Here is a 55,637-nt window from a genome sequence, read left to right as displayed (position 1 = left end):
GGCTTTTCATAAACCCCTGACGTCTTTACTGCCGCTTCCTTGAGCTGGTTTGGCCAGGTCTAAAAAGCATCTAAAATTGGGCTAACCATGCGCTTTCCAGCCCTCAGCATCAGGAAAGCATAAACTCCACCGCGTCCGCCGCGTGGATCGCGGCCGTATCAAACACCGGCAGCGGGCTGCTCTCTTCCGGCACCAGCAGGCCGATTTCGGTACAGCCGAAAATCACCCCTTCCGCCCCCTGCTCCGCCAGGGCCTCGATGACCTGAAGATAGTAGTCGCGTGAATGCTCGCTAAAGACGCCGAGGCACAGTTCATCAAAAATGATCTGGTTAATCCGCGTGCGATCGTCAGCTTCCGGAATCAGCGTATCAATAGCAAACTGCTGCTGCAGGCGGCCGCGATAAAAATCCTGTTCCATGGTATAGCGCGTGCCTAATAGCGCAACGCGGCGCTGGCCCTTTGCGATAATCGCTCGTCCGGTAGCGTCGGCAATATGCAAAAACGGCACGTCGCAGCGCGTTTCTATCGCCTGCGCGACTTTATGCATGGTGTTGGTACACAGGACGATCCCCTCGGCGCCCGCCTGCTGCAGGCCGGCCGCCGCCTGGGCGAGGATCTCGCCCGCGCGCTGCCAGTCGCCGCTTGACTGGCAGGCTTCAATTTCGTGGAAATCCACGCTGTGCAGCAGCAGGCTGGCGGAGTGCAGGCCGCCGAGGCGCGCTTTAATACCTTCGTTAATCAGCCGGTAGTAAGGAATCGTCGATTCCCAGCTCATGCCGCCTAACAGACCAATCGTTTTCATCATCCCTCCTTGTGTGAGGTTTTCAGTAAAACAAAGTTGTGATCGACTTTCCACTTCTCCCGACGATCGTTTCCTTTTAGAAGATTATGCGATAGATTAAATGAAACATTGTTTCATTTAATTACAGGACCAGCGGATGTTTATTTTTCATAAAGAGACCACCCTTGAAGATCTGGGTAATGGCGTCACCCGCCGCATCCTTGCGCACGATGGCAAGATGATGGCGGTTGAAGTGAACTTCGAAGCGGGCGCTATCGGGCCGATGCATAATCACCCGCACGAGCAGCTCACCTATGTGCTCTCCGGCGAGTTTGAGTTCACCATCGGTGATGAAAAGCACGTAGTCAGCGCCGGCGATACGCTCTATAAGAAGCCGGAAATTATGCACGGCTGCGTCTGCCTTAAGCCGGGCACGCTTCTTGATACCTTTACCCCCGTTCGTCAGGATTTTCTGCAAAAGTAATCTCTCCTGCCCCAGGGCATGCCGGGCATGCCCACCATTTTCTGAACTTTTCCGCTAATAATAATTGTCATAAAGTATGTCGTAGCATAATGATTAGCAGAGCAATTAATCCCGCCTGAATAGCCTCACTGCGCCTGCCGCTCATCCTTTTCTATGACCTGGCCTCCTGCAAAATGCGCGCGCCAGCACCTTTTTGAAACATCGTTTCGACTTTGATCACATTTCCGCGATCAACCGAATGACTCCGTAATAAATAGCAATAAAATAAAATTAAAACGGCGTTTTACAAAATCAGGACGCTGGGTAAGACAAAATCAAAAAACAGATGTTCTCCAGGGACGACAAGCGCGCAAAAACGCTCAACACACGCACCGTTAACAAGGAATGATTCACCGCTGACATACCAGGAACGCATTAACTTTCCGGCGGCATGGGCCGCGGGAAAGGCAGTAACCCCGAATCCGTATTACAAACTCGTAAGCCAGGTAGGTATGTATGAATGAAAACAGAATGCTGGGATTGGCATGGATATCCCCCTATATCATAGGGTTGATAGTCTTTACCGCCTTTCCCTTTGTTTCATCTTTCTTCCTCAGTTTCACTGAGTACGATTTGATGAGTCCACCGGTGTTTAACGGCATCGAAAACTATCGCTACATGCTGACCGAAGATGGCCTCTTCTGGAAATCGATGGGCGTGACGTTTGCGTATGTCTTTTTAACCATCCCGTTAAAACTGGCTTTCGCGCTGGGGATCGCTTTTGTCCTCAACTTTAAGCTGCGCGGCATCGGTTTTTTCCGTACCGCCTACTATATCCCGTCCATTCTCGGTAGCTCGGTGGCGATCGCCGTTCTGTGGCGCGCGCTGTTTGCTATCGACGGCCTGCTGAACAGCTTTATCGGCGTACTTGGCTTCGACCCGGTCAACTGGCTCGGCGAGCCCTCGCTGGCGCTGATGTCCGTCACCCTGCTGCGCGTCTGGCAGTTCGGTTCGGCGATGGTCATCTTCCTTGCGGCGCTACAGAACGTTCCGCAATCACAATATGAAGCGGCGATGATCGATGGCGCGTCAAAATGGCAGATGTTTATGAAGGTCACGGTGCCGCTAATCACGCCGGTGATTTTCTTCAACTTCATCATGCAGACCACTCAGGCGTTCCAGGAGTTTACCGGCCCGTACGTCATCACCGGCGGCGGCCCTACCTACTCCACCTATCTGTTCTCGCTCTATATCTACGACACCGCCTTTAAGTACTTCGATATGGGCTACGGCGCGGCGCTGGCATGGGTGCTGTTCCTGGTGGTCGCGGTCTTTGCCGCCATTGCGTTTAAGTCTTCAAAATATTGGGTGTTCTACTCCGCCGATAAGGGAGGCAAAAATGGCTGATATCCAACAAATCTCTGAAGCAAGGGACATCGCCGAACGTGAAGTCGCGCGGACGCTGCGTCGTGAAAAAGTCAGCCGCTCGATTCGCTACGTGATCCTGCTGTTCGTCGGCCTGCTGATGCTCTACCCGCTGGTATGGATGTTCTCGGCGTCGTTCAAACCGAACCACGAGATCTTCACCACCCTGAGCCTGTGGCCTGCCCACGCGACCTGGGATGGCTTTATCAACGGCTGGAAAACCGGCACCGAGTACAACTTCGGCCACTACATGCTGAACACCTTCAAGTATGTGATCCCGAAAGTGCTGCTGACCATTATCTCCTCCACCATCGTGGCCTACGGCTTTGCCCGCTTCGAGATCCCGTGGAAGAAATTCTGGTTCGCCACGCTGATCACCACCATGCTCCTGCCGAGTACCGTACTGCTGATCCCGCAGTACCTGATGTTCCGTGAAATGGGCATGCTGAACAGCTATCTGCCGCTGTACCTGCCGCTGGCCTTTGCCACTCAGGGGTTCTTCGTCTTCATGCTGATTCAGTTCCTGCGCGGCGTTCCGCGCGACATGGAAGAAGCGGCGCAGATTGACGGCTGCAACTCTATTCAGGTGCTGTGGTACGTGGTGGTGCCGATTCTGAAACCGGCGATTATCTCGGTGGCGCTGTTCCAGTTCATGTGGTCCATGAACGACTTTATCGGTCCGCTGATTTACGTCTACAGCGTGGATAAATACCCCATCGCGCTGGCGCTGAAAATGTCCATCGACGTCACGGAAGGCGCTCCGTGGAACGAAATTCTGGCAATGGCGAGCATCTCCATTCTGCCGTCCATCATCGTGTTCTTCCTGGCACAACGCTACTTCGTACAAGGCGTTACCAGCAGCGGAATTAAAGGTTAAGAGGGAAATATCATGGCTGAAGTTATTTTCAACAAACTGGAAAAAGTCTACTCCAACGGCTTCAAGGCGGTACATGGTATCGATCTGAAAATCGCGGACGGCGAGTTTATGGTTATCGTTGGGCCGTCCGGCTGCGCCAAATCCACTACCCTGCGCATGCTGGCCGGTCTGGAAACCATCAGCGGCGGCGAAGTGCGGATTGGCGAAAAAATCGTGAATAACCTCGCGCCAAAAGCGCGCGGTATCGCGATGGTCTTCCAGAACTACGCGCTCTATCCGCATATGACGGTGCGCGAAAACCTTGCCTTCGGCCTGAAGCTGAGCAAGCTGCCAAAAGACCAGATTGAAGCCCAGGTTAACGAAGCGGCGAAAATCCTTGAGCTGGAAGAGCTGCTGGACCGCCTGCCGCGTCAGCTCTCCGGCGGCCAGGCCCAGCGCGTGGCGGTTGGCCGCGCGATTGTGAAGAAACCGGATGTGTTCCTGTTCGATGAACCGCTCTCTAACCTTGACGCCAAGCTGCGCGCCTCGATGCGCATCCGTATTTCCGATCTGCATAAGCAGCTGAAGAAATCCGGTAAACCGGCGACCACCGTGTACGTTACCCACGATCAGACCGAAGCGATGACCATGGGCGACCGCATCTGCGTGATGAAGCTGGGCCATATCATGCAGGTGGATACCCCGGACAACCTCTATCACAAGCCGAAAAACATGTTTGTGGCCGGGTTTATCGGCGCGCCGGAGATGAATATTCGTCCCAGCAAGCTGGTTGAGCAAGCGGGTCGCCTGCATCTGACCGTTGGCGACGGGCTGCTGCCGCTAAACGACAGATTGCAGAGTAAGGTCGAGACCCATAAGAACCAGCAGGTGTTCTTTGGCGTCCGCCCGGAGTTCGTCTCCATCTCCGATGAACCGTTTGCTGAAGGCTCCTGCGCCGGTGAAATGGTGCGGGTGGAAAACATGGGCCATGAATTCTTCGTCTACCTGAAGGTTGCCGATTATGAACTGACCGCCCGCGTGCCTTCCGATGAAGCGAAGCCAATGATTGAGAAAGGGCTTCATCGCACGGTGCATTTCAAGTTCGATCTCAACAAATGTCATATCTTTGACGCCAAAACTGAACAGAACATCTCTCTGTGAACCCTGGAGTATTAAAATGAAAAAAGTGCTTTTAAGCGCCGCAATCTCCGCAACTTTGGGCCTTACCGCGTTACCTTCCATGGCGAAGGATGTCGACCTGCGTATGTCATGGTGGGGCGGCAACGGCCGTCACCAGGTGACCCTGAAGGCGCTGGAAGAGTTTCATAAACAAAACCCGGATATTAATGTTAAAGCGGAATATACCGGCTGGGATGGCCATCTTTCGCGCCTGACCACGCAAATCGCCGGCGGCACGGAGCCGGACGTGATGCAAACTAACTGGAACTGGCTGCCGATCTTCTCGAAAAACGGCGAAGGCTTCTACGATCTGAATAAGATGAAGGACGTAATCGACCTGAGCCAGTTTGATGCCAAAGAGCTGCAAACCACCACGGTGGACGGCAAGCTTAACGGTATCCCTATTTCCGTCACCGCTCGCGTGTTCTACTTCAACGACGAGACCTGGAAAAAAGCCGGCGTCGAGTACCCGAAAACCTGGGACGAGCTGATGGCGGCGGGTAAAACCTTTGAGAGCAAGCTGGGTAAACAGTATTACCCGGTGGTGCTGGAGCACCAGGACACCCTGGCGCTGCTCAATTCATATATGATTCAGAAGTACAACCAGCCGGCTATCGACGAAAAAACCAAGAAATTCTCCTACAGCAAAGAGCAGTGGGTCGAATTCTTCCAGATGTATAAAAAGCTTATCGACAGCCACGTGATGCCGGACACCAAGTACTATGCCTCGTTCGGTAAGAGCAACATGTATGAAATGAAGCCGTGGATTCAGGGCGAGTGGGCGGGGACCTATATGTGGAACTCCACCATAAACAAATACTCCGACAACCTGAAGCCGCCGGCGAAGCTGGAGCTGGGCAGCTATCCGATGCTGCCAGGCGCCACCGACGCGGGTCTGTTCTTTAAACCTGCGCAGATGCTCTCCATTGGTAAATCCACCAAAAATCCGGAAGCGGCGGCGAAGGTGATCAACTTCCTGCTGAACAGCAAAGAAGGCGTTGAGACGCTGGGACTTGAGCGCGGCGTGCCGCTGAGCAAAGTCGCGGTGCAATACCTGACCGAAAACGGCGCGATCAAAGAGGACGATCCGGCGGTATCTGGCCTGCGCCTGGCGCAGTCCCTGCCGGCCAAACTCTCGGTGTCGCCATACTTTGATGACCCGCAGATCGTCGCCCAGTTCGGCACCTCTCTGCAGTACATTGACTACGGGCAGAAAACCGTAGAAGAGACGGCAATTGACTTCCAGCGTCAGTCTGACCGCATTCTGCGCCGCGCGATGCGCTAACAACCCGTTATCGGTCCCTACCCCGCAGCTCCGGCTGCGGGGTATTTTTTTAGCAAGGAGTGAATGAATCATGAAAGGCAAAATCATCCCGCTGAGCTTTCTGCATACGCAGGACAGCGAAACCGGTCACCAGGTGATCCGGATGACGCCACCGCATGTTATCTGCCACCGCAACTACTTCTATCAAAAATGCTTTACCCGGGACGGCAGCAAGCTGATTTTCGGCGGCGCGTTTGAAGGCCACTGGAACTACTATTTACTCGATATCGCCAGGCAGCAGGCCACCCAGCTCACCGACGGGCCGGGCGATAACACCTTTGGCGGTTTCCTTTCCGCCGACGACCGGTCGCTGTGGTACGTGAAAAACAACCAGCAGCTGCGCCGTGTGGATCTGGCCTCGCTGGAGGAGCAGGTGGTATATCAGGTGGATGACCAATGGGTGGCCTACGGGACCTGGGTCGCCAATAGCGATTGCAGCCAGATGGTGGGTATCGAAATCAAAAAAAGCGACTGGCAGCCGCTGACCGACTGGGGCAAGTTCCGCGCATTCTACTTCACCGAGCCGGAGTGCCGGCTGATTAATATCGACCTGCGCAGCGGCGAGCAGCGCGTGGTATTGCAGGAAAAACGCTGGCTCGGCCACCCGATTTACCGCCCGTTTGATGACGGCACCATCGCCTTCTGCCACGAAGGCCCGCGCGATGCTATCGATGCCCGAATGTGGCTTATCAACGCTGACGGCAGCCATATGCGCAAGGTTCGCCAGCACCGGTCGGGAGAGAGCTTTACCCACGAATTCTGGGTGCCGGATGGTTCCGCGCTTTACTATGTCGCGCATCAGGAAAACGATCCGCATCGCTATCTGTACCGCGCCGACCCGGCAACGCTGGAAAATCGCCAGCTGATGGCCATTCCTCCCTGCTCACATCTGATGAGCAATCACGATGGCACCCTGGTGGTCGGCGACGGCGCGCCGCACAGCACCGGCGATATACAGCTTAACGATCCGTTTATCTGGGTGTTTGATATTGCCGCCGATAAGCAGACTGCGGTGTGCCGCCACGACTCCACCTGGAAAGTGATTGAAGGCGAGCGCCAGGCGACGCATCCACATCCGTCATTTTCACCGGATAACCGCTGGGTGCTGTTTACCTCCGATAAAGAGGGTATGCCGGCGCTGTATCTGGCAGAGGTGTAGTGATTCGGCAACGTCCCGGCTCGCGCGGTGCTTAGCCGGGCTACCGCTCTCTGCGGGCCGGTAGCCCGGACAGATGCGCAAGCATCGCCTCCGGGACATTATGCCTCTCTGCGCGCTGCTCCCGGGGGCGGCGCAAAGCGCCTGCCCGGGCTACAGCCGTCTGCGACCCGGGAAGACCGTCAGAAGAAATATTTAAACCGCACCCGCGCACCGTAGCGTTCATCGGTGTTGCCGCTTTTCATCGCCGATGAATCGAGCCATGACGCATAGGCCCCGAGATAAATATTAAAGTTCGGCATATCCATAATATTCGGCAGATGCCATGAGGTATGAATGGTGTGAATGTCGTAGCGCCCCGGCGCCAGAATCGCGCAGTCGCTATCACACTCCGCGTTGACGCCGGACATATTAAACTGGTCGATTTTGTTATGCGCATAGATATAGCCCAGCTCCACGCGATGCCATAACGCATTGATACCGGCGCTGAAATCCTTTTCATCCGCCGCGTCCAGATACGCGGTGCTTAAGTTCACCACCGCCCCGTCCTCGGCATCGGTTTTCAGCGTGTTCCAGCTCATCGTCATGCCGTAGCCGGTGCGGCTGGACTGATCGACCCAACGTCCATTCTGATTCTCATAACCGTAAGCATTATTAACGAGGTTACTCTCCATCGCTGCCGCCACCGACCAGGCGCCGGATTGCCAGGCCGCGACCGGACGCACGTAAACCACATTTTTACGGTTATCCAGCGCGTTGCCGTGATAATTCTGGTCCACGAACAGCGAGCTGCCGTCCTCCACCAGCGTATTCACCTCAAAATACCAGTTATCGAGATTTTTACTCAGCAGGAAGTTGCCGCCGCTGCTGCTGCGTCCGCGCCCCTCTTTCATCATATAAATATAGCCGTAGCCGTCGCTATACAGATCGTTCGCCGTGTTGCCGGAATATTCAACAAACGTATCCTGATTTAGCGGGAACATATCGTAGGCTTCGAAGCGACCGATTTTAATTTTCCAGTCATCCTGCTGACCAAAGAAAAAGGCCGCATCATCAAGATTCATTTTACCGTTCATATCCGCCAGCGGCTGCACGCTGAATCCGGCATATTTACCGTTAGCCCCTTTGCGTAATCCATCAAAGCCCAGAAGAATACGGCCGTTAATATCCCAGCGCTCTTTATCTCCCGGCGCCCAGTTTTTATTGGCGCTGGTTTTCACCGACGTCAGGCTACCGGTGCGGCTGGCGCCGTCCATATTAAACTCAACATCGCCATAGAATTTTAATTCACCATAATCATTAAGTTGTAAAGCGGGTTTAGCCGGTGCGGCGCTGGCCACCGTCGTCGCTGGCGCCTCCTGTTTTTTTAGCGCGCGGATTTCCGCCTCCGCGCTGGCCGCCCGCTGCTCTGTCGCCTTTAGCCGTTGTTCCATTTGCGCCAGCCGCTCCTCAAGGGATAACGGCGCCTGAGCATTAGCCAGAGGGGTAAATAAAGACGTCAGAACACACCCGACCCAGATTTTATTCATCGGAATAACCCTTTATTATTTAGTTAAATAGTATTTTTTATTTATGGGTAAAGCTCGACGACAGTGACAATAATAACCCGCCCATCGTCGAAGACGGGTTATTAACAACTATTCAGTAAAACTTATTCCAGCTGCCAGGCGCCGGCTTCGGTTAAATAAGCCGAACCGTTCCAGGCAAATAAAGACAATTCGCGACGATCGGCATCCGGATATATACGACTGCTAAGACAGGCCTCGCCATCATTAACAAACACTTCGACGGAAGAGCTATCGAAGAATATCCTTAGCTTCAGATCGGCGCCTTCGTTCAACGGGACGCTGCGGGTGCCGCACAGGCCATGCTGCGGATAGTGCCGCTCGAGCACCAGGCGCTGCATCTGCGCATCCACGTAAACGCGCAAACCTTCGCCGAAGCTGAGGCCATACTGCTCGGCGCTGCTGTTCAGGCCATCCCAGTGCAGGATCACCTCCATCGCTTCGCAGTTCTCCACCATCGTGGTCTGCTGGTTTTTCAGGGTCGTCACCGGCCACGGGAAGCTGGCGCCGCGCATGCTCTCGACCTCTTTCGCCGGACGCATCTGCAGTCGATTATCCGCGCTCAGGCTCAGTTCACGCGGCAGCGACAGCATGCCTGCCCAGCCATCCTGCTGCTCCGGCAGCGGCGACTCCCACATATCCAGCCAGCCGATGACAATGCGGCGGCCGTCGGGAGTGAGGAAGCTTTGCGGGGCATAAAAGTCGTGGCCGTGATCCATTTCCACAAACTCGCCCTCACGCACAAACGCCTGCCCCGGCCGCCATTCACCGAGCAGATAGCCGCTCTGGAACAGGTTGCGGTTTTGATAGCCTTTAGCCGCCAGCCCCTGCGGAGAGAACATCAGAATATGCTTGCCGTTGAGGGCGAAGAAATCCGGGCATTCCCACATGTAGCCCATCTCTTTTTCCGCCTCGTCAAGGACGCCGGCGTCCTGCCACTGGCGCAGATCGGCGGAACGATACAGCCGCACCTGGCCGGTGTCGCCATCGCGAGCGCCGACGATCATGTACCAGCTGTCCCCTTCTCGCCACACTTTCGGGTCGCGGAAATGGTGCATGCCCGGCGGGGTGTCGACCACGATCCCCTGGCGCTCGAAGTGAATCCCGTCGCGGCTGGTGGCCAGACATTGCACCTGATAAAGGTTGGCTTCATCGCTGGGATCGCCATGAAATTTATGCCCGGTATAAATCAATGCCAGCGTATCGCCATCCACCACCGCGGAGCCGGAGAAGCAGCCGTCTTTATCCTCGGGGCCTTCCGGGGCCAGCGCCACCGGCAGATGTTCCCAGTGCACCAGATCTTTACTGCGCGCGTGACCCCAGTGCATCGGCCCCCATTTGGTGGAGTACGGATGGTGCTGGTAAAACGCGTGGTACCAGCCGTCAAACCAGACCAGGCCATTGGGATCGTTGATCCAGCCCGCGCGGGCGGCCAGGTGATAGCGCGGATACCAGCGCAGGTTCAGCTGTTCATGTTTAGCCTGCAGTTCTTGCTCAGCCCGGGAAATTGAATACGTCATATTCATTACTCTTTTGATTCAGATAGCGGAAGTTTGCGGCATTAGCGGGTCCGAAGAGGACTTACTGGAGCGCAACAAGAAGATGGAGATAAAGGTGGTGCAGAACACCAGCAGTCCCATAATCAGATAGGACTGGGCGAAGCCGTATTTCTCATAGCTATAGCCAGCGAGCGGCGACAGAACCGTCGCGATAACCGAGCTGGTGCAGGCAAAGCCGACCAGATACAGCGTGGATGAAAGACGCTTGTCGAAGTTTAAGCTGTTGTATTTAAAGATAGATACCAGCAGTACCGGCAGCTCGACGGCGTGGAGCAGCTTGGTGATGGAGATCAGCAGCGGCCCCTCCACCAGCCCGGAAGCCACCATACGCATGGCCATCACCATTCCGGCGAAGATCAGGCCGTTTTTCGCGCCGACGCGGTTAACCAGCCACGGCGCGCAGAACATACCGGCGGCTTCCAGGAACACCTGGAACGAGTTCAGGTAGCCGTACATCGCGTTGCCTTCCTGCAGGGTCGGGAACTGGGAAGAGAAGTAGACCGGGAACTGCTGGTCATAAACGCCGTAGATGCAGGTGCCGATGACGAAGAAGACCAGCGCCCAAAAGCGCGGCAGGGTCAGCAGACGCAGGGCGTCTTCCAGCGTGACTTTACCGCCGGATACCGCCTCCTGCATGGCATGCGGCGCGGAAGAGACCCGCAGTCGCGCCAGTAGGAAAAAAAAGACCAGTCCGGAGCAGCTGGCCACCGCGAAGTTTAAGTGCGGGTTAATGTTGAACAACAAACCGGCGAAGAAGGTCGCCACCGCCCAGCCCAGCGAGCCCCACATCCGCGCCTTGCCGAATTCAAACTGGCTCTGGCGCGCGACGCGCTCGGTGTAGGACTCCAGCACGCCGATACCGCCGTTGAAGGTCAGTCCGATATAAATCCCGCCGAAGATGCTGCCGAGTAAGACGTTAATTTTGAGGAGGTAGCCAAACGCCATATAGGCCGGGCCGGAGAGGATCAGCAGTACGGTGATGTACCAGAGCAAATTTTTACGCAGGCCGAGTTTGTCCTGAATAAAGCCGTAGCACACCTGCGCGAAAAGCGCGGAGACGGAAAGCACCGAGAAGATAATTCCCGTATCCCCCGGCTTAAGCCCCACTTCCTGATGTAGCCAGATAGAGAGCAGCGAACCTGAAGAGGACCAGGTCACGAAAAAGAAAAAGAGTAACGCACTGAGTAACGGATAGCTGTGAGAGTGATGCGCTTTCATCATGACATTCTCATGTTGGAGTAATGCTATTATGGTAACGTTAACAAAAAGCGAAACTCACTTCGTTTTGTTGAGATTCATGATGTTAATCACAAAAGTTAACGTTAACATAAAAGGGATGAGATCTCGATCAAATATTCATCTTCTTCGCTCGCGCTACGTGTACGATAGAATATTGTATGATCCTTTTACATCAGTAACTTAGTTGACCCCGCTGCTGGCGGCAAGGGTGGAGCACTTAATATGGCATCTCTGAAGGATGTAGCAAAGCTGGCGAATGTCTCGCTAATGACGGTCTCCCGGGCGCTTAATAGCCCGGAAAGGCTCAAGCCGGAGACCCTGGCTCGGGTCCAGGCGGCTATCGAAGAGACCAACTACGTCCCCGACCTGTCGGCGAAGAAAATCCGCGGCGCTCACGCGACGCCAAACACCATCGGAGTACTGGCGCTGGATACCGTCACCACGCCGTTCTCGGTGGAGATTACGCTCTCCATCGAAGAGACCGCGCGGGCGCACGGCTGGAACAGCTTCGTGGTCAACATGTTCTCTGACGATAGCCCGGACGCTATCGTCGACCTGCTGCTCTCCCATCGTCCGGACGGCATTATCTATACCACGATGGGTCTGCGTCAGGTGCCGCTACCGGCCAAGCTGTTAACCCTTCCCTGCGTGCTGGCCAACTGCGAAAGCCTGCACGACCCGGTGGCCAGCTATATCCCGGACGACGAACAGGGTCAGTATACGGCGGTGCAGGCTCTGCTGGCCGCGGGCTATCGCCGGCCGCTGTGCCTGCATCTGCCGGCGAATCATCTGGCCACCGTCCGCCGCCGTCAGGGGCTGGAACGCGCCTGCCGGGAAGCGGGTGTTGACCCGGATACGCTTGCTCACTGCTATATGGCCTACGGCGATGAGCACTATCGCGATATTCCCGCAGTCGTGCTGGCCCATATTCAGCAGCGCAAGCCGCAGTTCGACTCGGTGATTTGCGGCAACGACCGCATCGCGTTTATGGTCTATCAGACGCTGCTGGCGCGCGGGCTGCGCATTCCGCAGGATGTGGCGGTGGTCGGTTATGACAATATGGTGGGGATTGGCGATCTGTTTTTCCCGTCGCTCTCAACGGTGCAGCTACCGCACTATGATATCGGGCGCCTGAGCGCCCAGCACATTATTAACGGCGACAGCCATCGGGAGACGGTGAAAGTAGCCAGCCCGTGGCTGCCGCGCGAGTCGTTGTAATTAATTGCCGATATTGCGCAGCTTCTCGCCGGACATCAGCCTGCGTTCAATATGCTCCAGGGTGACGTTTTTGGTTTCCGGGATCAGCCAGAACGTCACGCCGATAAAGGCGACGTTCAGCGCGGTATAAAGCCAGAAGGTTCCTGCCGCGCCGATCGCGTCCAGCAGCGTCAGGAAGGTCGCGCCGATAATCATGTTCGACACCCAGTTGGTGGTGGTTGAGCAGGTGATGCCGAAATCGCGGCACTTCAGCGGCTGAATTTCCGAACACAGGATCCACACCACCGGCGCGGCGCTCATCGCATAGCCGGCGATACACATCATGGTCATCCCCACCGACAGCCAGGAGAGACCGCTGGAGGCGGTGCCGTTATCAAACTGCATCAGACAGTAGCCCAGCACCAGCGTGCCGATGGCCATCACGCTAAAACCGATTTTCAGCGCCGGCTTACGTCCGGCCTTATCGACGGTAAAGACGGCGATAAAGGTGGCGAACATAAAGGTCAGGCCAACCACCAGGGTCGCGACCATCTGCTGTTCGGTGGTGGTGAAGCCCGCCATTTTAAAGATGCGCGGCGCGTAGTACATGATGATATTCATACCGGTAAACTGCTGCATCGCCTGCAACAGCATGCCGAGGAATACCGCCCGCCGCACGTTGCGGTTGACCTTAAACAGCGCCCAGCCGCCCTGCTTCAGCTTCAGGCTTTCGCGGATCTCGTTGAGCTCGTCACGGGCTTTTTCTGACGTGTCGCGCAGCATCCGCAGCACCTCTTCCGCTTCCACGTGACGCCCTTTTTCCGCCAGCCAGCGCGGGCTGTTCGGCAGGAAGATCACCAGAATAATCAGCACCACCGCCGGCAGCGCCAGTACGCCAAGCATCGCCCGCCAGTTGCCGCTGTAGCTGAACGCGGTGTCGGAGAGAAACGCCATCACGATACCCAGCGTCACCATCAGCTGATACATGCTGATCATCTTGCCGCGCACGTTTTCGCTCGCCATTTCCGACAGGTACAGCGGCGCGGTATAAGAGGCGATCCCCACGGCGACCCCGAGAACGATCCTTGCCACCAGCAGCATTTCGACGCTGGTCGCAAACGCGGAGCCCACGGAGCCGGCAACGAACAGCACCGCGCCCACCATCAGGCTGTATTTGCGCCCGAGGCGGAAAGAGAGCCAGCCGTTAAATAACGCGCCGATGGCGGCTCCCAGCATCATGCTGCTCACCACCCACTCCTGCAGGCGGCTGGATAAAACAAAATGGTCGGTAATAAAGGGCAGCGCCCCGGCAATCACCCCGATATCGAGGCCAAACAGCAACCCTGCCACCGCGGCGGCAATGGAGACAAACTGATTCATGCGCCGGGTATCGCGCTGCGTACGCGGCATGGTTGTAGAGTCGTGACTGAGAGTGGTCATTTTTTTCCTGCCAGACGAAGTAAGACATACGATGAAACTACGGGATCGGCGGCGTAAGGTGTCAGGCAGGACACGCCAAAGATATGGATTAAGTTGCTACAGGCAATGGTTTTGTGATGGACATTCAACTTTCAGAAGAGCAGAAAATAAGCATTTCATCTTCAACAACCCCTGTTACATATAGATACTTACCTCAAAAACAAATAAACCATATGGACTATTTCAGTTTCATCATATGGACAATTGTTATTCAGACATAAAAAAACCCTGCCGAAGCAGGGTTCTATTTTGCGCTGATAACGCGGCAAATATTAGCGCGCCAGCCAGCCGCCATCCACCGCGACGGTGTAGCCATTGATGTAGTCAGAAGCGCTGGAGGCCAGGAAGACCACCGGCCCCATCAGGTCGCTCGGCAGACCCCAGCGTCCCGCCGGGATACGGTCGAGGATCTCGCTGCTGCGCTGTTCGTCGGCGCGCAGCTGCTGGGTATTGTTGGTCGCCATATAGCCTGGCGCCAACGCGTTGACGTTGATGCCGTGCTTCGCCCACTCGTTCGCCAGCAGACGAGTCACGCCCATCACCGCGCTTTTTGACGCCGTGTAGGAAGGTACGCGGATCCCGCCCTGGAAAGAGAGCATCGAGGCAATATTGATAATCTTGCCGCCGGTACCCTGGGCAATAAAGTGCTTCGCCGCCGCCTGAGACATAAAGAACACGCTCTTAATGTTCAGGTTCATCACGTCGTCCCAGTTTTTCTCGCTGAATTCGATCGCGTCTTCGCGACGGATCAGGCCGGCGTTGTTAACCAGGATGTCGATATGGCCGAACTCCGCCACCGCGCGCTCCAGCAGCTGCGGGATACCGTCAATCTGGCGCAGATCGGCGGTCAGGCTGAGAAAACGACGGCCCAGCGCCGTAACGCGCTCAATAGTTTCCGTCGGTTCAACAATATTGATACCCACGATATCGCAACCGGCTTCCGCCAGGCCCACCGCCATGCCCTGGCCCAGACCCGTATCACAACCGCTCACCACGGCTACTTTGCCCTGCAGGGAGAATGCGTCGAGAATCATACTTGGTTCCTTAATCTTTCAGAGCCTGTGTAGGTACAGGCAAGGTTCTGATAGTCCAGCCTGCGGCTTGTGCAGACCCTTATGGTTTGAAGAACTCGCAGGGATTGCCCCTTCTAAAAATAAAACAGAGTTCCGTTTTACAGTGAGGACATCTTAGCCCTGGCTAAATTCATTTTCAATTATTATTAAAACATCGTTTCAATTTTAAGGCTGTTAAATGTTAAAAATGCAAAACAGATCACGAAGCGGTGATTGATAAACCGTGAAATCCCTATTTAATTCAATAAAATACAATGAATTATTCAAACTTTAAAAAAAGACGGCGGATCGAAAAAAAACGGCAGGAAAACAAAGAGCGCGGGGATGCCGGCCGTACTGTCAGCAAAAAAGCGCGATCTATAGCAAGAAGTTGTTGCGAATTGCGTCCGTCATCACAAATAATGAAACGATGTTTTGATAAATTAACACCCATCTTTTAAATCTACTTCCACTGGCCGGTCAACGCAGGCGGGCGACATCTCAGGAAGGAAAAGGAGTACATCATGGCTAAAGGCATGCGGGTTAAACTGAATTATGACGTCAGCCGCGATCCGGACACCGGCGCGGAGATCACCCGCTTAACCCCACCGGAAGTGACCTGTCATCGTAACTATTTCTATCAGAAGTGTTTTTTTAACGATGGCAGCCACCTGCTGTTTGCCGGCGAATTCGACGGCAACTGGAACTACTATCTGCTGGACCTCGCAAAGGCCGAGGCGGTGCAGCTAACGGAAGGCGCCGGTGATAACACGTTTGGTGGTTTCCTTTCTCCGGATGATAAATCCCTTTATTACGTGAAGAACGACCGTACGCTGCTGGAGGTTAACCTCACCACGCTGCAAGAGCGTGAAGTGTATCGCGTCGCCGATGACTGGGTGGGCTACGGTACCTGGGTGGCCAACAGCGATTGCACCAAACTGGTTGGCATCGAGATTGCCAAAAGCGACTGGACGCCGCTCAACGACTGGCAGATTTTCCACGATTTCTTCCACAAAGGCCCCCACTGCCGCCTGCTGCGCGTCGACCTGCAAACCGGCGAAAGCAGCGTGATCCACGAAGAGAGGAAATGGCTGGGCCATCCGATTTATCGTCCGTTCGATGATCATACCGTCGCCTTCTGCCATGAAGGGCCGCACGACCTGGTCGATGCGCGGATGTGGATGGTAAATGAAGACGGTAGCAACGTGCGTAAAGTCAAAGCGCATGCGGAAGGCGAAAGCTGCACCCACGAATTCTGGGTACCGAACGGCTCCGCGCTGGTGTACGTCTCTTATCTGAAAGGCCAGCAGGGCCGGACGATCTACAGCTTCAACCCGGATACCGGCGTTAATGAAGCGGTGATGCAGATGCCGGCCTGTTCGCATCTGATGAGTAACTTTGACGGCACGATGCTGGTTGGCGATGGTTCCGGTACCCCGGTGGACGTCAAAGACACCAGCGGCTACACCATTGATAACGACCCGTATCTGTACGCTTTCGATGTCGCGAAGCAGGCCTATTTTCGCGTTGCGCGTCACGATACCTCCTGGGCAACCGTGGCCAATAGTCGCCAGGTTACCCACCCGCACCCGTCCTTTACGCCGGACGATAGCGCCATTTTGTTCAGCTCCGATAAAGACGGCAAACCTGCCGTGTATATCGCGAAGCTGCCGCCCCAGCCTGAGATGCTGAAGGCATAGCGTTAGCCACTGTTTGAGTTAGTGTTTCTGTAACTGGCCTTGCCCTCCTTTCGGAGGGCTTTTTTATGCCCGGCGTTTTCCCCGGATCGCGCTGCGCTTATCCGGGCTACATTCCGTGCCGATGGGGCGCACTGCGCCGCTCCGGGAAGAGGGATTAATACCAAAGGAAAACCCCGGCTGACCGCTCCGGGGTAAACGATGAGGACATTTTTTAAGTTAGAACGAGTAGGCAACACCTACGCGGAAACGGGTCTGGCGGTCGCTGCGATCGTTGACGCCAACGTTGCCGAGCTCGCCGTACGGCGCCCAGTTTTTATCCAGCTTGTAGGCAACCTTGAGGTTGTACTCCTGCGAGTACGGTTTGTTGTCGTTGCGCTTAACCCCTTCGGTACTGCGCGCATAAACGTAGTTCAGCTCCGTACGCCAGTCGCCGAAGACGTAACCGGCCCACGCATCGCCGCGGTTAACTTTGTCATCCTCTTTCCCTGCATTCGCCGGGTAGCGGGTATAGTCGTAACGATAGCGGGCGGCGACGTAGAAGCCATTATCGAAGCTGTACTGCACGCGCAGGTTTGGCTTGTAGATCGAGCGGCTATCGTTACTTTCAATATTGAACCCCGGCGTGACCGAGAAGTTTTTATTCGCCTTCCACTGCCAGGTAATGCTCTCTTCATGACCATTACCGACGAAATCTGAATAAGGCTGGCTGGTGTTATCGCCGCCCGACTTCCACTTCGCCTCAACGGAGAAGCCAAAGCCGTTAGCGAAACGATGGGAGACGGAGACGCGGTCGGCGTTGCTCTTATCCGATTTGCCGCCGTCAATGAATTCGTGACGTAAATCTACCGTGACGGCTGAAGCCGCGAAAGACATGCCACAGAGTGCAGCAAGGGCCAGAGATCTTGCGAACATAAATTACCCCTCATAATTAAAATATCGTTTCGTTTTTATAAAACCGTATTTTATTTTTTAGGCAATAATGTTTTAGTGATCGCGATCGTAAATATTTGTTTCAAAAAAGGTGGCACAGAAAGACGTGACAACGCTCAACAAAATAGCGCGTCAGAAAGGAATTTTTGGCAGGGTAACGCCTGGCGGGAAGCAAAAAAAAGCCTCCACAGGGAGGCTCAGTTAACGCATATATCAGAAGGGGCTTATTCGCGTTCAACCGCCAGCGCCACGCCCTGGCCGCCGCCGATGCATAGCGTGGCCAGCCCTTTGCGGGCATCGCGTTTAATCATCTCGTGCACCAGGGAAACCAGAATGCGGCAGCCGGAAGCGCCAATCGGGTGGCCCAGCGCAATGGCGCCGCCGTTCACGTTCACCCGCCGCTCGTCCCATTCCAGTACCCTGCCCACCGAAATGGCCTGAGCGGCAAAGGCTTCGTTGGCTTCGATAAGATCGACTTCATCCAGCTTCCAGCCCGCGCGTTCAAGGCAGCGACGGGTGGCATGGACCGGCGCGATCCCCATCAGCGCCGGATCGACCCCCACGCTGGCAAAAGCGCGGATCCGCGCCAGAATCGGCAGCCCCAGCTCCTCGGCTTTAGCTTCGCTCATCATCATCACCGCCGCCGCGCCATCGTTAATGCTTGAGGCATTGCCGGCGGTGACCGAGCCCTGCTGGTCAAAGGTCGGCAGCAGGCTGGCCAGCGCTTCTGCGCTGGGGTCGACGCGCGGCTGCTCATCGGTATCCACCAGGCGCGGAGTACCGTTGAGTTCGCTGGTCACCGGCACGATTTCATCGCGAAAGCGTCCGGAATCAATCGCCCGCCGCGCTTTGTGCTGCGAGCTAAGCGCCCACGCATCCTGCAGTTCACGGCTGATGCCATACTCGCGCGCCAGGTTCTCCGCCGTCACGCCCATATGGTAGTCGTTAAACGCATCCCACAGGCCATCGTGGACAAGGCTGTCGATAAGCTGGCTATTGCCCAACTGGGCGCCGGTACGGCTGTCGGTCAGCACGTGAGGGGCGCGGCTCATATTCTCCTGCCCGCCGGCGATCACTACGTCCGCTTCGCCGCACTGAATCGCCTGGGTCGCCAGGTGCAGCGCCTTCAGTCCGGAACCGCAGACGTCGTTGATGGTAATAGCAGAAACGGTATTAGGCAGCCCGCCGCGGATCGCCGACTGACGCGCCGGATTCTGTCCGGTTCCTGCCGTCAGCACCTGGCCGAGGATCACCTCATCAATACTTTGCGGATCGACGCCGCTGCGCTCAACAAGCGCCTTCACCACCACACTGCCCAGCTCCACCGCCGAATGACGCGACAGCGCGCCCTGAAAACAGCCGATTGGCGTTCGCAACGCGCCGACGATTACGACATCTTTCATCCTCTACCTCTGCTCCGCCTCTGCGCAAAGAAACAGCATCATAGTAGTGAATTGTTATCAAAAATTTTCGCAATTGTTTAAAAAAAGTGAGGGGAATCACAAAGATCGTCGGCGATGGCAAAAATGGCCCCTATTCGCGCCCGTGCCCCTGCAGATGCTGACGCAGCCAGCTTCCCGCTTCTCCCGGCGGCGCCTTTTTATTCCACAGCAAATCGGTGGAGATCATCCGCGGCCAGCCGGCAATATCCAGCGCCACCAGGCTTCCGCTCCCGGCGAACTCCTCCACCAGCGCGCTGGGCAAAATACACCATCCCAACCCCTGCGCCGCCATGCTGAACAGCAGCAGATAGTTAGGCGCCGACCATACCAGACCGCGCGCCGGTTCCGCCGTATTTTCCAGATAGGTGCTCAGGCGCAGCTCGCGCCAGCTGAACAGCTCATCGCGGGTGACGCTGCCCTGGGCCGCCAGCGGGTGCCGGGGCGCCACGAAGATAGCCATTTCGGTTTGCATCGGCAGCCGGATACTGCCTATCTCTGTCGGGTAGCTGTCCCTGGCCTCAATCAGCCCCACCTGCGCCCGCTCCTTTTGCAGCAGATCGATAACGTCGTCGTCTTCGCCAATCAGACACTCAAATTCGGTGTGCGGAAAACGACGATCGAACTGCGCCAGCAGATCTTCCAGCACATCGGGATGCAGCGTATCGGAGAGCACAAAGGTCAGACGCGCTTCGGTGTTGCCAGACAGCGAAATGGCCAGCTCATCCAGCCTGTCGCTGGCCGCCAGAATCGCCTTCACGTAGCTCAACACCTGTTCGCCCTGCGGCGTGAGCGTCGGCTGTCTGGAGGTGCGATCGAACAACGTCACGCCAAGATCGGCTTCCAGGTTGGCGATTGCGGTGCTGATGGTGGACTGGCTTTTGCGCAGCCGCCGCGCCGCGGCTGAGAATGAACCGCAGGCCACGGATTCGACAAACGCGGTTAAAGCTTCGGGAGAATAGCGCATGAACTATCTACTTTATCGATGGATACTATCTTTTGTTTATCACATTTATCCATAAAATGCCGGGTAATTTCATATAAAGACCGGAGGCAACAAGCCATGCAACAAGTCAACGCCCAGCGCAAAACGCTGACGGAACGGGTAATCCACGCGATAAGCTTTGAAGGTCTGGCGACGCTGATCCTCGCCCCAACCGCCGCATGGCTCATGCAGCGTTCGGTCGTTGAAATGGGCGGGCTCAGCATCCTGCTCGCGACCCTGGCGATGGTCTGGAACATTATCTATAACGCCCTCTTCGACCGGCTGTGGCCGGTAACCCGGGTCGTCCGTACCCTGCGGGTCCGCGCGCTGCACGCGATCGGCTTCGAGTCAGGCTTTATTATTATCGGCGTCACGATGGTCGCGCTGGTGCTGGGCGTTTCGCTGATGCAGGCGTTTATGCTGGAAATCGGCTTTATGCTGTTCTTCCTGCCCTACACCATGGCCTTTAACTGGGTCTGGGATATGCTGCGCGAGCGGGTCATCAAGGTTCGCCAGCAGCGGATCGCCGCCCGCCAGTAATCTTTAGCAAAGCGCCCGGCCGGTAACGGGCGCTCCGCCGCTTCATTTCTTCGCCAGAAACTATCGCCACAGCTCATCCATAAATGTGCTAAATTGCACTCCTTTTTGTTCGTTTTCTGGTTGATAAAGTCGCATAATGTCTAAAATTTGGTCTAAAGAAGAAACTCTCTGGAGTTTCGCCTTATATGGCACTGCTGTAGGCGCTGGCACGTTATTCTTGCCGATCCAACTGGGATCCGCGGGCGCTATCGTTCTGTTCATCACCGCGCTGGTCGCCTGGCCGTTAACCTACTGGCCGCATAAAGCGCTGAGCCAGTTTATTCTCTCCGCCAACATCGCCCCGGGCGCAGGGATCACCGGCGCCGTTAATCACTATTACGGTAAAAAGATCGGTAGCCTGATTACCGGCCTCTATTTCCTCGCCTTTTTCGTGGTGGTGCTGATCTACGCCGTCGCCATTACGAACTCGCTCGCGGAGCAGCTCTCCAGACATGTGCCCATCACTTCTCAGGTCAGGGCGCTGCTCAGCCTGGGCGTGGTGCTGGTGCTGAATCTGATCTTTTTAATGGGCCGCCACGTCACGATTAAAGTCATGGGCTTTTTAGTCTTCCCGCTGATCGCCTGTTTCCTGTTCCTCTCCATCTATTTAATGGGGAGCTGGCAGCCGGCTTATCTGACCAGCCAGATGCAGCTGACCCCGCACACGTTCCACCAAATCTGGATCTCGATTCCCGTGATGGTTTTCGCTTTTAGCCATACGCCGATCATATCGACTTTTGCTATCGATCAGCAGGAGAAATACGGCGAGCAGGCCATGGGTAAATGCAAAAAAATCATGAAGGTGGCCTACACCCTCATCTGCGCCAGCGTGCTGTTTTTCGTCTTCAGCTGCCTGCTGTCGATACCGGCGGGCTATATTGAAACCGCCCGCCATCAAGGGGTCACTATTCTTTCCGCCCTGTCGATGATGCCGGGGTCGCCGGCGTGGCTGGCGATCACCGGGATTATTGTGGCGGTGGTGGCGATGTCGAAATCGTTCCTTGGCACCTATTTTGGCGTGATTGAAGGGGCCAGTGAAATCGTCAAAACGTCCCTCGCCCAGGCGGGGATTCGTAAAAGCCGCGCGTTTAACCGGGCGATGTCGATCCTGCTGGTTTCGACGCTGACCTTCGTGGTGTGCTTTATCAATCCCAACGCTATCTCAATGATTTACGCCGTCAGCGGCCCGCTTATCGCGATGATCCTGTTCATCATGCCAACCCTCTCGACGTATCTTATTCCGGCGCTGAAGCCCTACCGCTCGGTAGGTAGCTTTATTACCCTGGTTGTCGGTTTGCTCTGCGTGTCGGTGATGTTTTTTAGCTAATCCTCTTCGTGCGGCGAGTCTTTTCCTCGCCGCACGTTCTGCCAACATTCTCCCCCCACCAATCTCCCTGACGGACATACACTTATCCCTTGCACACCTAGAAAGCAGGGGTTTATATGTCCAGCGTAAAATTATCCGGTACTGCGACGTTAGGCGATCGTCAGGTTTATCGCCTGGGATACGGGGCGATGCAGCTTGCGGGGCCCGGCGTTTTCGGCCCGCCAAAAGATCCGCAAACCGCTATCCGCGTACTGCAGGAAGCGGTCGAGTCGGGCGTCAATCATATTGATACCTCCGATTTTTACGGTCCACACGTGACTAATCAGCTCATTCGCCAGGCGCTGCATCCCTATTCCGCCGATCTGTGTATCGTGACCAAAGTCAGCGCTCGCCGCGACGATAAAGGCAACTGGCTGCCCGCGATGTCGCCCGCGGAGCTCACTGCGGCGGTGGAGGACAATCTGCGCAATCTGGGCCTCGACGTGCTTGAGGTGGTGAACCTGCGCAGTATGCTCGGCACGCATGGCCCGGTTGAAGGTTCGCTGGAGGGGCCCTTAACCACCCTTCTGGAGCTGAAAGAACGCGGGTTGATTCGCCATATCGGGCTGAGTAACGTCACCGCCAGACAGGTGAGCGATGCGCAAAAACTGACGCCAATCGTCTGCGTTCAGAACCAATATAACGTGGCGAACCGTCAGGATGATCCGCTGATCGACGAGCTGGCGGCGCAAAATATCGCCTGGGTGCCCTTTTTCCCCCTCGGCGGTTTTACCCCGCTTCAGGCCCGGGAGCTTAACGACGTCGCCGCTTCGCTTGACGCCACGCCGATGCAGGTGGCGCTGGCCTGGCTGCTCCAGCGCTCGCCGAATATCCTGCTCATTCCGGGCACCTCCTCGCTACAGCATCTGCACGAGAATCTGGCCGCCGCGCAATTAACGCTTCCACCAGAAGCGTTAGCCATTCTGGATAATCTCCAGCCCCACTCCTGATTTCAGGCTTCTGCGGATCGATATTCGCAGAAGCCTTCTCCTCAATATTTGCCTGGAATTACCTTAACGCCACTGGCACTATACATCCTACAAATTAGGCGTTATCCGCTTTATTCTCTTACGGATAACCCTATGCAAAGCATAGATTTAAACTTTTTCGACTGGCCTCCTAATTGGAGGCTTCTGTCGTTTTTGTCTCGCCAAAATTTTCGAACTCTTGATTACAGGAAAAACAATATCTCATTCAAAGTTTATACAAATCAATTTAGCTGCAAAGATAGCTAACAACATCAAATGCTCATAAAAACATCTGGTTAACACAATCAGAATGTTTGTATTGCTATATAAAAAATCGACCACACACAATAACAATTTACAAGGATTTCACATGACAGAGGGAACGATAAAGACGAGTAAGTATGAAATTATTGCTATTTTCAGGGAAGAGCTCCGAAAGCAGGCGGAGATAGAAGTTTTTGTTAATAACAAAAGCACTATTACCCAGCTAACGCGGGTAGATTTTGCCGAGTTTCATATCTCCACCACCAGCAAAATCCCCGCGGGGCATAAAGTTAAATTTATTCTGCATAGCGATTCAGGGAAAATCGAGTTTTGCTCTACGCTAAAGAAAAGCTATGCCGGCGGTGAAGGGAAATGCAGGAAGGTCGCATTTACCTTACCGGAGTGTATCCAGGTGGTACAACGCCGGCGCGATCCCCGATTCCGTCTGCGCCACGAGCACGAATTCTTCTGTCACGGCCGACACAAAAACGGAGAAAACTATCTATTCGAAATCAAAGACATTTCGGACGGCGGTTGCGCGCTGATGACCAGGAGCCCCAATCTGAAATTCCTCAGCCATAACGCCATCCTCAAGAACGCTATCCTCGCCCTCGCTGAATATGGCGAAATCACCGTAGATTTAGTTATAAAAAATGTTGTTATGGTGACTTTAGATGATAACGAGAAGTCAGATAGCTACTACCAGATTTCCTGTCAGTTTAAATTTCGCCATCTTGATAACAAGAAGCGAATAGAGAAAGTACTGCTCGACTTGATTATGGAAGCCAAGAGAAAAAAGAGAGTCTGAACCATTGGACAGTATATTACTTTACACTGATGACAATATCATCGGGCAATCAATCCATGATTATATGATTGATCGCGCCAGGGATATCACCACCCTGAAATTTCAGGATATTGTGAAAGGGGTCAGCGCCTCCCCGGCAGCCACCGTTATTATCAATATCATCCACAAAGATATCTCTGCGGCCACAACGGTCGCATTACTGAACACTTTGCGCAAGCGCCTGACGCATTGCGCGCTGCTGGTGCTGATCGTCAAAAGCGAGCTGTCCAGCCTGTTCCGGGAGCTGCTTGATCTGGAAAACCTGTTGATTCTGACCGAAAAATCCTCGCTGGCAGATTACTCAGCCATCATCAGCAGGCCCTCAACCGCCGAGGGCTGCCAGGGGCTATGCACCCGCCGCAAGCTGACCGCCAGGGAACTTCAGGTGCTGGAGTTAATTATTGCCTGCAATAACAGTAAAAGGATTGCGGTGCTTCTCGACATTGATCATAAAACGGTCCACAGCCATAAGGTACATATTATGAAGAAACTCGGGATGAATAACTCGCGAACAATGAACAAAAGCATAGTCAATATGTACCAGTGCTAAAACCAAAAATATGTGGGTGACCAATCAAAACCCGATAATTTATTGGCGATAAGCCATTAATAATCATTCCCATCGGTAGAAAGGTCACCTATAATATTCTCCTCTCTTTACCTCTGACCTGATTTTTGACGAGAGATAATGAACGCAACTCTTTTTTCCAGGCATAATTTATCACGTAGCGATATATCCGTTCGTTATGTCTTTCAAAAAATGTTTTCCCCAAAAGGTACGCTCGTCGCCGTTGAGTGCCTGAGCCGCTTTGACCGCCTGTCTATATCGCCGGAAAACTTCTTTCGCTACGCCAATACGGGACTACGCGAAAGCATTTTTATGGAACAGCTGGCGCTTATTGAAAAACATAAACAGTAGTTTAAGCAAAATGCTATCTCGGCGACGATTAATGTTGATGACCATATACTTAACGTATTGCAACGCCCGGAGATTAAAGCGCTCGTCGACCAAATCGGCTGCGTCCATTTTGAAGTGACCGAGAATTCCCATAATCTTTTGAATAATGCTCTCGCAACCTGGAATAACCCGCAAAGCACTACGCTCTGGCTCGATGATTTTGGCTCTGGCAACGCCGGTATTCACGCTATTCGCGACTATCATTTCGATTATGTCAAAATCGATAAAGACTTCTTCTGGCTTTTAATGCAAAAAGATTCCGGTCGTCCGTTAATGGATGCCCTCGTCACTTTCCTTTCCCGCAACCACCATAATGTGATTATTGAAGGTGTAGAAAGCGAAGCGCATAAGGCCTGGTTGCAGGGCATGGAATGGTTTGCTATTCAGGGACACTACTGGAAGGAAGTGAGCATTGAACAATTGGTCCAGGAAGATATCACCGCATAAATAAATGCCGGATAACTCCGGCATCAAAAGTCATACTCGCGCAATACCCTCTCCCCTTCAATTATAAACGAGCTCCCATGTTGCCCAACTGGTCAACGGGCCGCTGGTTGCTTTTTCCGGCGCGGGGGTCACGTAGCCGATGTAATAGGTAAATACGCCGCCATCGACCGCTTTTTCGACCAGCGGCACCCGGTTTTGCAAGGGGTCGGCCGGGACGATTTTATTACTTTTATCGAGGGTATTATTATCATTGGTCGACAGCGCGAGGAAAATATGGCTGGCGCCGTCCGCCCGCGTATTCCTCAGATAGCCGGCATTTTCATTGCCCACCGCATTGACCGTAAAGCCGTCAACCCAGCGGACGTTAACCAGGCGGATCTCGTCTTTATCCGCCGCGCCGCCGTCGTGACGCAGCTGGCAGTTCGAGAGTTCCAGCGTAAAAGGCTGCGGCTTCATAAATGCCCCGGCACCGCGATCGTGTACTTCGGCCAGGCTGACCGGCGCCAGCCAGACGCTGCCGCTCCCCGCGTTGTTGCCGCCGTTCAGCGCCACGCTACAGGAGATATCCGTCACCCGTCCGGCAAAATCCACCCGCCCTCGATCGTAGTTGGTCTCAAAACCCGACGCCGGGGAGGCCATCAGCATCCCGCCGATCAGCGCCAGCTGAATGAGTCGTTTGCTATTTTTATATTGTGCTGAATCACGCATACCCGCCTCCCGAATTAATCGTACGTCAGGTTAAAGATCATGTGCGACTCCACCTCACCGGTACTGGTGGTCGGCGCATATTGATAGAAACGCGCATGCAGAGGCAGGGTGATGTATCGGGTTTCTTGCGTGCGCAGCGTACCGACGCTGTATTTCTTGTTGAATTCCAGCGGTACGCCCTCTTTCAGGACCTGGATACCAATTCCTTTCGCCAACGAGGAGCCGGATTTTTCGTTCAGCAGCGCGCCTCGGCTCACCGTGGTGCCGGTGGCCAGCGTGCCGGAGAAAGAGGTCTGGATATTGGCGTATCCCGACTCGCTTAACCCGCCGCTGCACTGCAGCTCAATATTAAAATCCTTTCCGCCCGCGGTGGTGCCGACGCCGTTGAGATCGCTGCGCTTGATGGTGCCGACATCGACGTTCATATTTTTGCCGCTCAGGATGGTACATGAGGGCGATACCACGGTGATGGCGTTGGCGCTCAGGCGGGTTTCGAGGATCGGGTTATTGCCGTTCTCCCAGTCGTAAGAGGTGTACTTACCTGCCGCCAGGGTTCCGCTGCCGGTCACGCTCGCGGTTTTAATCACCTCCAGCGTAAAGCGGGAGCCTTCCAGCGAGTAATTCGTGGTCCGGCTGACGTAGCTGGAGAACGTGTCAGGGTAGATAATATTGACCGTCGCCCCGCCGCGGCTGAACCGCAGGCCGATCCCGGGCACGTTGGTGGAATAAATTTTATTTCCCAGATCGGTCGCCCCGGGGGCGACGATTTTGGCCACAAAGCGGTTAGTGCCGCTGCTGCAGCTATAGCTGGCCCCGCCCGGCGCCGACATGGTCCAGTCCCGGGACACGATCACCGAGCCTACCGGCAGATCCGGCGGAACCACCACCCGGCCCACAACCATGTCGAGGCTAACCGTCGGCTGCGACAGGCGCGTACAGTACGCCCATGCCGACGTGGTCCCCATCGCCATTAAGCCAATAAAAAGCGTCAGTTTTTTCATTAGCGACATAGCGTTTCCTTTGTTTTTTCCTGACTTAATTCCACCGAGCACTGTCCGCCGCTCCACTTAACCGTGGCCTTCGGCGCGCTGGCGTCGCTGATAAACATCATGCTGCCCTGGCCCACCACGCCGATCTCTTTCCCGGAGGGGTTGTAAATCGTGGCGGCGAACGGTAGCGGCAGACCGTTTGCCTGACGCGCCTGCAGAGTGACGTTGTTCTGCAGCGTGGTATCGAAGGAGACCTTGACCACGCTCCCTTCCCACGGCACCACCTGCGCCACGGTACTGCCGAAGGCGACATCGTCGTTGCTGCCTTTCGGGTCAATTTCAACGGAATTTATCCGGTAAGGCCGCAGATACGGCAGAATGGCGTAGCCGTCGCTGTCGATGCGGGTACCCGGCGAGCCGGGCAACATCGCGCCCGCGGCGTCTTTCGCTTCGATCAGCGCCATGGTGGTGCCGCTTTCCGGCGAGAATACGACGCCGTGCTGATGCGCGATCAGCGTCCCGCTGGCGCCTACGCCGCTCTGGCGATAGCCTTCGCCCTGGCTATAGCTGCCGTTCAGCGTGGTCCACGGGGTACGGTAGCTGCCGTTCAGCGCCACATCGTGCTGGCCGCCGGTAGAGGTCGTGGTCGACACGCCGTAGTTGAGGTTGTTTTCACTATCCAGCGAACCGTTGACGCCAATCTGCGAACTGGCGAAGCGTGAGTTATTAAACGCGGTATTCGACGTCAGGTTAGCCGTACGGTTTTCACCGAACCACAGCGGGTAGCTAAAGTTGAGTGACACGCGATCGTCGCGACGGTGGCCGGAGCTATCCGGGGTATAGACGCGCTGGGCGCTGACCGACCACGAGAGCCGACCGTACATGTTGTTGTAACTAAACTGGTACTGCTTCTCCGTTCCCGAACGGTTCCAGTAATCCGCCACCCGGCCGCTCAGGTAAAAACCGCCCCAGCCGTCCGGCAGGTTCTGGTTGACGGTAAAGGTCATCCCGTTTTTCTGGCGCCACACGGTGTAGTTGCTGTTGTAGTTCTTCTCCCGATCGACGGCGTAGAGGGCGTCGTTCAGGTTGTAGTAGCCTTTGGTGGAGTAGCGATACGCCGCCAGCACGATGCTGGTCTGGGTTTCGGTAAACATGCGGTTAAAGGTGGCGCGATAGCTTTGACCGTGCTCGTCAAGGGTATCGCTCTTCAGCCGCGAGTGAGTCACGTCGAATGAGAGCGCGCCGATGCCGGTATTCATCCCGGTCCCCAGCAGGAACGCCTGATAGTCATCAAATCCGGTGACGCCGGTATAGCCGGTAAACAGGTTATTTAAACCATGCTGCCAGGTTCCCTGGTAGAGCATCGGTTTATTACGCAGCGAACTATCGTCGACTTTACCGGCGGAGAGCGCGTAGCGGGTCATCCCCGGACGCAGCAGCTGCGCTACCGAGGCGTAAGGTACGCTGAATACCTCGACCGAACCATCGGCCTCTTTAACCGACACTTCAAGGTCGCTACCGTAGCCGGAAGGATAGACATCCTGCAGGGTAAACGGCCCCGGCGGCACCGTGGTCTGGTAGATAATATTGCTGCCCTGGCGCACCGTCACCAGGGCGTTGCTTTGCGCCACGCCGCGAATTTCAGGGGCGTAGGAGCGCATGCCGTCGGGGAACATATTGTCATCGGTCGCCAGGTTAACCCCGCGCAGGCCGATGGTGTCAAAGAACTCGCCGTTGGTAAAAATCTGCCCGCCGCTGACTATCGAGTTAATCTGCGGAATCGGCCGCTGCAGGTAGGTCTGGTTGCTGTTCCAGTGCGCTTTCCCCTGCTGCTGCTGCCAGTTCAGGTTACCGATATGCTTGAGCAGCCAGCCGTCCCACGACAGGCCCGCGTTAACGCCAAGATACGCGCTGCTGTTATCGGAACCGTTGGCCGAGGAGATATGGCTGTTCCAGGCGTTGGCCATCCAGCCTAAATTCAGCGCCGCAACGCCTTTATCCCAGAACTGCGGGCTGACAAAGTTTTTCAGGCGCTGATCTTCGTAGATTTGCGGTACGGCAATATCCAGTCTCAGGGAGGACTGAATCAGCGTGTCTTTGACGTTATCTTCGTGACGCCACTCCTGCAGGCGTCCGCAGAAGCCCTCTTTTTCGCTGAGCTGCGGATTTAATTTTTCCGGCGAAATCCCATACTGCATCAGCATCGCTTTGGTATAGCAGACGCCCATTTTGCCGTCTTTACCGGCGGTGATTTTCAGGTCGTAGCGCCCTTTCCATTCGCCGTTAGTATAGACATCAAGGGAGTAGACGCCCTCGCTGATAGCGCTGGTCGAGAAGCGCGACAGGTCGACCTTTTCGCGACTGCCGACGATAAAACCATCGTTAAATTGATAGATCGTTCCCGGGTTTTCCTGTCCGCTGGAAAATGGCGGAAAGCAGCACAGCGCAACCGCAATAGCCGTGCTTAATCTTCCCGGGCAGATTGACCTCTGCTTCATGATCGTTTCCCTTATTTGACGGTAACTTTCACTGCGACATCTGCACCATAATCATTAATGTTGTTAACGGTCAGGGTCTCGCCTTTGCTCACCGCTGAAGAGAGGGCGATGGTCTGGCTGGACTGCGGGGCAAACATGACCGTTTTGCTGTTGAGCGCTTTGCCGCCGTTACGGGAGATACGGCTTACGGTGATATAAAAGGGCGTTGGGTTACTGACGGACAGGCTGCTGCCGTTAGCGGAGAGCGCCAGTTTTTCTGCCGCAGCGTCGCGATTGCCTAGCCCGGCAGGGCGATAAATAAACTTAAAGCGCGAACGAATCGCCAGCTGCAGAATATTTTGCCCTTCGTTTTTCTGGCTGGCCTCAACCGGCGGTATTTCCAGAAGGTTCAGCCACCACAGCGTCTCTTTATCTTTAGCCAGCCCTGCATTACTGCCGAGCTTAATACGCAGGGTTTGACCGCTTTTCGCATCAACGCGGGAAATAGGCGGCGTGATAATAAAGGGGGTCGTAATGGTATCCGGCGTCGCGTCGGCATTACCGTTATCCAGCCAGGCTTGCGCCAGCGCCGGACGGTCGGCGGTGTTAGAGAGCTGCACCGTTATTTCTTTTTCATTTCCTGGATAAATAAAGCGGGTACCGTTAACAATAATATTATTGGCATGGGCCGCAAAACTAAAAATGAAACAGAAAAAAAGGGCAATACGCTTCATGCTGACCTCAGAATAAAAAAATAAGCGACAGCAGTGGCCGCTTTATTATTGTTGTATACCCTGAATAATTCGAATTGCAGAAAGGCGGCCAGAGAGTGACTGGGGTGAGCAAACGTCGCCAACGCCTGTGCCATTCGAAGTATGACGGGTATAGACCGCCCCGGCGCGAGGCGGCTTTATCTCTCAGTCGATATTACTGATAAGTAATTTCGTAAGTCGCGTAGCTGTTAACCACACCGGTGGTAACCGTGGTCGGGGTGCTGGTCGCGTAGCCGACGTAGTAAGTGAAGCGCGCGCCATCCTGAACGGCAGAGGCATCACCGGCCGCTTTAGGCTGGGTGCTGTCGCCCGGGATGATTTTGTTGGTCAGCGCGGTGGCGTTATCGGTGGAGAGAACCAGCTGGATATTCTGCGCGCCGGCGGCTTCGGTGTTAGCCAGGTAGCCCTGCTGTTTAGCGGTTGCGCCCGCCAGCAGGTTACCGCCGGTCCAGTTCACGCCCAGTTTGCTCACATCATCCTGTTTGGTGCCATCAGCCGCCTGGCAGTCAGAAACATCGATGGTGAAAGATTTCGGTTTCAGATAGGTATCCGCCGCGGCAGCTTTAACTTCCGTTAAAGTCACTGGTGACAGATAAACGTTCGCATCGCTGCCCTGGCCGTTTACGGAAACAGTACAAGATACGTCGGTAACTTTACCGAAGAAATTAACCTGACCGCCGCCTACATTGGTATCAGCAGCATTTGCCGCAGCCATACCAAAAAACGCAGTTGCCATTGCAGCAGAGAGAAGAACCTTTTTCATTGCCATTTCCTTGTCAGAGTGAATTAAGTATCAATGAGCAAACAGTTAATACGCACAAAAGTCAGAAGCGATTTGCGATGCTCACTTTTGCAACTGTTAATAGAAACTTCGACTGACCGGAAGCCGCAATATTTAAGGCGTCAGGAACGAACCCGATAAAAGAATTCGTCAAGGCTGTCGGCGTCAAAGAATGCTATTTTTCGCTGACAAATATACATATGTTCACGAGCTGTTAATCAATGTAACAGATAGCTCACAACTATTAATTACTGGGGATTGATAGCAAGAAACAAAGCTATTGTTATTTACACTGAAGGGGAAAAGACGATATGGAATTAACAAGATAGCAACCTATAGTTGCATAAAAGGTTATTTCTCTACAGAGAGAACAATCCTAATCCGTCAGCAGTCTCCCTTTTTCGTCAGTTGAAAATGCAGATACAACGCGCGCCACCCTGCCGGCGTAATCGTCACTTCGCGAAATCCCGCGGTAGTGCTAAACCAGCCGTTCTCCAGACCGTGCTGCAGCAGCGCCGCGCCCGCCGCGCCCCCAAGATGAAAGCGTCGTTCGCTCCAGTCCAGACAGCCGCAGCAGGCTTTGCGCCGGGAGCCGCGCTTCACCACCACTCCCAGCCGCGCAAAGTGCGCTTCCCCGGCGAGCGTCAGCGCCGTTCCGTCAGGCGTTATCCACGCTTCACGCTGCAGAAAATCATACAGCGATACCGCCACTTCTCCGGCCAGATGATCGTAACAGGTGCGCGCCAGGCGCAAATTGACCGGCGTGCTGGTTGCGAGCGCCACCGCGCGCTTGCCGGCCATGGTCATCATATTCTCCAGCAAACCGGCGACATCACTACCGGCGAGGCGGTAGTAGCGATGCCGGCCCTGGGCAAGGCAGATTAATAAACCGCTGTTGACCAGGCGGCTAAGATGCGCGCTGGCGGTCGAAGGGGAAATATCGGCGACGGCAGAAAGCTCGGTCGCCGTCCACGCCCGGCCGTCCATTAAGGCGCACAGTATCTTCAGGCGCGAGGCATCCGCCATCGCCGACGCCACTGCCGCCATCGCTTCGGCCAGGGACTCATCGTCTTCAATTAGCTCAACAGGTTTTAACATAGTGCCTCGCTTATTTTCCCTAACCACAAACAGCAGCCAGAGTACCGGGGATGGGCAGGTTAAGCACGATATTCGCGCAGCACCTGAGCTACCCGAATGTGATAACAAGCGAAAATGCTCTCCCGCCCCTCTTTCTGCGCAGCCTGATGGCAAAGGTTGCGTTTCCACGCCTGCACCGCTTCCTCATCCCGCCACCAGGAGAGCGACAAAATTTTCCCCGGTGTGGTCAGGCTTTGGAAACGCTCAATGGCAATAAAACCGTCAATATTGTTCAGCAGCGGCTTCAGCTCCGCCGCCAGCGCTAAGTATCGTTCCTGACTCGCCGGAGTGACCTCGGCTTCAAAGAGTACGGCAATCATCCCATTGTCCTCACGCAATCTGTGTGAGGGTCACTGTATCTTTTCACCCTGGCTCAATGCTTCGTTGACGGGCGAAATATCGCCGCTTTACTTGCTCAAAAAACAGCCAATGCATTCACATTAAAAATAATTAATCACGCGAGGCGAGAAAACTGCGCGGCTGTTGAGATCGTTTTCCACGGCGAAAGAGACGCTGCAGAATAAATCATCTGTTTGTTTTTATTAGAAATAAAAAATTAAAATTTAGGCATTCGTCATCATACCGTCACAAAAGTGTGATCTAAATCGCACTTTTTGCAACTCGCGTTATAGTTAGCAGGCTTATTATAAGTCCATCGAAAGCAACAACGCTTTCCACCATAAAAGTTAAAAGGACAAACACCATGAAAAACGTAAAATTACTTGCCGCTGCCGGTATGCTGTCTCTGGTCTCTTTCGCTAGCTTCGCTCAGCCTGTTAGCGTAACCGCTGATACGCTGGACAACGCCGAAGCCAAAATCGCCGCCATTGCTAAAGACCAGGGCCAGTCTTATCACATTACCGAAGCGTATACCGGTAACCAGGTTCATATGACCGCCGAGCTGTCTAAATAACCGAATGGTTGCAGAGGGAGCTGCCGGACAGGTCGCCTGACGGCGGCTGGTCTGGCTCCCGCCACATAATAAGCACACAGCAATGTCGAGCCCCTTGATGGGGCTTTTTTTGTTTCTGGCGAACCGTGAACCCACTGCCCGGGCTACGGGTTCACTGCCGTCTGCGGTGCCGTAGCCCGGACAGATGCGCAGCATCGCCTCCGGGAAATTCAGCCACTCTGCGCGCTGCTCCCGGGGGCGGCGCTTAATGCGCCTTGCCCGGGCTACAGGTTAACAGCCGTCTGCGGGCCGGTAGCACCGACAGATGCGTCAGCATCGCCTCCGGGAAATTCAGCCACTCTGCGCGCTGCTCCCGGGGGCGGCGCTTAACGCGCCTTGCCCGGGCTACAGGTTAACAGCCGTCTGCGATCCGGTAGCCCGGACAGATGCGCCAGCATAGCCTCCGGGATGTTATCGGCCCGCTACGGCGCTCTTATTCGATAACGCACGCTGAATCGACAGCACGCTGAACAGCACAATCACCAGCCCCACCAGCGCCAGCCCCTCGATCTTTTGCCCGAGGAAAACCCAGCCTAATAGCACCGCCGTCACCGGACTCAGCAGGCTCATCGCCGACACCGCCACCGGGGAAAGGCGGCTGATACCGCGAAACCACAGGCCGTATGCCAGCATCGCCCCGGCAACGCACAGCCACAGATAGCCCGCCGCCTGAGTCAGCGTCACCTGATGCAGAGGCGGATCGACCAGTAACGCAATCGGTGCCAGTACGATACCGCCAACCAGCAGCTGCCAGCCGGTCAGCGCGATAACCGGCAAAGCGATCGCCCAGCGACGCGACAGCCAGGTTCCCAGCGCCATGCTCATCGCCCCCAGAAACGCCGCGGCGATCCCCAGCGGTTCGAGCGTGGTTTGCGGCGACAGCAGCAGCATCGCCATTCCCGCGATCCCCATCAATGCCGAGAGCACCGCCAGCCAGGGCGATCGCTGACGATCGACGCACCAGGTCAACAGCATCACCAGCAGCGGCTGGATAGCGCCAATCACCGCCGCCAGGCCGCCCGGCAGCCGATAGGCGGCAATAAACAGCAGCGCCTGAAACGCGCCGATATTCAGGATCCCGGTAACGATCAGCTTCCACCACTCGGCGCGCAGCGGGAAACGGCGACTCCAGATCAACAGAGCGATCCCGGCCGGCAGCACCCGCAGCAGCGCGGCGATAAACGGACGATCCGGCGGCAGAAACTGCGAGGTCACAATATAGGTGCTACCCCAGATGGCGGGGGCCAGCGCGGTTAAAAACAGATCAACCATCAAATTGCGCGAAACAAAGGCCATGATTTTATCTTCACATCAAGGTAAATTGTGGCCTAAGTATGTATCGATATTTATCTTGATATCAAGACAAGTGAGCATTAATGGACAAATCACCGCAGACCGACGCCGTGGATCGCATTCTTGAACAGTGGAAACGGGAACGCCCCGATCTCGATTGCAGTCCGATGGGGCCATTTGGCCGCCTGAAACGCTGCGCGCTGCTGCTGGAGCCGCGCATTGAAGCGGCTTTTCTTCGTCATGATTTAGTGCGCTGGGAGTTTGATATGCTGGCGACTTTGCGGCGGGCGGGCGAGCCGTTCGTGCTGTCGCCCACCCAGCTCTTTTCAACGTTAATGATCACCTCCGGCACCATGACCCATCGTCTGAAGGCTCTGGAAAAACGGGGGTTTATTCGCCGTCTGCCAAACCCGGACGATGCGCGCAGCATGCTGGTCGCGCTGACGCCAGAGGGGCGAGAGTTAATCGACAGGGCGGTGGAAAGTCACGTGGCGAATGAGCGGGAGCTGCTAAGTGGGCTCTCCGCGGCGCAGCGCCAGCAGCTCGATGAAGCGCTGACGGTTTTTATGCGCCTGCTGGAAAAAGAGTAATACCCACCCGCTTTGAATAAGGCGCTTACCTTGTTGCTGGATGGCGGTTGACGAAGCACCACCGTTATTTCCCGGAGGCGATGCTTGCGCATCTGTCCGGGCTACCGGCCCGCAGACGGCGGTGAACCCGTAGCCCCGGTAAGGCGCGTCAAGCGCCGCCCCCGGGAGCCGGGCGCAGAGTAGCTGAATTTCCCGGAGGCGATGCCGCGCATCTGTTCGTGCTACCGGCCCGCAGACGGCGGTGAACCCGTAGCCCCGGTAAGGCGTTAGCCGCGACCGGGGAGCTGAGCGCAGAGTGGCATAATCACCCCTTACCGAGCGGAAACGGGCGATCCTGCACAACCGTTTTCATCACCAGCGTCGACCGCAGGTGCTGCACGCCGGGCATTGCCGAGAGTTTGTCATCATACAGCTTCTGGAACGCCGGGAGATCGCGGGTTACCACGTGCATCAGGTAGTCCGGATCGCCAAACAGGCGCTGCGCCAGCACGATTTGCGGTATCTCTTCCACCGCCTCCTCAAACGCGCTTACCGCTTTCTTATCGCCCTCTTTTAGCGTCGCGAAGACGATCGCCAAAAAGTTAAAGCCCATTTTGGCCGGATCCAGATTGGCCCGATAGCCGGTAATCACGCCTTCCTGCTCCAGCGTCCGCAGCCGTCGATGACAGGGCGAAAGGCTAAGATTCACCCGCTCGGCCAGCTCGGTTATCGACAGCCGCCCGTCAGCCTGTAGCTCAGCAAGAATTTTTCGATCGATGCTATCCATTTAGAAGATTTTCCCTCAGAAGAACGCCTTAAAGCATAACATTAAAAGCTCATTGCGCAATAAACTCGATATTCTTTCCCTCAAACAACCGCCGCTTAACGAGGGAAAATGATGGAAAATTGTTGTCAGCACGCAGAGGCGGGCCGTCCATGGAAATGAGCTTTATCGCCAGCTTTTGGCTGGTCTCCTTTCTGCTGATCATCACGCCGGGCGCTGACTGGGCCTATACCATCAGCGCGGGGATCAACGGACGGCGCGTGATACCCGCCGTCGCCGGGCTCATGTCTGGCCACCTGCTGGCCACGCTGATCGTCGTCGCCGGAATCGGCGTGTTAATCGCCAATCATCCGCTGGCGCTGTCGACGCTCACGCTGCTGGGCGCAGGCTATCTGATGTGGCTGGGGATCGCTATTTTGCGCCATCCGCCAACGCCAGGTGCACAGCAGCACAGCGCGGGCAGCTGGAATCGCTGGGCGATTAAGGGGTTATGCATTAGCGGCCTGAATCCAAAAGTCTTTCTTCTGTTTCTGGCCCTGCTGCCGCAGTTTACCGACCCACGGGGAAGCTGGTCGCTAGCCCAGCAGATGTCGGCGCTAGGCGGTATTCATCTGGTAACCTGCACGCTGGTCTATTTACTTGTCGGCTACGGCGCCAAAGCGCTGTTAGCGACCCGGCCCCAAATCGCGCAAAAGGTCAGCATCGCTTCCGGGGTGATAATGGTCGCCATAGCCGCCCTGCTGTTTCTGGAGCAGCTGAGGTAGGGGGCGGGGAACGTTCGCAATTTAACGGCTATCCGTTCAGGCAGCGACTCAGTGGCATTAAATTCACCGTTGCCTTATTAAACGTGGTTGCGCCAGCATGCTGGCGCATTTATTCAGGCGCGAATATCGTCGTACTCGCGAGTATTATCAAATTCATGTTTGGCAAACGGGCACAGCGGAATAATTTTACGCTGCTCACCGCGCATTTTTTCCACCACTTTCGCCACCAGCTTTTTTCCCACCCCCTGGCCTTTCAGGCTGGGGTCGACGTCGGTGTGTTCAATAATGCTGAGGTGCTCGCCCGTGGGCACAAAAACAATTTCCGCCACCTGCTTCCCGTCGGCGTCATTGACGTAAAACTTGTTATGACCTTCCAGTATTTCCATCATTTCCTCGCTTATTTTTGGCGATACTTTAGTGCGCCGCTCGGGCAGGTATCAATAACCTTAACCACCGTGGCCACGTCCACTTCATCCGGGACGATCCACGGTTTGCGTTTCAGGTTGAAAAGCTTCGCGCTACCGCGCACGCAGTTACCCGAGTGCTGACAGATATCGGTGTTAAAGTAGACGTCGATTTTCTCGCCGGTATAGGCGCGATAGCCCGCTTCCAGTAGTTCTTTATCCATGACATTGCCTCAGTCCTGACTATTTTTTAGCTTTGGCTCTAAGCATAGCCCTGCCAACAACCGCTGACTATCGGCGACGGGCGAAATTTATATTCCAGCGGCCTCACGCCATTAATGCAGAATGAATGATTTTCTATGCACTCGTTATCCAAAGAAAATGTTCTGTTTATCGATGAAATACAGACGCTTCGGTTATATCTATCTTTTATTTCCCCGGTAGGGAGATTACACTCATTTCACCTTAACCCGAGCACTCAGGTATTCAGTCTTGAATCGCATTGTAAAGCTGCCGCGCCCTACGCTCTTATTCTTGCTATTTACGCTCTCCGGCTGCTCATTATCCCCGGCGATTCCGGTATTAGGCGCCGCATTCCCGGGCTGGTTTTTCTGCTTAACAGGCGCCGCGCTGTTACTTATTCCCTGCCATATCCTGATTGTGCGTAAAGGATGGCAGTCGCGATTTTCTCCGCTGGTCTTCAGCTATCTGGCGCTGATGTTCCTGTTCGCCACGATTCTGTGGTTCCTGCTCTTCGTAAACTAGATACCTATGACCTCATCCCGCTCAAGCGTTATCCGCAAAAAATGGCCCCTGCTGGCGCTCGTTCTCGCCGCTATCGTGGCGCTGATTCTGGTTATCTGGCAGCTGCAAACCTCGCCGGAAACCAACGATGCCTATGTCTATGCCGACACCATCGACGTGGTGCCGGAAGTGAGCGGGCGGATAGTCGAGATGCCGATTCGCGACAATCAGCGGGTAAAAAAAGGCGACCTGCTGTTCCGCATCGACCCGCGCCCCTACCAGGCGATGCTTGATGATGCCAAAGCGCGGCTGACCACGCTTGATGCGCAGATTATGCTGACCCAGCGCACGATTAAAGCGCAGGAATATAACGCGCAGTCGGTCAGCGCCGCCGTTGAACGGGCTAAGGCGCTGGTTAAGCAGACCACCTCTTCACGCATTCGCCTTGAGCCGCTGGTACCGCAAGGGTTTGCCTCCCAGGAGGATCTTGATCAGGCGCGAACGGCAGAAAAAGCGGCGCGCGCCGAGCTGGAAGCCACCCTGCTGCAGGCCAAACAGGCTTCCGCCGCCGTGACCGGCGTCGATGCCATGGTGGCGCAGCGGGCGGGCATCCTCGCGCAAATTGCGCTGGCCGAGCTGCACCTCGAATTTACCGAAGTCCGCGCGCCGTTTAACGGCGTGGTGGTGGCGCTGAAAACCACGATCGGCCAGTACGCCTCGGCCCTGAAGCCGGTCTTTACCCTGCTTGATGACGACCACTGGTACGTGGTGGCGAACTTCCGCGAAACCGATTTAAAAAACGTGCGGCCCGGCGTTCCGGCCAGAATCACCGTGATGACCAACCACAGTCGCGCCTTCGAGGGCGTAGTCGACTCGGTCGGCACCGGCGTTCTGCCCGACGGCGGCAGCGTGATTGAAGGCCTGCCGGTGATCCAGAAGAGTATCAACTGGGTCCACGTCTCCCAGCGCTTCCCGGTCAAAATCGCCGTTAAAGACCCCGACCCGAACCTGTTTCGTATGGGCGCCTCCGCCAGCGCCGTTCTGCAGCCGCAATAAGGAGACGGCATGCAGAGCTTGTGGCCCTTTCTGACCCGGGAACTCCGCGATGCGCCGGGGCGGGCGAACTACACCCTGCGCCTGACGCTCAGCTGCGCGGTGCTGATTGTGCTGTTTATGACGCTGCATATTCCCTTCCTCGCCGTCGCGCTGATCGTGGTGTTTTACGTCAGCCAGCCGAACGTCCTGATGATCAAACTGGTAAGCGTGGTTTTCGTGGTGACCGTCAGCGTCGCGCTGGGCGGCGTGCTGCTGATTATCAAATGGACCTATGACTATCCGCTGATCCGCCTGGTCGCCTCGGTGATCCTGTTCTTCTGCGCCATTTACCTGATGCGGGTGCTCGGCAAGCTCGGGCTGGCGTTTTTCGTGGTGGCGCTGGCGGTCATCTACGCCCAGACCTTCCCGTCGATGACCAGCCAGAGCGAAATTCTGGTGCGCCTGCTGCTGTGGCTATGGGTGGCGATCAACACCGCGATTCTGGTGACCCTGCTGGTCAACGCCTGTTTCCAGCAGGCCTTTCCCGGCTATCAGTTTAAAGCCCGGCTGGTGGTGATGCTCCGCCAGACGGCGCGGCGCCTGAGCCAGCCGGACGATGGCACGCCGCCGCCCACCGTTACCGAGATTGCCGGGCAGTTTAACCAACTGCGGTCCCTGTATCAGCAGGCCGCACGCGCCACGCCGGAGATTGCCGCCAGCCCGCAGGCCTGGCAGTCGCTGATGGCCGCCGCGCTGAGCTGCTCTCATTTGACGGCGCTGCTCCTGCCGGGCGACGACCATCCCGATGCGCGTCGGCGGATAGCCAGCCAGCTTAACGCGCTGGCGGATAATCTGCCCGCGGCGGCGGAGGTCCAGCCGCTGATTGTCCCGCGCGACGGCGCCAACAGCGCCATTTTGCAGGAGATCGCCGAGGTTCTGGCGCGGCTGGCGCGCGGCGAAACCATCCCGCTGCCGCAGGGCGAAGTGGAAAAAGCGCCGCTGCTTTTGCCGGACGCGTGGTCCAATCCGGCCTATCTGCACTTTGCCCTGAAAACGCTGCTGGCGACGCTGCTGTGCTACGTTTTTTACACCGCCGCCGACTGGCAGGGCATCCACACCATCATGCTGAGCTGCGTGATCGTCGCCCAGCCGGGCCTGGGCGCCACCATGCAGAAAACGTGGCTACGCATCGGCGGCGCGCTGCTGGCCACGCTGATTGCGCTGCTTCTGATCGTCTTTGTGCAGCCCTGGACCGATTCGCTGAGCGGCCTGCTGGCGATGACCCTGCCGGTCTTCGCGCTGGCGGCGTGGATTGCGGCGGGATCGGAGCGCATCGCCTACGCCGGCATTCAGATAGGCTTTACCTTCGCGCTGGCGTTCCTGAGCTGGTTTGGTCCGCTCAGCAACCTTACCGAGCTGCGCGACCGGGTTATCGGCATCCTGCTCGGCGTGCTGGTTTCCTCCATTGTTCATCTCTATTTATGGCCCGATAGCGAAGCGCCGCAGCTGAAAGCGCGTCTGGCCCAGCTGTATCGCCAGCTGGCGCAAACCCTCGCCGCCCGCGACGATGAAGTTCAGCAGGTACCGCTGTTTGCCGCGCTGACCGAGAGCGAAACCTTAATCAACCGGGTGGCCGCCGAGCCGCTGGGAACCTATGCGCACCCGTGGCCGGAAGCCAAAAGCTGGCCGGCGCGGGCAACCTTTCGTCAGGCAGAGGAGATCCTGCGCCTCAGCGAAGGCTATCGCCTCTACGCCGCGCCGGAAGATACTTTTTTAGCCCGCTGCGCCCGGCGGCTTGAAGCCTACGCCAGCGATATCGATGCGCAGCAAAATACCGTTGAGCGCGTTCAGGCGCCGCAGCCGGATCCGGCGAATCCGTTCGGCGCGCCGCTGGTCAATGCGCTGGCCGCGCTGCCCACGTGGCCGCTTGCGTCTTCCGTTATTCCGCGACAGGCAACCCGATCATGACGAAAACCACTCCTCTTCCGCGCGTCTGGCGCTCCCTGGCGCTTGCCTTCGCCCTCACGCAATTAGCCGGCTGCGCGTTAATTCAGGACGATCCTGGCCAGGTACCGCTGGTCAACCCGCAGCAGGCCGAGCTGGCGAAGGTGATCCACCTGGCGAACAGCGGCTGGCCGACGGCGCGGTGGTGGGAAAGCTATCAGGATCCCCAGCTCAATATGCTGGTTAATCGCGCGCTGCAGAACTCTCCTACTATGCAGGCGGCGCGGCTGCGTATTTCGCAATCGCAGTCCACGGTTGAGCTGGCGCAGTCGGCAATGGGCATTCAGGCCACCGCCGTGGCGGCGCAAAACCGCCTGCGGGTGACCAATAAACAGTTTACCTGGCCCTACTCCTTCTCCCTGCCGGTGGATAAAAACGGCCCCTGGTACACGCTGAATACGGTCGGCGTCGGAGCGACGCTGAATATCGATTTATGGGGCGCCGACCGCGCCCGCGTCGCCGCCGCGATTGGCGAAAAGAATGCCCGCCAGGCGGAGACCGCCGGTATCGAGCTGGATCTCGCCAGCAGCGTGGCTCAGCTCTATTTCGCGATGCAGGCAACTTTTCAGAAAATCGAATTACTCAACCAGCTGGAGGCTATCGCCCGCCTCTCGGTGCAGGCGCACGAGCATCGTACCGCGCGCGGCGTCGAGGATAGCGTCGATGTCGCCAATGCCCAGGCGGAGCTGCTGGCGGCGCAGCAGCAGGTGATTACGGCGCAGGGGACGCTGACGCAGTACCGGGAAACCCTGCGGGCGCTGATCGGCGCCGATGCGCATAGCATGCCGGAGATTCACCCCGTGGCGCTGCCGACGCTGCAGGAAACGCTCCCGGACTCGCTCTCGTTTGAGCTGCTGGCCCGCCGCCCGGACCTGCAGGCGCTGCGCGGCTACGTTAGCGCTTCCATGAGCCAGGTGGACGCGGCAAAAGCGGCCTTTTACCCGCACTTTGATATCAAGGCCTTCTGGGGCTACAACGCGCTGAGCGTCGGCGATCTGTTTAAGTCCTCATTCCAGCAGATCAATATACTGCCGGGGCTCTATTTACCGCTGTTTGACGGCGGGCGCTTAAACGCCAACCTGAAATCGACGCGTACGGCGAGCAATATTTTGATTAAGCAGTACAACCAGGCGGTGCTGGACGCGGTGCGCGACGTGGCGATTAGCTCGAGCCAGCTGAACGATTTGAACCAGCAGGCCGCCCTGCAGCAGCAGAAAGTGACGGCGGCGATGGTGACCACCCGCAGCGCCAGCGCGCACCATCAGCGCGGGCTGGTCAGCTACTATGCGGCGCAGGAGGCGCGTCGCCCGGCCATCGCGCAGCAGCTTTTGCTGCTGGATATCCAGGCCCAGCGGCTCAGTACCGATATCACCTTGATTAAAGCGCTGGGCGGCGATTATCGCGGCCCGGCGCAGAGCGAGAACGCCCCATCGCGCTAGCTTAACAGGCGCCATTCGCGCGCCTGGTTTACCGCCTGGATGCGCCCCTTCACCTGCAGCTTTTCATACAGCTGCTTAAGGTGCCATTTGACGGTTTCCGCCGAAATGCCCAGCTCGCGCGCGACGCCCTTGTTGGAATGGCCGCTGGCAATCAAACGCAGGGTCTGCTGCTCCCGTTCAGTCAGGCGCAGCGCGGGCGGCTGCGGACGCGCCGTATCAATCACGATCCCGGCGGCGGCGAAGCGGGACAGCAAAGCGACGATATCGGCGGTCAGCGCATCATCCGCCGCGCCGCGCTTGTGCATCTCCGCCAGCAGCGCAGCCATCTCTTCCCTCCCCTCCAGCAGGCTGCGCCACAGCCCCTGACGCAGCGCGCGCGCAAGCGCCGGTCGGCAGACAGCCATCGCCTGCTCCCGCTCGCCGGCACGCCAGAGGGCAAGCGCCTGTTTGAGCCGCAAACGCACGGCGAACAGCCACTCGCCGCTGGTTTCCCGCACGCCGGCCAGCGTATCCAACAGCCGGGCGGCGGCCTGCGGTTCGCCGGCGGCGATAAGGAGACGGCTCTGGCTGAGCGCGATATATCCGCCGGCAGCCTCCGTCTGGCTAAGGGTCTGCAGGCGAAGCAGCAGCGCGTCGGCGGCCAGTTTGTCGCCCGCGTGAAGGGCAACGGCAATCCGCTCCGCCAGCAGCGGAGCCTGCGCCCGCAGCCAGCCGCGCTGGGCCGCCAGCCCTTCGGCATGCAGTAATAGTGATTCGGCTTCCGCCAGTCTCCCCATTTCACGGGCCTGACGGGCCAGGATGATATAGCCGCGGCTAAGGCCGTCGGGCGGACAGAAGTTGTCGATGGTCTCCAGACGCGGAACCAGCAGGCTTTGCGCCTGCTCGCCCTTCCCCTGCTCCCAGGCGATCTCGGCGAGAATGGGCGCCAGGGTAGCGCCGCTGCTGGCGTTCTCGCCGGTATGCTGCTCCGCATAGCGCAGCGCCCCCGCGGCCTGACGTTCCGCTTCGGCGAGATTCCCCTGGCGCAAATAGCTCTGCGCCATGACAAAGGCCCGGTAGACCGTCACGAACAGGTTGCGGTTAGCAACGCTGACGCCGGATACCCGCTGCTGCACCTCCAGCGCCTGCTGCGGCCGGGAGTCCGCCAGATGGCAGTAGCTGAGGATGTTGCACACCAGGCCATCAACCCAGATATCGCCGCAGGGCACCTCGCGCAGCAGCGGTTCGACAATAGCGATACTGCGGGCAATATTGTCGGCAAAGGCTTCGCAGATCGCGCGAACGACCCGCAGCTTCACCCACGAGCTGTGGGCCAGCGCCCCGCCATGCGCCGCCGATTGCGTCTCAATGGCGTCGAGCAGCTGGCGAGCGTCGCTAAACCGGAAGCGGTGGGCTAACGCCCAGGCCAGATTAAGCTGAAGCTCGATGCGCGACGGGTCGAGATTGGCTGGCAGGTAGCGTATCCACTGCACCAGGGTATCGATATCCCCCTCCTCCGCCAGAGACTGCGCGCCCGCTTCCGCATCCCTGGCCGCCGATTTTCCGGCGGCCAGCGCATGGCGTATCGCCTCGGCCCACAGCTGCTGCGAGGCGAACCAGGCGCTGGCGCGATCGTGCAGCTGGCGAATATCAATATCCCCGCCGTGGCGCAGGCGATGCAGCAGCGCGTCGCGCATCAGCGGGTGATAGCGAAACCAGCGGCCGCTGTCGTCCAGCGCGGAAAGAAACAGATTGTGCTGCGCTATCCACCTCAGCATCTCGCCGCCGTTATGGCGGCCGCAGACGGCATCGCACAGATCCGGATGCAGGCGATTAAGCACGGAGGTATGCAGCAGGAAGTCGAATACTTCGGGCGGCAGCGGCGCGAAAATCACTTCATCCAGATAGCGGGAGATTGACCGCGAGCCGGCGCCGAGGCCCATCGCCGTAGACGCGTCCGGGGAGAGCGCGGCCATTTTCATTCCCGCGACCCACCCTTGTGTGAGCGCGATAAGCCGGGGGATCGCCTGCGGATCCAGCCCCGACGCGCCAGCGAAATAAGCGCGGGCTTCGCTGGGGTTAAAGCGCAGCTCCGGATCATAGACCTCCAGCAGCTGGTCCTGCATATGCAGACGGCTCAGGGCTAAAGGCGCCTGACTACGGCTACCGATAAGCAGATGCAGCGCCGGCGGCGCATGGTGCAGCAGCCAGCTCATTCCCTGATGAATCGCCGGGTCGCTGATGCACTGATAGTCGTCGAGGATCAGGTACAGCGGGTGCGGGCACTGATTAAGCTGATTAACGAGCTCAGCAAAGAACAGGGGGAGCTCGGCCGGAAGCTCACCTTGTAACAGATGCAGAAACGACGGGCTCCACCCCTGCCACAGCGGCCGCAGCGCCTCCTGTAGATAGCGCATAAACAGCAGCGGCGCGTTGTCGTCCTCTTCAAGGCTCAGCCAGGCCAGCGCATCCCCTTGTCGAAGGCGGTGCCGGTACCACTGCGCCAGCAGGGTGGTTTTGCCAAACCCGGCGGGCGCGCGCAGCAGGGTTAAACGGCGGGAGACGGCGCCGTCGAGGCGCTGCAGCAGGCGCTCCCGCGACAGCAGGCTTTCCGGCGTACGGGGCGGCGTAAAGCGCGTGGAAATAAGCGGCAGCGTCCCGGTGAAACGTAAAGGTTCCTGATGAACAAACGCTGTCAGTGAATCATCCGCCGAGGGTAAAAAAGCCATACCGCGATTACTCCTTAAATCCAGTCCGTACGCTCATTATCCCCCCCATCAGGGGGGTAGGCCACGCTTATTGCGCCCGATAGAGTAGTGCCATTCGCCGCAGCGGCTACGACGACATCGGCCGCGGGCCTCCCTGGTTTATTAATCAGTACAAGGTGAGTACAGACATGGCTATCGAAAATAAAGTTGCGCTGGTGACCGGCGCCGGTCAGGGCATTGGTCGCGGTATCGCGTTGCGTCTGGCTAAAGACGGCGCGTCGCTGATGCTGGTCGACGTGAACCCGGAAGGGATTGCCGCCGTCGCCGCCGAAGTGGAAGCGCTGGGGCGCAAAGCGGCCACCTTCGTCGCTAACATCGCCGACCGCGCGCAGGTGTACGCCGCCATTGATGAAGCGGAAAAACAGCTCGGCGGCTTTGATATTATCGTGAACAACGCCGGGATTGCCCAGGTTCAGGCGCTGGCCGATGTGACGCCTGAAGAAGTGGACCGCATCATGCGCATCAACGTTCAGGGAACCCTGTGGGGCATTCAGGCGGCGGCGAAAAAATTCATCGATCGTCAGCAGAAAGGGAAAATCATCAACGCCTGCTCTATCGCCGGTCATGATGGTTTCGCGCTGCTGGGCGTCTATTCCGCCACCAAATTTGCCGTACGCGCCCTGACGCAGGCAGCGGCGAAAGAGTACGCCAGCCGCGGCATCACGGTTAACGCCTACTGTCCGGGGATTGTGGGAACCGGAATGTGGACCGAGATCGATAAGCGCTTCGCCGACATTACCGGTGCGCCGGTGGGCGAAACCTATAAAAAATACGTGGAAGGTATCGCCCTTGGCCGCGCCGAAACGCCGGACGATGTGGCAAGCCTGGTCTCTTATCTGGCAGGCCCGGACTCCGATTATGTTACCGGTCAGTCGATTCTGATCGATGGCGGTATTGTTTACCGTTAAGGGATAAACCCGGCGCAGAACGCGCCGGGTTTTTGCGGGATTACGCGTTAGCCGCGGGCTCCTGCGGCTTGTCGCTGCGGGTGTTTTCCAGCATCCGGCGAACCGGAACAATCAGCAGGCACAGCACCGCGGCGCAGATCAGCAGCGCAATGGAGCAGCGTGCGAACAGGTCAGGCAGCATATCCAGCTGATCGGCCTTCACGTGGCCGCCAATCAGGCCCGCCGCCAGGTTACCCAGGGCGCTGGCGCAGAACCACAGCCCCATCATCTGGCCGCGCATTCTTTCCGGCGCCAGCAGGGTCATGGTCGCCAGGCCAATCGGGCTAAGGCACAGCTCCCCCAGCGTCAGCATCAGAATACTGCCCACCAGCCACATCGGCGAAACGCCCGCGCCGTTGTTGCTCAGGACGTTTTGCGCCGCCAGCATCATCAGGCCAAAGCCCGCCGCCGCGCATAAAATACCGATAACAAACTTAGTGATGCTGCTCGGACGGACGTTTTTGCGCGCCAGCGCAGGCCATGCCCAGCTGAATACCGGCGCCAGCAAAATAATAAACAGGGCGTTGATCGACTGGAACCACACCGCCGGGATCTCGAAGGAGCCGAGCATACGGTTGGTATAGTCGTTAGCGAACAGGTTAAACGAGGTCGGTTTCTGCTCAAACGCCGACCAGAAAAAAGCGGCGGAGATGAGCAGGATAAAGCATACCAGCAGGCGGGCGCGCTCTTTGCGGCTCAGTCCGGCGAAGACGAACAGGTAGATAAAATAGAGCACCACCGACGCCGCAATCACGTAGACCAGCACGCTGGCGACCGCCACCGGGTTAATCACGATAACGCCCTGGGCAATCAACGCGATGATAACCGCCACGCCGACCGTCAGCGCCAGCAGCCATGCGCCGACGCCGTTTCGTTTCACTACCGGGCTGTTCCAGGTGGAGTCGAGGCCGACTTCGCTGTCGTAGCGTTTCATCGCCGGAACGGCAAAGACGCGGAAGATAATCAGCGCCACCAGCATCCCGATACCGCCGATGCCGAAGCCCCAGTGCCAGCCGTGAGATTTAATCAGCCAGCCGGAGATCAGCGGGGCGATAAACGACCCCATGTTGATGCCCATATAGAACAGCGAGAAGCCGCCGTCGCGGCGCGCATCGCCTTTCTTGTACAGCGTACCGACCATCACCGAAATACAGGTTTTGAACAGGCCGGAACCGAGCACGATAAACATCAGGCCGATAAAGAACAGGCTATCCCCCATCACCGCCGACAGCGCGATGGAGAGATGGCCGAGGGCGATCAGAATCGAGCCGTACCAGACCGCCTTTTGTTGCCCGAGCCAGTTATCCGCCAGCCAGCCGCCGGGCAGCGCGGCAAGATACATGGTCCCGGCAAAGATCCCGACAATGGCCGACGCGTTCTCGCGCGCCAGCCCCATCCCGCCGTCATAGACGGTGGCCGCCATAAACAGGATCAGTAATGGTCGAATACCGTAAAACGAGAACCGTTCCCACATTTCGGTGAAAAACAGCGAACCGAGGGGGTAAGGATGACCAAAAAAGGTCCGAGTTTCATTTTTATTAACAGAGGAATGCATAACTTCTCCCAAAGATGTCCGCAGCGCTTTAACGCAGCGGAAAGCGTGTTGGCCTTTTATACACAAGGCCAATCATTCACATTTAATGTGACGTAATTTAACCATTTGATAACCTAATAATGGTCCTGTCTAGTCCCTTCCCCCAACTTTTTAGATGAAAAGTCGACAAACGTCTACTTTTACAGATTTAAAGTTGGCGAGAGAGGAAATGTGATTGACAGAGGCATTCATGACAAAAATGATACTTTTTCATTTATTTACAGTGAGTTAAGAAATCACCCTGGCAACTTCATCCCGCCAGAAACCCCGGGCGATAAAAGGGGTAAAAGCGGGAAAAAACAGCATTAATGGGGGCTTTATTGAGTAATGCCGTTTAATGACATTCTCAACGACTCAAACCAGGGGGAACTCGCGGCAGGGAATATTCCAACCTGCAGCCGGAAGAACGATCGAAGCGAGCATCCCGGCTCATTGGCCCATTGACGGAGAGGAGATATCTACAGATAGCGGATCAAAAAGACGATAAGCTCCTCAATCAGCTGTGGCTTCATGACTCTAAAAATATACTTAAACTTTTTATGCGATATTTTTACAATGCGCCATTTCGCTTTTGATGCCGTCAGCCGCAGGGTGAGCCTGACTTTCAGCGACAGGCTTTCTTCAGATACAATAATCCGCACTTTATTTCTTGCGTAGTCATATTTGAAACTAATATCAAAAAAGAAACCATCGTTTGCCACGGTGATTTTTTTGGCATCGCCAAAAGAACCCTTGGTAACTTTATTATCAGGATTTGCTTTTAGATGTGACAATATTGAGACATATAAGCACACGAATTTTATTTTAAACTCACGCCGCTGTCGCTTTATTTTCTCCTTTTCCTTCCTTAATCTTTCCAGGCTATTTGTCATCGAACTCATTTATTCTTCCTGCCATATGATTTATATCCTATATAATCACCAGCGAGGTTTTTAAGACAGGATAGCATCACGATAATTCTCCATGCGAATAATCAGACAACGCCTCAGAATGTTATTTCTGTAGCGTTCGGTAGTATCCGCTCATTATGGCTTGCATAATGACAATATATAAAATATGGTTTTTACTGTCATAACGCGATTCTGACATAAAGATTGAAATAAAATCCACTTTTTATTTCATTGGACATGTTTTTCAGAAGTTTCGCGTTACATTTTAAATGTGCGGGTACTAAGAATTATATTAGCTACGCGCATAATGTATTGAAAAATTTTAAAAATGAGGGAAACCAGCGACCCGTTTGTTCGTTGACGGATAAGCCGATGATCCCTAATGGCATAGAGGAACGTTTGAGGGGCTATACCCTTCAGGGGGGTATCTTTCCTGTACGCCACTATCAACGACGCTTTAATCCAGCGCGCTTTAATTGCGCTATATTCGGGAGAAGCCGTCACTTTCTCCAGCGCCGGGTTGATACGCGGCGCAATACCGAGCCCTTTACCGTAGTACTCCGGATCGGTGCGCCGCTGCCGGAACAGAACGCTAGAGGTGCGCCTCTTCATCCAGGGAGATCACCTGAATGCCGGCATTACGATACGCCTGAACGTCATCGGGCAGACGATCGACCACCACGGTATCAATACGATCCGCGGCGGTAAACTGGGCAAGCGAGGTATTATTCAGTTTGCTGTAGTCGCAGACGATAATCACCTGGCTGGCGTGTTCAACCATGCCGCGTTTCGTTTCTGCCAGCATGATATCGGCCACGCAGGCGCCGTGTTTCAGCGACAGCGAATTGGCGCCCATAAACGCTTTATCGACGTTCAGGGTATCAAGAATGGAGCGTCCGTTGATCGCCACCACGCAGTGGTATCCCTTCTTCACGATCCCGCCCAGCAGAATGGTTTGAATAGAGGGGCTGGCTTCCAGCTCGCGGGCGATTTGGTAATCGTTGGTGACCACCGTGACGTTTTGTCGGTCGCGAATATTGCGCGCGATATGCAGGGTCGTCGTGCCGGTATCCAGCACGATAATGTCGCCATCCTCAACCAGCGCCGCCGCGCGCTGGCCGATCCGCTCTTTCGCGCTGAGGTTGACAATTTCACGCGCATCCGACGCCTGTTCAAAGCTCGCCCGCGTGCGAAGAACGGCGCCGCCGTGGGTACGGGTCAGCAGTCCCTCCTCTTCCAGCTGGCGGAGATCGGCACGAATGGTGGCGCCAGATACATTAAAGACGTCACACATCTCAGAAACAGCCACTTTGCGTTTTTCCCTGAGAATACTGAGCAACTTCTCCTGTCTTTCTTCTGCAAACATTCTGCCTCTCTCTTATTTACGGCACGTTACGCGCGACGCGGCGCTGGCTTACCGTTGCTTATCAGTCGGGTCCTGCGCTCAGGGCATCCAGCCTGTCGTATAAGGCGGCGGATTGCCGGTAGAGCGTATCAAAAAGCTCGCTGCAGGCGTGGTAATAATCCCGCAGACGGGGATCCGGCGAAATCAGCTTATCGAACTGCACCGTCTGCCTCACGCCGCTGGCAAAATCCGCGTACAACCCCGCGCCAACCCCGGCGATAATACCGCATCCGGTGACGCCATTCTCCTGATTGCGCGTAGATAATATCGGAAGATTGTACGCCGCGGCTTTGATTTCAAGCCACAGCGGGCTGCGCGCGCCGCCGCCGGAAGCGATCATTTGTTGCGGATATTGCCCGCACGCCTGCAGCTGGCGCAGATTGCGCCAGGACGCAAAGGCCACCCCTTCCAGGACCGCGCGGAATAAATGACCGCGGCGATGCTTGCGCTGCAGGCCGAAGAACTGCGCCCGCGAGTTCGTGTGTTCGGCCAGACGCTCTCCCGTCAGATAGGGAAGAAAGAGCAGCCCTTCCGCACCGGCCGGCACCGCCGCAGCTTCCTGCAAAAGCTGCGGGTGGGTAATCTGGTTATCGGCAAGCGCCAGCCGCGCCCAGCGGACGGCATCGCCGCCGGCGTCGAGAATCGTAAATCCGCCCCAGGCCGCGTTAGCCAGATGAAGGTTATTGACCAGCGGGTGGCGTAACGGCCGCGGCGACACTACGGTGATCAGCGTCGACGTGCCGGTGGAGTCGGACGCCATCCCCGGCTCATATACTCCCGAGCCCAGCAGAGAGGCCGCCATGTCCGACGTACCGGCAACCACCGGGATCCCTGGCGGCAGGCCCGTCAGGCCGGCGGCGCGTGGGGTTACCTGGCCGATAATGTCGCTGGAAAGTTTGAGGTCCGGTAGCTGATCGACCCGCAGGCCAAACGTTTCGCAGGCTTGCGAAGACCAGGCGCGGGTTTCGCTGTCCATCAGGAAATAGCAGGACGCCTCGCTATAGTCGGTCGCCAGGGCGCCGGTCAGCATGAAATTAATATAGTCCTTCGGCATCAACACCTTGGCGAGCTTTGGCCAGCGCTCCGGATGATGTTCACGCCACCAGGCTAATTTGAAAGCGGGCCAGGCCGCCGCGGGCGGATTATTTAAATGCGCCAGCCACGTTTCCCGCCCTTCGCGCGCGGTAAAAGCTTCCACCTGCGGCTGGCTGCGCTTGTCATTCCACAGCAGCGCCCTGTCCTCCACCAGCTCGCCGCGATCGTCCAGCAGGACGGTGCCGTGCATCTGCCCGCAGGCGCCAATAACCGCAATCTGCGCAGCCGTTTCAGGATAGCGGTAAAGCACCTCGCGTATGCAGTCGCAGGCGGCCTGCCACCATAAAGACGGGGCCTGTTCTGACCAACCCGCACGCGGCGTGGTCTGTTCATACTCTCTTTGCGCAAAGCCGACCATCGTGCCGTCAACGCGCAAAAGAGCGGCGCGGGTACTGCCAGTGCCAACATCAATCGTGAGTATTTTATCTTTCATCACTGACTCCGGTGACGTCTTAAGGCGGGCCATCAGGCCCGCGGTCTCTCAGTTTAATCGGCGTTCAGCTCGGGAAAGCGTTCCGGGTGCTGCTCCAGTTCAGCCAGCACCTTTGTGACCGCGCCATGGCTCATGCCAAAGCGGCGGACGCCAAGCTGGTACAGGGCGCGCACCGTTGCCAGATCGCGAATCCCCCCGGCGCCTTTGATATCGATTCGCCCTTTAAGCTGGTCGGCAATAATGCTGACTTTTTCCACCGTCGCGCCGGTCGGCGCCCAGCCGGTGGAGGTTTTGACCCACTTCATCCCCACCTCTACGGCGATATCGCACACGCGGCGGATCTGCTCCTCATTGAGATAGTGCGTTTCGAGGATCACCTTCGCCGGTACCGGCGCGGCGGCGTCCACCACGCGGCGCAAATCTTCGCGCACATAGTCATAATCGCCGGATAACACTTTGCCGATATTCACCACCATATCCACTTCGCGGGCGCCATCGGCAATCAGCTGCCGCACTTCCTGAACCTTGGTGTCAGTCGCATGCCCGCCGCCGGGAAAGCCGACCGGCCCGCCAATCATCACCTCTCCCGTCCCCTGCTGCGGCAGCAACGTACTGAGAAAACGCGTCCAGCAGGGCAGAACGTGGACGGAAATAATGTTGTATCGGGCTGCCAGCTCGGCGCAGGCGCGAACGTCCGCTTCGGTACTGGTGGCCTGGACTGCGCTCAGGTCGACTAAACGTGCAAAACGTCGGGTTGTTTCATTCATGGTTTTATCCTGCTCTTTGTTTTTAGTTGCTTTCATTTAATGCTCTTAATCGGCTTAAATCCATTTAAAAACGCACCAAATGAAAATAACGTGATCAAATTAGCATTTTTTTATTTTCATTTGCTTTTAATTAGCAGATGGGAAATGAGCGATGCCCTTGATGAACGGGCGTAAACGGGCATAAACGGGCGCAAAGGCAATATTGCATTTATTTTTGTTTGTTTTTGTTTATGCCTGAATAAAGGGCGAGAGAGCGAAACCGCTGCCGGATATGACGCCAAAATGCGTACGCTGTCACATTGACCGGCGACAAAACGGTCGCCTTCGCCGGATATTCCGGAGGTCTCAACGCCCTACGCAAGGGAAAGGTAATCTGATTATGTACTTCAGGAGAAAGCTATGTTGCCGCTGGAACGTCATCGTTTGATTGTTGAACTGCTGGGCCAACGCGGCGTGATGCGGGTGAATGAGATTGCGCAAGCGACTCGGGTCTCCAGGGAAACGATTCGCCGCGATCTGAGCGAGCTGGAACGGAAAGGGATTTTAAATCGGAGCCATGGCGGAGCGCTGGCGGCGGAGAACCCGCTGCCGGCGATCCGAGCGGCGTCGCCCGCCCTGCCGGTCGAAGATAGCCAGGGAAGCTTTCAGCAGAGAACGCTGCTGCACAGCGAAGGAAAAATGCGCGTTGCCCGCAAAGCGCTGCAGTGTCTCCAGCCGGGACAGACCATCGTCCTGGACGGCAGCAGCACCAGCTGGTTTTTGGCCCGGCAGATGCCGGAGATGACGCTAACGGTTATCACGCCCTCTATCCGCATCTTGCAAACGCTGATGAGCAGACGCTCGTTGCATCTCGTGGGACTGGGGGGCGATTTTTCCCCGACCGAGGAGGCATTCTTCGGTGAAACCGCCTCACGAACGCTGCGCGAGTACGCCGTCGATACGCTCTTTTTCTCCTGCCAGGGGCTGGAGCGCGATAGCGGTTTATATGCGGGTACGGAAGCCCACGCCGCCCTGTTGAAACAGATGATGCTGGCCGCCCGTCAGACCGTGGCATTGGTCGACGGCAGCAAGCTGGGGCGAACAGGCGTCGCGCGGATCGGCGGATTGGGCGAGCTGGACTGTTTAATCACCGAAAAGTTTGTCGATCCGCTGCTGGAAAAAGAGATGACCTGGCATAACGTCGGGCTACAGATCGCCTGAGTACGCCGTCATGACGTGACGGTGACTACGCGCATTGTCGAAACGCTGCTTCCCGCGGCAGGGCCAGACTTTGCCTGAAATCAGCCACTACCGGAATAAAAGAGGCCTTATGCGTTATTACCTTTCTCCTTCGCTCATGTGTATGGACATGATGAAGCTGGCGGAACAGCTGCACTTTTTAAACGGCAAAGCCGACAGGCTGCACGTCGACGTGATGGACGGGCACTATGTGAAAAACCTGGCGCTATCGGCCAGCTTTGTGGCGCAGATTCGGCCCTATACGCCGCTTCCCATCGATGTCCACCTGATGGTCGAAGAGCCCACCCCGTTTATCCCGGCGCTGATAGAAGCCGGAGCAGACGCCATTTCCCTGCATCCGGAAACCATCTGCCGCGAAGCTTTTCGGGTCATCAATATGCTTCGCCAGGCGGGGAAAGAGGTGGGGATGGTGCTCAATCCCGCCACGCCGGTTGAGAGCATCCAGCACTATCTGCATCTGCTCGATAAGGTCACGGTGATGACCGTCGATCCGGGCTATGCCGGTCAGCCGTTTATTCCCGAAATGACCGCCAAAATCGCGCAGCTTCATCAGCTAAAAGAGAGCCGCAGCCTCAACTTCTTGCTGGAAGTCGACGGCTCATGCAACCGCAACACCTACCGTGAGCTGCTGGGAGCCGGGGCGCAGGTATTGGTGATGGGCAGCAGCGGTTTATTCCGCCCGGATATGCCGCTCGAGCAGGCCTGGGAAAAAATGTCCCGCGATCTGTCCGCCGCGCTGCACTCCCCCGAGCACGTATAAAGGAGCGAATGATGTCAGGAAAAGTCTGTGTTTTTGGTTCATTCAATTTCGACATGGTGGCCAGAGTGGAGCGCTTTCCGGTGCCGGGCGAGTCGTTAGTGGCCTGCGGGAGCATGACCAGCGCCGGCGGAAAAGGGGCGAACCAGGCCACCGCCGCGCTAAAAGCGGGGGCGAATGTTCACTATATCGGCAAGATTGGCAATGATACCTTCGGCCATTTTGCCCGTCGTCATCTGAAGGGCGTGGGGTTTAACGCCGTGACGCTGCTGGTCGCCGAAGAGGTCCCCACCGGCAATGCGCTGATTTATGTGGCCGGCAACGATGCCGAAAACATGATTGCCGTCGACCCCGGCGCGAATATGACGGTGACCGATGATGAAATCGCCGGCTGCATTCCCGCTATCGGCTGCGCGGATGTGGTGCTGGTTCAGCTGGAGAATAATCTTTCCGCCATTGAACAGGTCGTTGACGCCGCGAAAGCAGCCGGGGCCTTCGTGGTGCTCAATCCCGCTCCCTGGCAGCCCGTTGAGCACGCCTTTCTAAGCAAAGTGGATCTGCTTACGCCGAACGCCACGGAGGCCGGGTTAATGACCGGGCGCCGGGTCGACTCTCTGGCGGCCGCGGCCGAGGCCGCCGATGCGCTGCATGCTCAGGGCGCGCGCAACGTCATTATCACCCTCGGCGCAAAGGGCGCCCTGCTGAGCGAGCAGGGCGTGAAATCCCCTATTCCATGCTTTCCTTCTCATCCCCGCGATACCACCGGCGCGGGCGATGCCTTTAACGGCGCGCTGGCGGCGCGTCTGGCCTGCGGCGAGCCGCTGCATAGCGCGGCCCGATTTGCGGCGGCCTACGCCGCCGTCAGCGTCGAAAAGCAGGGCGCATCATCTTTACCGGATTACCAGGAGGCACGAGAACGGCTTTTACGTGCCGCCTCTGATTATGAAATGGCTTAAACCCTACTGTATAAAAACCATTAAGAGGATAGCTCAATGAGTACGCTAATCACGGATAAGGTCGATAAAGCGGCGGTCCACAATGAAAAACTGGACGCCAGCGCGTATTTACCGCACACCCCCTGGCTGCAATTTTTACTGGTCTGTTGCCTGTTTGCGCTCTGGGGGATGGCGGGCAACCTGAATGATATTTTGA

Annotated in this window: 51 protein-coding genes and 2 pseudogenes; 26 read left to right on the top strand and 27 right to left on the bottom strand. The window is 56.5% G+C overall.

Annotation, left to right across the window (positions count from 1 at the left end):
* Positions 1-109 precede the first annotated feature (109 nt).
* On the bottom strand, positions 110-802 hold the full coding sequence (locus tag FQK12_RS18980; protein ID WP_014226678.1) for an aspartate/glutamate racemase: 693 nt from the start codon (positions 800-802) through the stop codon (positions 110-112).
* Between the two features lie 136 nt (positions 803-938).
* Here FQK12_RS18980 and FQK12_RS18975 point away from each other — a divergent pair, with 136 nt between their 5' ends.
* The 6 genes from FQK12_RS18975 to FQK12_RS18950 all read left to right on the top strand — a co-directional run bounded on the left by FQK12_RS18975 (position 939) and on the right by FQK12_RS18950 (position 7,187).
* The gene (locus FQK12_RS18975; RefSeq protein WP_004853896.1) at positions 939-1,265 is read left to right on the top strand and encodes a cupin domain-containing protein; all 327 of its coding nucleotides are present in this window, start codon (positions 939-941) and stop codon (positions 1,263-1,265) included.
* A 495-nt stretch (positions 1,266-1,760) separates the two neighbouring features.
* Positions 1,761-2,651, top strand: coding sequence for a carbohydrate ABC transporter permease (locus FQK12_RS18970; RefSeq protein WP_014226679.1), 891 nt, complete (start codon positions 1,761-1,763; stop codon positions 2,649-2,651).
* Positions 2,644-3,546, top strand: a complete 903-nt coding sequence (locus FQK12_RS18965) for a carbohydrate ABC transporter permease (protein ID WP_014226680.1) — start codon at positions 2,644-2,646, stop codon at positions 3,544-3,546. Before FQK12_RS18970 ends, FQK12_RS18965 begins: the two co-directional genes overlap by 8 nt.
* Positions 3,547-3,558: 12 nt before the next feature.
* Entirely contained in the window at positions 3,559-4,686 is a 1,128-nt protein-coding gene (locus FQK12_RS18960; RefSeq protein WP_014226681.1) for an ABC transporter ATP-binding protein, read from the top strand.
* Positions 4,687-4,702: 16 nt separating this feature from the next.
* Positions 4,703-5,989 carry an ABC transporter substrate-binding protein gene (locus tag FQK12_RS18955; RefSeq protein WP_004105307.1) on the top strand — a complete coding sequence of 429 codons (1,287 nt, stop codon included), beginning with the start codon at positions 4,703-4,705 and terminating at the stop codon, positions 5,987-5,989.
* A gap of 70 nt (positions 5,990-6,059) precedes the next feature.
* Positions 6,060-7,187: an oligogalacturonate lyase family protein gene (locus tag FQK12_RS18950; protein WP_014226682.1), complete on the top strand. Its 1,128-nt coding sequence runs from the start codon at positions 6,060-6,062 to the stop codon at positions 7,185-7,187.
* A 179-nt stretch (positions 7,188-7,366) separates the two neighbouring features.
* Here the strand turns inward: FQK12_RS18950 and FQK12_RS18945 are convergent, their stop codons facing one another.
* The 3 genes from FQK12_RS18945 to FQK12_RS18935 all read right to left on the bottom strand — a co-directional run bounded on the left by FQK12_RS18945 (position 7,367) and on the right by FQK12_RS18935 (position 11,529).
* A complete protein-coding gene (locus FQK12_RS18945) occupies positions 7,367-8,713 on the bottom strand; it encodes a carbohydrate porin (protein WP_014226683.1) in 1,347 nt (448 codons plus the stop codon).
* A 122-nt stretch (positions 8,714-8,835) separates the two neighbouring features.
* Entirely contained in the window at positions 8,836-10,269 is a 1,434-nt protein-coding gene (locus tag FQK12_RS18940; RefSeq protein WP_014226684.1) for a glycoside hydrolase family 32 protein, read from the bottom strand.
* An 18-nt stretch (positions 10,270-10,287) separates the two neighbouring features.
* Entirely contained in the window at positions 10,288-11,529 is a 1,242-nt protein-coding gene (locus tag FQK12_RS18935) for an MFS transporter (RefSeq protein ID WP_014226685.1), read from the bottom strand.
* Positions 11,530-11,769: 240 nt separating this feature from the next.
* Here FQK12_RS18935 and FQK12_RS18930 point away from each other — a divergent pair, with 240 nt between their 5' ends.
* Positions 11,770-12,765 carry a LacI family DNA-binding transcriptional regulator gene (locus FQK12_RS18930; RefSeq protein ID WP_014226686.1) on the top strand — a complete coding sequence of 332 codons (996 nt, stop codon included), beginning with the start codon at positions 11,770-11,772 and terminating at the stop codon, positions 12,763-12,765.
* Here FQK12_RS18930 and FQK12_RS18925 read toward each other — a convergent pair whose 3' ends face one another.
* Positions 12,766-14,184, bottom strand: a complete 1,419-nt coding sequence (locus FQK12_RS18925) for a sugar porter family MFS transporter (protein ID WP_014226687.1) — start codon at positions 14,182-14,184, stop codon at positions 12,766-12,768. It lies immediately after the preceding gene.
* A 311-nt stretch (positions 14,185-14,495) separates the two neighbouring features.
* Positions 14,496-15,257 carry a 2-dehydro-3-deoxy-D-gluconate 5-dehydrogenase KduD gene (gene kduD / locus FQK12_RS18920; protein WP_004124661.1) on the bottom strand — a complete coding sequence of 254 codons (762 nt, stop codon included), beginning with the start codon at positions 15,255-15,257 and terminating at the stop codon, positions 14,496-14,498.
* 542 nt (positions 15,258-15,799) lie between these two features.
* On the opposite strand from kduD, the gene FQK12_RS18915 reads away from it, so the two are divergent.
* Positions 15,800-16,975 (top strand): oligogalacturonate lyase family protein, encoded by a 1,176-nt coding sequence (locus FQK12_RS18915; RefSeq protein ID WP_014226688.1) that lies wholly within the window; start codon positions 15,800-15,802, stop codon positions 16,973-16,975.
* Between the two features lie 216 nt (positions 16,976-17,191).
* Here FQK12_RS18915 and FQK12_RS18910 read toward each other — a convergent pair whose 3' ends face one another.
* The 3 genes from FQK12_RS18910 to FQK12_RS18900 form a co-directional block, all read right to left on the bottom strand.
* Entirely contained in the window at positions 17,192-17,887 is a 696-nt protein-coding gene (locus tag FQK12_RS18910; protein ID WP_032694720.1) for a porin, read from the bottom strand.
* A gap of 242 nt (positions 17,888-18,129) precedes the next feature.
* Positions 18,130-19,308: an acetyl-CoA C-acetyltransferase gene (locus FQK12_RS18905; protein ID WP_014226690.1), complete on the bottom strand. Its 1,179-nt coding sequence runs from the start codon at positions 19,306-19,308 to the stop codon at positions 18,130-18,132.
* A gap of 130 nt (positions 19,309-19,438) precedes the next feature.
* Positions 19,439-20,311 (bottom strand): LysR family transcriptional regulator, encoded by an 873-nt coding sequence (locus tag FQK12_RS18900; protein WP_014226691.1) that lies wholly within the window; start codon positions 20,309-20,311, stop codon positions 19,439-19,441.
* Between the two features lie 96 nt (positions 20,312-20,407).
* On the opposite strand from FQK12_RS18900, the gene FQK12_RS18895 reads away from it, so the two are divergent.
* The 6 genes and pseudogenes from FQK12_RS18895 (at position 20,408) to FQK12_RS18870 (ending at position 25,758) form a co-directional block, all read left to right on the top strand.
* Positions 20,408-20,869, top strand: a complete 462-nt coding sequence (locus tag FQK12_RS18895) for a multidrug/biocide efflux PACE transporter (RefSeq protein ID WP_009651689.1) — start codon at positions 20,408-20,410, stop codon at positions 20,867-20,869.
* 136 nt (positions 20,870-21,005) lie between these two features.
* Positions 21,006-22,235 carry an amino acid permease gene (locus FQK12_RS18890; RefSeq protein WP_014226692.1) on the top strand — a complete coding sequence of 410 codons (1,230 nt, stop codon included), beginning with the start codon at positions 21,006-21,008 and terminating at the stop codon, positions 22,233-22,235.
* Between the two features lie 116 nt (positions 22,236-22,351).
* Positions 22,352-23,224, top strand: a complete 873-nt coding sequence (locus FQK12_RS18885; RefSeq protein ID WP_014226693.1) for an aldo/keto reductase family oxidoreductase — start codon at positions 22,352-22,354, stop codon at positions 23,222-23,224.
* Positions 23,225-23,612: 388 nt separating this feature from the next.
* A complete protein-coding gene (locus FQK12_RS18880; protein ID WP_014226694.1) occupies positions 23,613-24,314 on the top strand; it encodes a flagellar brake protein in 702 nt (233 codons plus the stop codon).
* A 4-nt stretch (positions 24,315-24,318) separates the two neighbouring features.
* A complete protein-coding gene (locus FQK12_RS18875) occupies positions 24,319-24,903 on the top strand; it encodes a helix-turn-helix transcriptional regulator (RefSeq protein ID WP_038422996.1) in 585 nt (194 codons plus the stop codon).
* 138 nt (positions 24,904-25,041) lie between these two features.
* Positions 25,042-25,758 (top strand): annotated as a pseudogene (locus FQK12_RS18870) (EAL domain-containing protein).
* A 57-nt stretch (positions 25,759-25,815) separates the two neighbouring features.
* Here FQK12_RS18870 and FQK12_RS18865 read toward each other — a convergent pair.
* The 7 genes from FQK12_RS18865 to FQK12_RS18835 all read right to left on the bottom strand — a co-directional run bounded on the left by FQK12_RS18865 (position 25,816) and on the right by FQK12_RS18835 (position 32,943).
* The gene (locus FQK12_RS18865) at positions 25,816-26,466 is read right to left on the bottom strand and encodes a fimbrial protein (RefSeq protein ID WP_014226696.1); all 651 of its coding nucleotides are present in this window, start codon (positions 26,464-26,466) and stop codon (positions 25,816-25,818) included.
* Between the two features lie 14 nt (positions 26,467-26,480).
* Entirely contained in the window at positions 26,481-27,476 is a 996-nt protein-coding gene (locus FQK12_RS18860) for a fimbrial protein (protein ID WP_004124708.1), read from the bottom strand.
* Positions 27,467-29,953, bottom strand: coding sequence for a fimbria/pilus outer membrane usher protein (locus FQK12_RS18855; RefSeq protein ID WP_014226698.1), 2,487 nt, complete (start codon positions 29,951-29,953; stop codon positions 27,467-27,469). Before FQK12_RS18855 ends, FQK12_RS18860 begins: the two co-directional genes overlap by 10 nt.
* A gap of 11 nt (positions 29,954-29,964) precedes the next feature.
* The gene (locus FQK12_RS18850) at positions 29,965-30,666 is read right to left on the bottom strand and encodes a molecular chaperone (RefSeq protein WP_000820820.1); all 702 of its coding nucleotides are present in this window, start codon (positions 30,664-30,666) and stop codon (positions 29,965-29,967) included.
* A gap of 193 nt (positions 30,667-30,859) precedes the next feature.
* Positions 30,860-31,468, bottom strand: a complete 609-nt coding sequence (mrkA, locus tag FQK12_RS18845; protein ID WP_001493056.1) for a type 3 fimbria major subunit MrkA — start codon at positions 31,466-31,468, stop codon at positions 30,860-30,862.
* Between the two features lie 402 nt (positions 31,469-31,870).
* On the bottom strand, positions 31,871-32,584 hold the full coding sequence (locus FQK12_RS18840) for an ArsR/SmtB family transcription factor (RefSeq protein ID WP_014226699.1): 714 nt from the start codon (positions 32,582-32,584) through the stop codon (positions 31,871-31,873).
* A 59-nt stretch (positions 32,585-32,643) separates the two neighbouring features.
* Positions 32,644-32,943 carry an antibiotic biosynthesis monooxygenase family protein gene (locus FQK12_RS18835; protein ID WP_014226700.1) on the bottom strand — a complete coding sequence of 100 codons (300 nt, stop codon included), beginning with the start codon at positions 32,941-32,943 and terminating at the stop codon, positions 32,644-32,646.
* 383 nt (positions 32,944-33,326) lie between these two features.
* On the opposite strand from FQK12_RS18835, the gene FQK12_RS18830 reads away from it, so the two are divergent.
* A complete protein-coding gene (locus FQK12_RS18830) occupies positions 33,327-33,536 on the top strand; it encodes a YdgH/BhsA/McbA-like domain containing protein (RefSeq protein ID WP_014226701.1) in 210 nt (69 codons plus the stop codon).
* A 450-nt stretch (positions 33,537-33,986) separates the two neighbouring features.
* Here the strand turns inward: FQK12_RS18830 and FQK12_RS18825 are convergent, their stop codons facing one another.
* Positions 33,987-34,871 (bottom strand): EamA family transporter, encoded by an 885-nt coding sequence (locus FQK12_RS18825; protein ID WP_014226702.1) that lies wholly within the window; start codon positions 34,869-34,871, stop codon positions 33,987-33,989.
* 80 nt (positions 34,872-34,951) lie between these two features.
* Here FQK12_RS18825 and FQK12_RS18820 point away from each other — a divergent pair, with 80 nt between their 5' ends.
* On the top strand, positions 34,952-35,458 hold the full coding sequence (locus FQK12_RS18820; protein WP_014226703.1) for a MarR family winged helix-turn-helix transcriptional regulator: 507 nt from the start codon (positions 34,952-34,954) through the stop codon (positions 35,456-35,458).
* Between the two features lie 304 nt (positions 35,459-35,762).
* On the opposite strand, the gene FQK12_RS18815 is transcribed toward FQK12_RS18820, so the two are convergent.
* Entirely contained in the window at positions 35,763-36,224 is a 462-nt protein-coding gene (locus FQK12_RS18815) for an Lrp/AsnC family transcriptional regulator (protein ID WP_014226704.1), read from the bottom strand.
* A 149-nt stretch (positions 36,225-36,373) separates the two neighbouring features.
* On the opposite strand from FQK12_RS18815, the gene FQK12_RS18810 reads away from it, so the two are divergent.
* Positions 36,374-36,985 (top strand): LysE family translocator, encoded by a 612-nt coding sequence (locus FQK12_RS18810; RefSeq protein ID WP_014226705.1) that lies wholly within the window; start codon positions 36,374-36,376, stop codon positions 36,983-36,985.
* A 113-nt stretch (positions 36,986-37,098) separates the two neighbouring features.
* On the opposite strand, the gene FQK12_RS18805 is transcribed toward FQK12_RS18810, so the two are convergent.
* Both FQK12_RS18805 and yjdI read right to left on the bottom strand, forming a co-directional pair.
* Positions 37,099-37,371, bottom strand: coding sequence for a GNAT family N-acetyltransferase (locus tag FQK12_RS18805; RefSeq protein ID WP_014226706.1), 273 nt, complete (start codon positions 37,369-37,371; stop codon positions 37,099-37,101).
* Positions 37,372-37,382: 11 nt separating this feature from the next.
* On the bottom strand, positions 37,383-37,613 hold the full coding sequence (yjdI, locus tag FQK12_RS18800; RefSeq protein WP_004134525.1) for a 4Fe-4S mono-cluster protein YjdI: 231 nt from the start codon (positions 37,611-37,613) through the stop codon (positions 37,383-37,385).
* Between the two features lie 268 nt (positions 37,614-37,881).
* Here yjdI and FQK12_RS18795 point away from each other — a divergent pair, with 268 nt between their 5' ends.
* The 4 genes from FQK12_RS18795 to FQK12_RS18780 are packed head-to-tail and all read left to right on the top strand — an operon-like array spanning position 37,882 to position 42,611.
* Positions 37,882-38,154: a YtcA family lipoprotein gene (locus tag FQK12_RS18795; protein ID WP_014226707.1), complete on the top strand. Its 273-nt coding sequence runs from the start codon at positions 37,882-37,884 to the stop codon at positions 38,152-38,154.
* Between the two features lie 6 nt (positions 38,155-38,160).
* Complete coding sequence (mdtN, locus tag FQK12_RS18790) at positions 38,161-39,189, top strand: multidrug transporter subunit MdtN (protein ID WP_014226708.1); 1,029 nt, start codon at positions 38,161-38,163, stop codon at positions 39,187-39,189.
* A 9-nt stretch (positions 39,190-39,198) separates the two neighbouring features.
* Positions 39,199-41,136, top strand: a complete 1,938-nt coding sequence (locus FQK12_RS18785; protein WP_014226709.1) for a multidrug transporter subunit MdtO — start codon at positions 39,199-39,201, stop codon at positions 41,134-41,136.
* Entirely contained in the window at positions 41,133-42,611 is a 1,479-nt protein-coding gene (locus tag FQK12_RS18780; protein WP_014226710.1) for an MdtP family multidrug efflux transporter outer membrane subunit, read from the top strand. The genes FQK12_RS18785 and FQK12_RS18780 overlap by 4 nt, the downstream gene beginning before the upstream one ends.
* On the opposite strand, the gene FQK12_RS18775 is transcribed toward FQK12_RS18780, so the two are convergent.
* Complete coding sequence (locus tag FQK12_RS18775) at positions 42,608-45,319, bottom strand: LuxR C-terminal-related transcriptional regulator (RefSeq protein WP_014226711.1); 2,712 nt, start codon at positions 45,317-45,319, stop codon at positions 42,608-42,610. The genes FQK12_RS18780 and FQK12_RS18775 overlap by 4 nt on opposite strands.
* A gap of 167 nt (positions 45,320-45,486) precedes the next feature.
* Between FQK12_RS18775 and FQK12_RS18770 the strand changes: the two genes are divergently transcribed.
* On the top strand, positions 45,487-46,266 hold the full coding sequence (locus FQK12_RS18770; RefSeq protein ID WP_014226712.1) for an acetoin reductase: 780 nt from the start codon (positions 45,487-45,489) through the stop codon (positions 46,264-46,266).
* Between the two features lie 40 nt (positions 46,267-46,306).
* Here FQK12_RS18770 and FQK12_RS18765 read toward each other — a convergent pair whose 3' ends face one another.
* The 6 genes from FQK12_RS18765 to deoC all read right to left on the bottom strand — a co-directional run bounded on the left by FQK12_RS18765 (position 46,307) and on the right by deoC (position 52,525).
* A complete protein-coding gene (locus FQK12_RS18765; protein ID WP_004124798.1) occupies positions 46,307-47,860 on the bottom strand; it encodes a peptide MFS transporter in 1,554 nt (517 codons plus the stop codon).
* A gap of 497 nt (positions 47,861-48,357) precedes the next feature.
* A complete protein-coding gene (locus FQK12_RS18760; protein ID WP_014226713.1) occupies positions 48,358-48,780 on the bottom strand; it encodes a hypothetical protein in 423 nt (140 codons plus the stop codon).
* Between the two features lie 267 nt (positions 48,781-49,047).
* Complete coding sequence (locus tag FQK12_RS28010) at positions 49,048-49,401, bottom strand: hypothetical protein (RefSeq protein ID WP_014226714.1); 354 nt, start codon at positions 49,399-49,401, stop codon at positions 49,048-49,050.
* Positions 49,382-50,155, bottom strand: coding sequence for a DeoR/GlpR family DNA-binding transcription regulator (locus FQK12_RS18750; RefSeq protein ID WP_009654966.1), 774 nt, complete (start codon positions 50,153-50,155; stop codon positions 49,382-49,384). Before FQK12_RS18750 ends, FQK12_RS28010 begins: the two co-directional genes overlap by 20 nt.
* A gap of 61 nt (positions 50,156-50,216) precedes the next feature.
* The gene (locus FQK12_RS18745; protein ID WP_014226715.1) at positions 50,217-51,722 is read right to left on the bottom strand and encodes a xylulokinase; all 1,506 of its coding nucleotides are present in this window, start codon (positions 51,720-51,722) and stop codon (positions 50,217-50,219) included.
* 53 nt (positions 51,723-51,775) lie between these two features.
* The gene (gene deoC / locus FQK12_RS18740) at positions 51,776-52,525 is read right to left on the bottom strand and encodes a deoxyribose-phosphate aldolase (protein ID WP_014226716.1); all 750 of its coding nucleotides are present in this window, start codon (positions 52,523-52,525) and stop codon (positions 51,776-51,778) included.
* Between the two features lie 363 nt (positions 52,526-52,888).
* Here deoC and FQK12_RS18735 point away from each other — a divergent pair, with 363 nt between their 5' ends.
* The 4 genes and pseudogenes from FQK12_RS18735 to FQK12_RS27710 form a co-directional block, all read left to right on the top strand.
* Positions 52,889-53,689 (top strand): DeoR/GlpR family DNA-binding transcription regulator, encoded by an 801-nt coding sequence (locus tag FQK12_RS18735; protein WP_014226717.1) that lies wholly within the window; start codon positions 52,889-52,891, stop codon positions 53,687-53,689.
* 109 nt (positions 53,690-53,798) lie between these two features.
* Positions 53,799-54,488 (top strand): D-allulose 6-phosphate 3-epimerase, encoded by a 690-nt coding sequence (gene alsE, locus FQK12_RS18730; RefSeq protein ID WP_038422994.1) that lies wholly within the window; start codon positions 53,799-53,801, stop codon positions 54,486-54,488.
* Positions 54,489-54,499: 11 nt separating this feature from the next.
* The gene (locus FQK12_RS18725) at positions 54,500-55,441 is read left to right on the top strand and encodes a ribokinase (RefSeq protein ID WP_014226719.1); all 942 of its coding nucleotides are present in this window, start codon (positions 54,500-54,502) and stop codon (positions 55,439-55,441) included.
* A gap of 36 nt (positions 55,442-55,477) precedes the next feature.
* Positions 55,478-55,637: pseudogene (locus FQK12_RS27710) on the top strand (L-fucose:H+ symporter permease); the annotation flags it as partial.

The organism is Klebsiella sp. ME-303, assembly GCF_007910085.1.
In the GTDB taxonomy this organism is placed as follows: Bacteria; Pseudomonadota; Gammaproteobacteria; order Enterobacterales; family Enterobacteriaceae; genus Klebsiella; species Klebsiella michiganensis.
This window is presented reverse-complemented; position numbering and strand designations above follow the sequence as displayed.

Bases quoted from the DNA above. Each gene is read 5' to 3' on its own strand.
- FQK12_RS18980 (WP_014226678.1), bottom strand. From the start codon at position 802: ATGAAAACGATTGGTCTGTTAGGCGGCATGAGCTGGGAATCGACGATT.
- FQK12_RS18975 (WP_004853896.1), top strand. From the start codon at position 939: ATGTTTATTTTTCATAAAGAGACCACCCTTGAAGATCTGGGTAATGGC.
- FQK12_RS18970 (WP_014226679.1), top strand. From the start codon at position 1,761: ATGAATGAAAACAGAATGCTGGGATTGGCATGGATATCCCCCTATATC.
- FQK12_RS18965 (WP_014226680.1), top strand. From the start codon at position 2,644: ATGGCTGATATCCAACAAATCTCTGAAGCAAGGGACATCGCCGAACGT.
- FQK12_RS18960 (WP_014226681.1), top strand. From the start codon at position 3,559: ATGGCTGAAGTTATTTTCAACAAACTGGAAAAAGTCTACTCCAACGGC.
- FQK12_RS18955 (WP_004105307.1), top strand. From the start codon at position 4,703: ATGAAAAAAGTGCTTTTAAGCGCCGCAATCTCCGCAACTTTGGGCCTT.
- FQK12_RS18950 (WP_014226682.1), top strand. From the start codon at position 6,060: ATGAAAGGCAAAATCATCCCGCTGAGCTTTCTGCATACGCAGGACAGC.
- FQK12_RS18945 (WP_014226683.1), bottom strand. From the start codon at position 8,713: ATGAATAAAATCTGGGTCGGGTGTGTTCTGACGTCTTTATTTACCCCT.
- FQK12_RS18940 (WP_014226684.1), bottom strand. From the start codon at position 10,269: ATGACGTATTCAATTTCCCGGGCTGAGCAAGAACTGCAGGCTAAACAT.
- FQK12_RS18935 (WP_014226685.1), bottom strand. From the start codon at position 11,529: ATGATGAAAGCGCATCACTCTCACAGCTATCCGTTACTCAGTGCGTTA.
- FQK12_RS18930 (WP_014226686.1), top strand. From the start codon at position 11,770: ATGGCATCTCTGAAGGATGTAGCAAAGCTGGCGAATGTCTCGCTAATG.
- FQK12_RS18925 (WP_014226687.1), bottom strand. From the start codon at position 14,184: ATGACCACTCTCAGTCACGACTCTACAACCATGCCGCGTACGCAGCGC.
- kduD (WP_004124661.1), bottom strand. From the start codon at position 15,257: ATGATTCTCGACGCATTCTCCCTGCAGGGCAAAGTAGCCGTGGTGAGC.
- FQK12_RS18915 (WP_014226688.1), top strand. From the start codon at position 15,800: ATGGCTAAAGGCATGCGGGTTAAACTGAATTATGACGTCAGCCGCGAT.
- FQK12_RS18910 (WP_032694720.1), bottom strand. From the start codon at position 17,887: ATGTTCGCAAGATCTCTGGCCCTTGCTGCACTCTGTGGCATGTCTTTC.
- FQK12_RS18905 (WP_014226690.1), bottom strand. From the start codon at position 19,308: ATGAAAGATGTCGTAATCGTCGGCGCGTTGCGAACGCCAATCGGCTGT.
- FQK12_RS18900 (WP_014226691.1), bottom strand. From the start codon at position 20,311: ATGCGCTATTCTCCCGAAGCTTTAACCGCGTTTGTCGAATCCGTGGCC.
- FQK12_RS18895 (WP_009651689.1), top strand. From the start codon at position 20,408: ATGCAACAAGTCAACGCCCAGCGCAAAACGCTGACGGAACGGGTAATC.
- FQK12_RS18890 (WP_014226692.1), top strand. From the start codon at position 21,006: ATGTCTAAAATTTGGTCTAAAGAAGAAACTCTCTGGAGTTTCGCCTTA.
- FQK12_RS18885 (WP_014226693.1), top strand. From the start codon at position 22,352: ATGTCCAGCGTAAAATTATCCGGTACTGCGACGTTAGGCGATCGTCAG.
- FQK12_RS18880 (WP_014226694.1), top strand. From the start codon at position 23,613: ATGACAGAGGGAACGATAAAGACGAGTAAGTATGAAATTATTGCTATT.
- FQK12_RS18865 (WP_014226696.1), bottom strand. From the start codon at position 26,466: ATGCGTGATTCAGCACAATATAAAAATAGCAAACGACTCATTCAGCTG.
- FQK12_RS18860 (WP_004124708.1), bottom strand. From the start codon at position 27,476: ATGTCGCTAATGAAAAAACTGACGCTTTTTATTGGCTTAATGGCGATG.
- FQK12_RS18855 (WP_014226698.1), bottom strand. From the start codon at position 29,953: ATGAAGCAGAGGTCAATCTGCCCGGGAAGATTAAGCACGGCTATTGCG.
- FQK12_RS18850 (WP_000820820.1), bottom strand. From the start codon at position 30,666: ATGAAGCGTATTGCCCTTTTTTTCTGTTTCATTTTTAGTTTTGCGGCC.
- mrkA (WP_001493056.1), bottom strand. From the start codon at position 31,468: ATGAAAAAGGTTCTTCTCTCTGCTGCAATGGCAACTGCGTTTTTTGGT.
- FQK12_RS18840 (WP_014226699.1), bottom strand. From the start codon at position 32,584: ATGTTAAAACCTGTTGAGCTAATTGAAGACGATGAGTCCCTGGCCGAA.
- FQK12_RS18835 (WP_014226700.1), bottom strand. From the start codon at position 32,943: ATGATTGCCGTACTCTTTGAAGCCGAGGTCACTCCGGCGAGTCAGGAA.
- FQK12_RS18830 (WP_014226701.1), top strand. From the start codon at position 33,327: ATGAAAAACGTAAAATTACTTGCCGCTGCCGGTATGCTGTCTCTGGTC.
- FQK12_RS18825 (WP_014226702.1), bottom strand. From the start codon at position 34,871: ATGGCCTTTGTTTCGCGCAATTTGATGGTTGATCTGTTTTTAACCGCG.
- FQK12_RS18820 (WP_014226703.1), top strand. From the start codon at position 34,952: ATGGACAAATCACCGCAGACCGACGCCGTGGATCGCATTCTTGAACAG.
- FQK12_RS18815 (WP_014226704.1), bottom strand. From the start codon at position 36,224: ATGGATAGCATCGATCGAAAAATTCTTGCTGAGCTACAGGCTGACGGG.
- FQK12_RS18810 (WP_014226705.1), top strand. From the start codon at position 36,374: ATGGAAATGAGCTTTATCGCCAGCTTTTGGCTGGTCTCCTTTCTGCTG.
- FQK12_RS18805 (WP_014226706.1), bottom strand. From the start codon at position 37,371: ATGGAAATACTGGAAGGTCATAACAAGTTTTACGTCAATGACGCCGAC.
- yjdI (WP_004134525.1), bottom strand. From the start codon at position 37,613: ATGGATAAAGAACTACTGGAAGCGGGCTATCGCGCCTATACCGGCGAG.
- mdtN (WP_014226708.1), top strand. From the start codon at position 38,161: ATGACCTCATCCCGCTCAAGCGTTATCCGCAAAAAATGGCCCCTGCTG.
- FQK12_RS18785 (WP_014226709.1), top strand. From the start codon at position 39,199: ATGCAGAGCTTGTGGCCCTTTCTGACCCGGGAACTCCGCGATGCGCCG.
- FQK12_RS18780 (WP_014226710.1), top strand. From the start codon at position 41,133: ATGACGAAAACCACTCCTCTTCCGCGCGTCTGGCGCTCCCTGGCGCTT.
- FQK12_RS18775 (WP_014226711.1), bottom strand. From the start codon at position 45,319: ATGGCTTTTTTACCCTCGGCGGATGATTCACTGACAGCGTTTGTTCAT.
- FQK12_RS18770 (WP_014226712.1), top strand. From the start codon at position 45,487: ATGGCTATCGAAAATAAAGTTGCGCTGGTGACCGGCGCCGGTCAGGGC.
- FQK12_RS18765 (WP_004124798.1), bottom strand. From the start codon at position 47,860: ATGCATTCCTCTGTTAATAAAAATGAAACTCGGACCTTTTTTGGTCAT.
- FQK12_RS18760 (WP_014226713.1), bottom strand. From the start codon at position 48,780: ATGAGTTCGATGACAAATAGCCTGGAAAGATTAAGGAAGGAAAAGGAG.
- FQK12_RS28010 (WP_014226714.1), bottom strand. From the start codon at position 49,401: ATGAAGAGGCGCACCTCTAGCGTTCTGTTCCGGCAGCGGCGCACCGAT.
- FQK12_RS18750 (WP_009654966.1), bottom strand. From the start codon at position 50,155: ATGTTTGCAGAAGAAAGACAGGAGAAGTTGCTCAGTATTCTCAGGGAA.
- FQK12_RS18745 (WP_014226715.1), bottom strand. From the start codon at position 51,722: ATGAAAGATAAAATACTCACGATTGATGTTGGCACTGGCAGTACCCGC.
- deoC (WP_014226716.1), bottom strand. From the start codon at position 52,525: ATGAAAGCAACTAAAAACAAAGAGCAGGATAAAACCATGAATGAAACA.
- FQK12_RS18735 (WP_014226717.1), top strand. From the start codon at position 52,889: ATGTTGCCGCTGGAACGTCATCGTTTGATTGTTGAACTGCTGGGCCAA.
- alsE (WP_038422994.1), top strand. From the start codon at position 53,799: ATGCGTTATTACCTTTCTCCTTCGCTCATGTGTATGGACATGATGAAG.
- FQK12_RS18725 (WP_014226719.1), top strand. From the start codon at position 54,500: ATGTCAGGAAAAGTCTGTGTTTTTGGTTCATTCAATTTCGACATGGTG.